General features: G+C 69.7%; 50 protein-coding genes and 2 tRNA genes (2 of these 52 only partly in view). 32 read left to right on the top strand and 20 right to left on the bottom strand.

What is annotated here, in order from left to right:
- From C3488_RS00550 to C3488_RS00560, 3 genes are all read left to right on the top strand, one after another.
- On the top strand, positions 1 to 774 hold the 3' portion of the coding sequence (locus tag C3488_RS00550) for an inositol-3-phosphate synthase (protein WP_103837277.1). 309 nt of this gene lie to the left of the window's left edge; 774 of the gene's 1,083 nt are visible here — the last part of the coding sequence; its start codon lies beyond the left edge, outside the window; it ends in the stop codon at positions 772 to 774.
- 76 nt (positions 775 to 850) lie between these two features.
- Positions 851 to 2,113, top strand: a complete 1,263-nt coding sequence (locus tag C3488_RS00555) for an MFS transporter (RefSeq protein WP_103837278.1) — start codon at positions 851 to 853, stop codon at positions 2,111 to 2,113.
- A 116-nt stretch (positions 2,114 to 2,229) separates the two neighbouring features.
- Positions 2,230 to 2,817: a hypothetical protein gene (locus tag C3488_RS00560; RefSeq protein WP_103837279.1), complete on the top strand. Its 588-nt coding sequence runs from the start codon at positions 2,230 to 2,232 to the stop codon at positions 2,815 to 2,817.
- A gap of 110 nt (positions 2,818 to 2,927) precedes the next feature.
- On the opposite strand, the gene C3488_RS00565 is transcribed toward C3488_RS00560, so the two are convergent.
- Positions 2,928 to 4,400 carry a CCA tRNA nucleotidyltransferase gene (locus C3488_RS00565; RefSeq protein WP_103837280.1) on the bottom strand — a complete coding sequence of 491 codons (1,473 nt, stop codon included), beginning with the start codon at positions 4,398 to 4,400 and terminating at the stop codon, positions 2,928 to 2,930.
- Positions 4,401 to 4,640: 240 nt separating this feature from the next.
- On the opposite strand from C3488_RS00565, the gene C3488_RS00570 reads away from it, so the two are divergent.
- From C3488_RS00570 to trxA, 8 genes are all read left to right on the top strand, one after another.
- Positions 4,641 to 7,067, top strand: coding sequence for a DUF6049 family protein (locus C3488_RS00570; protein ID WP_103837281.1), 2,427 nt, complete (start codon positions 4,641 to 4,643; stop codon positions 7,065 to 7,067).
- A gap of 45 nt (positions 7,068 to 7,112) precedes the next feature.
- Positions 7,113 to 9,428: a murein biosynthesis integral membrane protein MurJ gene (gene murJ / locus C3488_RS00575; protein WP_103837282.1), complete on the top strand. Its 2,316-nt coding sequence runs from the start codon at positions 7,113 to 7,115 to the stop codon at positions 9,426 to 9,428.
- 118 nt (positions 9,429 to 9,546) lie between these two features.
- Positions 9,547 to 11,271 carry a protein kinase family protein gene (locus C3488_RS00580; RefSeq protein WP_103837283.1) on the top strand — a complete coding sequence of 575 codons (1,725 nt, stop codon included), beginning with the start codon at positions 9,547 to 9,549 and terminating at the stop codon, positions 11,269 to 11,271.
- A gap of 153 nt (positions 11,272 to 11,424) precedes the next feature.
- Positions 11,425 to 11,697: a hypothetical protein gene (locus tag C3488_RS00585; protein ID WP_258053224.1), complete on the top strand. Its 273-nt coding sequence runs from the start codon at positions 11,425 to 11,427 to the stop codon at positions 11,695 to 11,697.
- A gap of 168 nt (positions 11,698 to 11,865) precedes the next feature.
- Positions 11,866 to 12,576, top strand: coding sequence for an RNA polymerase sigma factor SigM (sigM, locus tag C3488_RS00590; protein WP_103837285.1), 711 nt, complete (start codon positions 11,866 to 11,868; stop codon positions 12,574 to 12,576).
- A complete protein-coding gene (locus C3488_RS00595; RefSeq protein ID WP_103837286.1) occupies positions 12,573 to 13,508 on the top strand; it encodes an anti-sigma factor in 936 nt (311 codons plus the stop codon). Before sigM ends, C3488_RS00595 begins: the two co-directional genes overlap by 4 nt.
- Positions 13,509 to 13,694: 186 nt before the next feature.
- Positions 13,695 to 14,666 carry a thioredoxin-disulfide reductase gene (gene trxB / locus C3488_RS00600; protein ID WP_103837287.1) on the top strand — a complete coding sequence of 324 codons (972 nt, stop codon included), beginning with the start codon at positions 13,695 to 13,697 and terminating at the stop codon, positions 14,664 to 14,666.
- A gap of 43 nt (positions 14,667 to 14,709) precedes the next feature.
- Entirely contained in the window at positions 14,710 to 15,042 is a 333-nt protein-coding gene (gene trxA, locus C3488_RS00605; RefSeq protein WP_103837288.1) for a thioredoxin, read from the top strand.
- A gap of 127 nt (positions 15,043 to 15,169) precedes the next feature.
- Here trxA and C3488_RS00610 read toward each other — a convergent pair whose 3' ends face one another.
- The 9 genes from C3488_RS00610 to rpmH form a co-directional block, all read right to left on the bottom strand.
- On the bottom strand, positions 15,170 to 15,787 hold the full coding sequence (locus C3488_RS00610; protein ID WP_103837289.1) for a GNAT family N-acetyltransferase: 618 nt from the start codon (positions 15,785 to 15,787) through the stop codon (positions 15,170 to 15,172).
- Between the two features lie 325 nt (positions 15,788 to 16,112).
- The gene (locus tag C3488_RS00615; protein ID WP_103837290.1) at positions 16,113 to 17,216 is read right to left on the bottom strand and encodes a ParB/RepB/Spo0J family partition protein; all 1,104 of its coding nucleotides are present in this window, start codon (positions 17,214 to 17,216) and stop codon (positions 16,113 to 16,115) included.
- A complete protein-coding gene (locus tag C3488_RS00620; RefSeq protein WP_103837375.1) occupies positions 17,213 to 18,286 on the bottom strand; it encodes a ParA family protein in 1,074 nt (357 codons plus the stop codon). Before C3488_RS00620 ends, C3488_RS00615 begins: the two co-directional genes overlap by 4 nt.
- A 314-nt stretch (positions 18,287 to 18,600) precedes the next feature.
- A complete protein-coding gene (gene rsmG / locus C3488_RS00625; protein ID WP_103837291.1) occupies positions 18,601 to 19,317 on the bottom strand; it encodes a 16S rRNA (guanine(527)-N(7))-methyltransferase RsmG in 717 nt (238 codons plus the stop codon).
- 118 nt (positions 19,318 to 19,435) lie between these two features.
- Positions 19,436 to 19,948, bottom strand: coding sequence for a R3H domain-containing nucleic acid-binding protein (locus tag C3488_RS00630; protein WP_103837292.1), 513 nt, complete (start codon positions 19,946 to 19,948; stop codon positions 19,436 to 19,438).
- Between the two features lie 15 nt (positions 19,949 to 19,963).
- Complete coding sequence (yidC, locus tag C3488_RS00635; RefSeq protein WP_103837293.1) at positions 19,964 to 21,253, bottom strand: membrane protein insertase YidC; 1,290 nt, start codon at positions 21,251 to 21,253, stop codon at positions 19,964 to 19,966.
- Between the two features lie 3 nt (positions 21,254 to 21,256).
- Positions 21,257 to 21,610, bottom strand: a complete 354-nt coding sequence (yidD, locus tag C3488_RS00640) for a membrane protein insertion efficiency factor YidD (RefSeq protein WP_103837294.1) — start codon at positions 21,608 to 21,610, stop codon at positions 21,257 to 21,259.
- Positions 21,607 to 21,981, bottom strand: a complete 375-nt coding sequence (gene rnpA, locus C3488_RS00645; protein ID WP_103837295.1) for a ribonuclease P protein component — start codon at positions 21,979 to 21,981, stop codon at positions 21,607 to 21,609. The genes yidD and rnpA overlap by 4 nt, the downstream gene beginning before the upstream one ends.
- 18 nt (positions 21,982 to 21,999) lie before the next feature.
- Positions 22,000 to 22,137 (bottom strand): 50S ribosomal protein L34, encoded by a 138-nt coding sequence (gene rpmH / locus C3488_RS00650; RefSeq protein ID WP_003956500.1) that lies wholly within the window; start codon positions 22,135 to 22,137, stop codon positions 22,000 to 22,002.
- Positions 22,138 to 22,562: 425 nt separating this feature from the next.
- Between rpmH and dnaA the strand changes: the two genes are divergently transcribed.
- The 9 genes from dnaA to C3488_RS00700 all read left to right on the top strand — a co-directional run bounded on the left by dnaA (position 22,563) and on the right by C3488_RS00700 (position 35,322).
- Positions 22,563 to 24,509 (top strand): chromosomal replication initiator protein DnaA, encoded by a 1,947-nt coding sequence (dnaA, locus tag C3488_RS00655; RefSeq protein WP_103837296.1) that lies wholly within the window; start codon positions 22,563 to 22,565, stop codon positions 24,507 to 24,509.
- A gap of 915 nt (positions 24,510 to 25,424) precedes the next feature.
- The gene (gene dnaN, locus C3488_RS00665) at positions 25,425 to 26,555 is read left to right on the top strand and encodes a DNA polymerase III subunit beta (protein WP_103837297.1); all 1,131 of its coding nucleotides are present in this window, start codon (positions 25,425 to 25,427) and stop codon (positions 26,553 to 26,555) included.
- A 172-nt stretch (positions 26,556 to 26,727) separates the two neighbouring features.
- Positions 26,728 to 27,603 (top strand): phosphogluconate dehydrogenase (NAD(+)-dependent, decarboxylating), encoded by an 876-nt coding sequence (gene gnd, locus C3488_RS00670; protein ID WP_103837298.1) that lies wholly within the window; start codon positions 26,728 to 26,730, stop codon positions 27,601 to 27,603.
- Between the two features lie 53 nt (positions 27,604 to 27,656).
- On the top strand, positions 27,657 to 28,778 hold the full coding sequence (gene recF, locus C3488_RS00675) for a DNA replication/repair protein RecF (protein WP_103837299.1): 1,122 nt from the start codon (positions 27,657 to 27,659) through the stop codon (positions 28,776 to 28,778).
- On the top strand, positions 28,775 to 29,308 hold the full coding sequence (locus C3488_RS00680) for a DUF721 domain-containing protein (RefSeq protein WP_103837300.1): 534 nt from the start codon (positions 28,775 to 28,777) through the stop codon (positions 29,306 to 29,308). Before recF ends, C3488_RS00680 begins: the two co-directional genes overlap by 4 nt.
- A 362-nt stretch (positions 29,309 to 29,670) precedes the next feature.
- Positions 29,671 to 31,755 (top strand): DNA topoisomerase (ATP-hydrolyzing) subunit B, encoded by a 2,085-nt coding sequence (gyrB, locus tag C3488_RS00685; protein ID WP_103837301.1) that lies wholly within the window; start codon positions 29,671 to 29,673, stop codon positions 31,753 to 31,755.
- Positions 31,756 to 31,797: 42 nt separating this feature from the next.
- Positions 31,798 to 34,392 (top strand): DNA gyrase subunit A, encoded by a 2,595-nt coding sequence (gene gyrA, locus C3488_RS00690; RefSeq protein ID WP_103837302.1) that lies wholly within the window; start codon positions 31,798 to 31,800, stop codon positions 34,390 to 34,392.
- Between the two features lie 18 nt (positions 34,393 to 34,410).
- A complete protein-coding gene (locus tag C3488_RS00695) occupies positions 34,411 to 35,121 on the top strand; it encodes a DUF3566 domain-containing protein (RefSeq protein WP_103837303.1) in 711 nt (236 codons plus the stop codon).
- 124 nt (positions 35,122 to 35,245) lie between these two features.
- A tRNA-Ile gene (locus C3488_RS00700) sits at positions 35,246 to 35,322 on the top strand.
- A gap of 503 nt (positions 35,323 to 35,825) precedes the next feature.
- Here C3488_RS00700 and C3488_RS42475 read toward each other — a convergent pair.
- The 3 genes from C3488_RS42475 to C3488_RS00710 form a co-directional block, all read right to left on the bottom strand.
- Positions 35,826 to 36,266: a DUF5959 family protein gene (locus C3488_RS42475; protein ID WP_374955386.1), complete on the bottom strand. Its 441-nt coding sequence runs from the start codon at positions 36,264 to 36,266 to the stop codon at positions 35,826 to 35,828.
- Between the two features lie 284 nt (positions 36,267 to 36,550).
- Positions 36,551 to 36,751, bottom strand: a complete 201-nt coding sequence (locus tag C3488_RS41210) for a hypothetical protein (protein WP_258053225.1) — start codon at positions 36,749 to 36,751, stop codon at positions 36,551 to 36,553.
- 540 nt (positions 36,752 to 37,291) lie between these two features.
- Entirely contained in the window at positions 37,292 to 41,302 is a 4,011-nt protein-coding gene (locus C3488_RS00710; RefSeq protein ID WP_103837304.1) for an AAA family ATPase, read from the bottom strand.
- A gap of 520 nt (positions 41,303 to 41,822) precedes the next feature.
- Here C3488_RS00710 and C3488_RS00715 point away from each other — a divergent pair.
- Together C3488_RS00715 and C3488_RS00720 are read left to right on the top strand one after the other, a co-directional pair.
- Entirely contained in the window at positions 41,823 to 42,248 is a 426-nt protein-coding gene (locus C3488_RS00715; RefSeq protein WP_103837305.1) for a hypothetical protein, read from the top strand.
- Positions 42,249 to 42,414: 166 nt separating this feature from the next.
- Positions 42,415 to 43,338, top strand: coding sequence for an FkbM family methyltransferase (locus tag C3488_RS00720; RefSeq protein ID WP_103837306.1), 924 nt, complete (start codon positions 42,415 to 42,417; stop codon positions 43,336 to 43,338).
- A 269-nt stretch (positions 43,339 to 43,607) separates the two neighbouring features.
- Here C3488_RS00720 and C3488_RS00725 read toward each other — a convergent pair whose 3' ends face one another.
- The 3 genes from C3488_RS00725 to C3488_RS00735 all read right to left on the bottom strand — a co-directional run bounded on the left by C3488_RS00725 (position 43,608) and on the right by C3488_RS00735 (position 45,671).
- Positions 43,608 to 44,387 (bottom strand): glycosyltransferase, encoded by a 780-nt coding sequence (locus tag C3488_RS00725; protein WP_181138832.1) that lies wholly within the window; start codon positions 44,385 to 44,387, stop codon positions 43,608 to 43,610.
- On the bottom strand, positions 44,384 to 45,004 hold the full coding sequence (locus tag C3488_RS00730; RefSeq protein ID WP_103837377.1) for a UTRA domain-containing protein: 621 nt from the start codon (positions 45,002 to 45,004) through the stop codon (positions 44,384 to 44,386). Before C3488_RS00730 ends, C3488_RS00725 begins: the two co-directional genes overlap by 4 nt.
- Positions 45,005 to 45,296: 292 nt before the next feature.
- Positions 45,297 to 45,671 carry a DUF6344 domain-containing protein gene (locus C3488_RS00735; RefSeq protein ID WP_219822290.1) on the bottom strand — a complete coding sequence of 125 codons (375 nt, stop codon included), beginning with the start codon at positions 45,669 to 45,671 and terminating at the stop codon, positions 45,297 to 45,299.
- A 349-nt stretch (positions 45,672 to 46,020) separates the two neighbouring features.
- Here C3488_RS00735 and C3488_RS41030 point away from each other — a divergent pair, with 349 nt between their 5' ends.
- Together C3488_RS41030 and C3488_RS00745 are read left to right on the top strand one after the other, a co-directional pair.
- The gene (locus C3488_RS41030) at positions 46,021 to 46,149 is read left to right on the top strand and encodes a DLW-39 family protein (protein ID WP_003999697.1); all 129 of its coding nucleotides are present in this window, start codon (positions 46,021 to 46,023) and stop codon (positions 46,147 to 46,149) included.
- Positions 46,150 to 46,411: 262 nt separating this feature from the next.
- Positions 46,412 to 47,809: a hypothetical protein gene (locus C3488_RS00745; protein ID WP_258053226.1), complete on the top strand. Its 1,398-nt coding sequence runs from the start codon at positions 46,412 to 46,414 to the stop codon at positions 47,807 to 47,809.
- Between the two features lie 7 nt (positions 47,810 to 47,816).
- Here the strand turns inward: C3488_RS00745 and C3488_RS00750 are convergent, their stop codons facing one another.
- Positions 47,817 to 49,700 carry a serine/threonine-protein kinase gene (locus C3488_RS00750; RefSeq protein ID WP_103837307.1) on the bottom strand — a complete coding sequence of 628 codons (1,884 nt, stop codon included), beginning with the start codon at positions 49,698 to 49,700 and terminating at the stop codon, positions 47,817 to 47,819.
- Between the two features lie 87 nt (positions 49,701 to 49,787).
- Positions 49,788 to 50,336, bottom strand: a complete 549-nt coding sequence (locus C3488_RS00755; RefSeq protein ID WP_103837308.1) for a DNA-binding protein — start codon at positions 50,334 to 50,336, stop codon at positions 49,788 to 49,790.
- A 180-nt stretch (positions 50,337 to 50,516) separates the two neighbouring features.
- Between C3488_RS00755 and C3488_RS00760 the strand changes: the two genes are divergently transcribed.
- Positions 50,517 to 50,589 (top strand) — tRNA-Ala (locus C3488_RS00760).
- Positions 50,590 to 51,003: 414 nt separating this feature from the next.
- On the opposite strand, the gene C3488_RS00765 is transcribed toward C3488_RS00760, so the two are convergent.
- Positions 51,004 to 51,693: a DUF5324 family protein gene (locus C3488_RS00765; protein WP_103837309.1), complete on the bottom strand. Its 690-nt coding sequence runs from the start codon at positions 51,691 to 51,693 to the stop codon at positions 51,004 to 51,006.
- Positions 51,694 to 52,143: 450 nt separating this feature from the next.
- Between C3488_RS00765 and C3488_RS00770 the strand changes: the two genes are divergently transcribed.
- On the top strand, positions 52,144 to 52,677 hold the full coding sequence (locus C3488_RS00770; protein WP_103837310.1) for a peptidylprolyl isomerase: 534 nt from the start codon (positions 52,144 to 52,146) through the stop codon (positions 52,675 to 52,677).
- A 97-nt stretch (positions 52,678 to 52,774) separates the two neighbouring features.
- On the top strand, positions 52,775 to 53,686 hold the full coding sequence (locus C3488_RS00775) for a rhomboid family intramembrane serine protease (RefSeq protein ID WP_103837380.1): 912 nt from the start codon (positions 52,775 to 52,777) through the stop codon (positions 53,684 to 53,686).
- A 303-nt stretch (positions 53,687 to 53,989) separates the two neighbouring features.
- Here the strand turns inward: C3488_RS00775 and crgA are convergent, their stop codons facing one another.
- Positions 53,990 to 54,244 carry a cell division protein CrgA gene (gene crgA / locus C3488_RS00780; RefSeq protein WP_103837311.1) on the bottom strand — a complete coding sequence of 85 codons (255 nt, stop codon included), beginning with the start codon at positions 54,242 to 54,244 and terminating at the stop codon, positions 53,990 to 53,992.
- A 141-nt stretch (positions 54,245 to 54,385) separates the two neighbouring features.
- Here crgA and C3488_RS00785 point away from each other — a divergent pair, with 141 nt between their 5' ends.
- The 5 genes in view from C3488_RS00785 to C3488_RS00805 are tightly spaced (at most 52 nt apart) and all read left to right on the top strand, a layout consistent with a single transcriptional unit that may run on beyond the window.
- Entirely contained in the window at positions 54,386 to 55,189 is an 804-nt protein-coding gene (locus tag C3488_RS00785; RefSeq protein ID WP_103837312.1) for a DUF881 domain-containing protein, read from the top strand.
- 30 nt (positions 55,190 to 55,219) lie between these two features.
- Entirely contained in the window at positions 55,220 to 55,900 is a 681-nt protein-coding gene (locus tag C3488_RS00790; protein ID WP_103837313.1) for a class E sortase, read from the top strand.
- A gap of 52 nt (positions 55,901 to 55,952) precedes the next feature.
- Positions 55,953 to 56,114 (top strand): hypothetical protein, encoded by a 162-nt coding sequence (locus C3488_RS00795; protein ID WP_181138833.1) that lies wholly within the window; start codon positions 55,953 to 55,955, stop codon positions 56,112 to 56,114.
- Complete coding sequence (locus tag C3488_RS00800) at positions 56,111 to 56,749, top strand: aminodeoxychorismate/anthranilate synthase component II (protein WP_103837314.1); 639 nt, start codon at positions 56,111 to 56,113, stop codon at positions 56,747 to 56,749. Before C3488_RS00795 ends, C3488_RS00800 begins: the two co-directional genes overlap by 4 nt.
- A protein-coding gene (locus tag C3488_RS00805; protein ID WP_103837315.1) for a class E sortase crosses the window boundary here: on the top strand, positions 56,746 to 57,671 show its 5' portion. The gene runs 217 nt beyond the window's last position; the window shows 926 of its 1,143 coding nt (coding positions 1-926); it begins with the start codon at positions 56,746 to 56,748; its stop codon lies off the right edge, out of view. Before C3488_RS00800 ends, C3488_RS00805 begins: the two co-directional genes overlap by 4 nt.

The following is a 57,671-nucleotide window of genomic DNA, read 5'->3' on the forward strand; positions in this document are numbered from 1 at the left end:
TACCGCGCCACCATCGAGGAGTCCGCCGAGGAGCCGGTCGACGTCGTCCAGATCCTCAAGGACAAGCAGGTCGACGTCCTCGTCTGCTACCTGCCCGTCGGCTCCGAGGACGCGGCGAAGTTCTACGCCCAGTGCGCCATCGACGCCAAGGTCGCCTTCGTCAACGCCCTTCCGGTCTTCATCGCCGGCACCAAGGAGTGGGCCGACAAGTTCACCGAGGCCGGCGTCCCGATCGTCGGTGACGACATCAAGTCGCAGGTCGGCGCCACCATCACGCACCGCGTCATGGCGAAGCTGTTCGAGGACCGGGGCGTGATCCTGGACCGCACGATGCAGCTGAACGTCGGCGGCAACATGGACTTCAAGAACATGCTCGAGCGCGACCGCCTGGAGTCCAAGAAGATCTCCAAGACGCAGGCGGTCACCTCCCAGATCCCCGACCGGGACCTCGGCGAGAAGAACGTCCACATCGGCCCGTCCGACTACGTGGCCTGGCTCGACGACCGCAAGTGGGCCTACGTCCGCCTCGAGGGCCGTGCCTTCGGCGACGTCCCGCTGAACCTGGAGTACAAGCTCGAGGTCTGGGACTCCCCGAACTCCGCAGGTGTCATCATCGACGCCCTGCGCGCGGCCAAGATCGCCAAGGACCGCGGCATCGGCGGCCCCGTGCTGTCCGCGTCGTCGTACTTCATGAAGTCCCCGCCGGTCCAGTACTTCGACGACGAGGCCCGCGAGAACGTCGAGAAGTTCATCAGGGGCGAGGTCGAGCGCTGACGTCGCTCCCGTGCCCGTTGCCGGGGTCCCCGGGCCGTGTGCCCGGGGGCCCCGCACGTATGTGAGGCTGTGCCCCATGTCCGTCGTGCGCGATCTGCGGGTCCTTCTGCGATTCAGCGGTTTCAGGCGCCTGCTCGCCGTAAGGCTGCTGTCCCAGGGGGCCGACGGCGTCTACCAGATCGCGCTCGCCGCGTACGTGGTCTTCTCCCCCGAGAAGCAGACCTCGGCCACCGCCATCGCCTCCGCCATGGCGGTGCTGCTGCTGCCCTACTCCCTCGTCGGCCCCTTCGCGGGGGTCCTGCTGGACCGCTGGCGGCGCCGCCAGGTCTTTCTCCACGGCAACCTGCTGCGCGCCCTGCTGGCCTGCGCGACCGCCGTCCTCATGGTGAGCCATGTACCGGACTGGCTCTTCTACGTCTCCGCGCTGTGCGTCACCGCGGTCAACCGTTTCGTCCTGGCCGGCCTGTCCGCGGCGCTGCCACGGGTGGTCGACGCCGAACGCCTGGTGATGGCCAACTCGCTCTCCCCGACAGCGGGCACGCTCGCAGCGACCGCGGGCGGCGGACTCGCCTTCGCCGTACGGCTGGTGACCGCGGACTCCGATGCCGCGGTGGTGCTGCTGGGTGCGCTCCTGTATCTGGGATCGGCCCTCGCATCGCTGAGCCTGGCTCCGCAATCGCTGGGCCCGGACAGGGATGCGGTGCAGCCGCGCCTCGGCGCCGTGCTGGTCGGCACCATGCGGGACCTGGTGGCCGGTGTACGGCATCTCGCGGAGCCTCCGCGCCGGGAGGCCGCCTGGGCGCTCACCGCGATGACCCTGATGCGGTTCTGCTACGGCGCGCTGCTCGTCCTCCTGCTCATGCTCTGCCGCTATGCCCTGTCCTCGAACCCGCGCCAGGGGCTGACCCTGCTGGGGCTGGCGCTGGGCATCTCCGGGGCCGGGTTCTTCGCCGCGGCCTTGGTGACGCCGTGGGCGGCGGGGCGTCTCGGTCCCGGCCGCTGGATCGCGGTGTGCGCGGGGTCCGCCGCCGTGCTGGAGCCCTCGCTCGGCCTGCCGTTCGCCGCGGGACCCATGCTGGTGGCCGCGTTCGTCCTGGGGCTGACCACACAGGGAGCGAAGATCTCCACCGACACGATCGTCCAGTCCTCGGTCGACGACGGCTTCCGCGGCCGGATCTTCTCCGTCTACGACGTTCTCTTCAACATCGCCTTCGTCGGCGCGGCCGCGGTCGCCGCCGTGATGTTGCCTCCTGACGGCCGATCAGCCGCTTTGGTCGTCATGGTCGCCGTGGTCTACGCGGCAGTTGCTGTGTCTATGTCCCGCTTTGAGCGCCAGTAAGTGTCACATCAAGGCTACGGAGCCCCAGGCGACTTAAAGGTTGTCAGTGCGGACCTGTAGCTTACGGGCGTCTTATTTCGCGCCATGCGCACCCGCGTTCGAGGGGGACCCCGAAAGTGACCACTCCGCCGCCCCAGGGCACGAATCCGTACGCCCAGCAGCCCACCGCGCCCATGGGGCAGCAGCCCGGCCAGCCGGGAGTCGCGCAGCAGCAGTACGCTCCGCAGCAGCCCTATCCGCCACAGCAGGAGTACCCCCAGCAGCAGGAGTACCCCCAGCAGCAGGGATACCCGCAGCAGCAGCCGTATCCCCCCTTCCCCCAGCAGCAGGGTGCTCCGGCGCCGCTGCCTCCGCAGGCGGGTCCGGGCAAGCGCGCCGGCAAGAAGGCGATACGGATCGTCGGCGCCATCGTCATCGCCGTCATCATCGCCGTCATCAAGTTCGGTGCGGGCTGGTTCATGACCCGCGACGACGCAGAGACGACGTCGGTGGGCTCGTGCATGCACAACGACGGAACGGACTCCAAGCCCGACCTCAAGGACGTCGACTGCTCCGCGAGCAACGCCCAGTACAAGGTCGTCCAGAAGTTTGACGGCAGCAGCGACGAGAACAAGTGTCAGGACGTCAAGGACGCGACGATCTCCTACATCCAGTACGGCGGCGGCCACGACGTGGTGCTGTGCCTGAACGAGCTCAAGAAGTAGAGCGGCCCACGGCACGCACGAAGGGGCGATGTTTCACGTGAAACATCGCCCCTTCGTGCGTGCCGTGGCGTTCGGGGGTCATGTTTCACGTGAAACATGACCCCGTTCCCTTATCCCTCGCTCTGCTCGGCCCACCACTCCTTGAGCGCGGACATCGCAGCGTCATGCCCCATCGGGCCGTTCTCCAGGCGCAGCTCCAGCATGTGCTTGTACGCACGACCGACCACGGGCCCCGGGCCGACGCCCAGAACCTCCATGATCTGGTTGCCGTCCAGATCGGGGCGGATCGCGTCCAGCTCCTCCTGCTCCTGGAGCTGGGCGATGCGCTCCTCCAGGCCGTCGTACGCCCGTGAGAGCGCGGCCGCTTTGCGCTTGTTGCGGGTCGTGCAGTCCGAGCGGGTCAGCTTGTGGAGACGGTCGAGGAGCGGGCCCGCGTCACGGACGTACCGGCGCACCGCCGAGTCCGTCCACTCTCCCGTGCCGTAGCCATGGAAGCGCAGGTGCAGTTCGACCAGACGGGAGACGTCCTTGATCAGTTCGTTGGGGTACTTCAGCGCCGTCATCCGCTTCTTGGTCATCTTCGCGCCGACCACCTCGTGGTGGTGGAAGGAGACACGACCGTCCTTCTCGAAACGGCGCGTCTTCGGCTTTCCGATGTCATGCAGCAGCGCGGCGAGCCGCAGCGCCAGATCGGGGCCGTCCTGCTCAAGCGCCATCGCCTGCTCCAGGACGATCAGCGTGTGGTCATAGACGTCCTTGTGCCGGTGGTGCTCGTCGCGCTCCAGCCGCAGGGCGGGCAGCTCCGGCAGCACATGATCGGCGAGCCCCGTCTCGACCAGCAGCGTCAGCCCCTTGCGCGGGTAGGCGGACAGGACCAACTTGTTCAGCTCGTCCCGTACGCGCTCGGCGGAGACGATCTCGATCCGCCCGGCCATCTCCTTCATGGCCGTGACGACCTCGGGAGCCACCTCGAAGTCCAGCTGGGCCGCGAAGCGGGCGGCCCGCATCATCCGCAGCGGATCGTCCGAGAACGACTCCTCGGGGGTCCCCGGGGTGCGCAGCACTCGGGCGGCGAGATCGTCGAGCCCCCGGTGCGGGTCGATGAACTCCTTCTCGGGCAGCGCGACGGCCATCGCGTTGACCGTGAAGTCGCGCCGTACCAGATCCTCCTCGATGGAGTCGCCGTAGGACACCTCGGGCTTGCGTGAGTTCCGGTCGTAGGCCTCCGACCGGTAGGTCGTCACCTCGATCTGGAAGCGTTGGACAGCGTCTCCGACGCGGGCGTCCTTCTGGGCTCCCACCGTGCCGAAGGCGATCCCGACCTCCCATGTGGCGTCCGCCCACGGGCGTACGATCTTCAGGACGTCCTCGGGGCGAGCGTCCGTGGTGAAGTCCAGGTCGTTGCCGAGCCGGCCGAGGAGGGCGTCCCGCACCGAGCCACCGACCAGAGCGAGCGAGAAGCCCGCTTCCTTGAAGCGGCGGGCGAGGTCGTCGGCGACAGGGGAGACCCGCAGCAGTTCGCTCACAGCGCGCTGCTGTACCTGACTCAGGGCACGGGGATTGTCTTCGTTGGCGTTCGGCACAACAGAAAAGGGTACGTGTCCCGGGCGATGGCGGGCGCCCGCATTAAACCGGCACGAGCGTTCCGTGAACGACCGTGGACAGTCAGTCGCGGTCGGCCTTCTTCGTCCCGCCATGACGGGACGACCCGGCTCCCGTTTCGATCTTGTCGTGCGGACCGCGGCACTTCCCTTCCGCGCGCATCGTTACCATGCGGGGACGCACATTCCGACGACCACTGACGACGAGGGACGGGCGAGCGCGTGGCCGAGGCGGCAGACTTCCAGGGGATGAGTCCCTCACCTGCCCGCCGGTGGCTCCGGCGTACCGGAGCGCTGCTCGCGGGCGCACCCCTGCTGGCCGGCCTGCTGCAGCTGTCGGCCGGCCCGGCCGCGCACGCCGCCGTCAGAAGCGCCGCGGTGGAGGCCGGCAGCTCCCGAGCGGTCAGCGTCTCCCTCGACTCGCTCAGCCCCAGCGTGCCGACCGACGGCGACACCCTCACCGTCTCCGGCACGGTCACCAACAAGGGCAAGCAGACCGTCACCGACGCCCACGTGGGCCTGCGCGTCGGCCAGGAGCTGACCAACCGCGCGTCCATCGACAGCGTCGCCCGGCGCACCGGCTACCTGCCGGGCGTCGACGGCACGGAGGTCGGCGGCAAGTACGTCGAGAAGTTCGCCCAGCTCGCGCCCGGTGCCACCCAGGAATTCAGCATCTCCGTGCCCGTCAAGGAGCTGGACCTCGGCTCCGGCGGGGTCTACCCGCTCGGCGTCTCGCTCTCCGGCCGGACCGCCGCACAGCCCTACGACCAGGTGCTCGGCATCCAGCGGACGTTCCTGCCCTGGCAGCCCGACGACGCCACCGCCAAGACGCAGACGACGTTCCTGTGGCCGCTGGTCTCCGATGTCCACATGACCGCGGAGACCCTCCCCAACCAGCAGCAGACACCCGTCTTCCAGAACGACGACCTCGCCAAGGAGATCTCCCCGGGCGGCCGTCTCTCGCAGCTGCTTTCACAGGGCAGGAACCTCGACGTCACCTGGGTGGTCGATCCCGACCTGCTCGCCTCCGTGGACGCGATGGCGGGGAGCTACAGCATCAAAGGCGACGGCGACAAGATCACGGCGGGCAGGAGCCAGGCGGTCGCCAAGCAGTGGCTCGCCGACCTTCAGAAGGCGGTCCAGAACAAGGAGGTCGTCGCTCTGCCCTACGGCGACCCCGACCTGGCCTCGCTCGCCCACAACGGCAAGAACGTCACCGGCTCCCTCAGCCACCTCAAGGACGCCACGGACGTCGCAGCGAGCACCGTGGAGACCATCCTCCACGTGAAACCCGACACGGACTTCGCCTGGCCGGTGGACGGTGCGATCGACCCCTCCATCGTCAAGGTGGCCACCTCTGCCGGCGCCGACAAGGTGATCGCCCGCAGCGACAGCCTCCAGGAGACCGGCGGCCTGTCCTACACGCCCACCGCCGCGCGCCCGATCGGGGGCGGCACCACGGCGGTGGTCGCGGACGACGGCCTGTCGACCGCGTTCGAGGGCGACATGACCTCGGCCGCGAACTCCACCCTCGCCGTGCAGGATTTCCTGGCGCAGAGTCTGATGATCAATCTCGAGGAGCCGGACAGGCAGCGCAGCATCGTGGTCGCTCCCCCGCGGATGCCGTCCGCGGGCCAGGCCCAGTCGATGGCGGAGGCGCTGACGGCCCTGCAGGGCAGCCACTGGTCGGAGTCGGCCGATCTGTCGGCGGCCGCCAAGGCCAAGCCGGACCCGGATGCGACGACGAAGGTGCCGGCCGCGTCGCGCTACCCCTCCTCGCTGCGCAGGCAGGAACTTCCGCGGTCCGCGTTCGCGCAGGTCGAGAACACGCAGGACAAGCTCGACAGCTTCAAGGTGATCCTGACCGACCCCGCACGAGTGGTCACCCCCTTCGGGCGGGCCATAGACCGCGCGATGTCCACCTCCTGGCGCGGGCACGCCTCCGACGCCTCGGCCTTCCGCCAGGGCGTGGAGTCGTACCTCGACGGGCTCACCGACCAGGTCCGGCTGATCGACAAGTCCGAGACCAAGCTCTCCGGCCGCAGCGCGACCATCCCCGTGACGGTGCAGAACAATCTCATGCAGGGGGTCGACCACCTGGTCCTGCGGCTCACCTCCCAGCAACCGACGCGTTTGAAGATCGGCAACGGCCCCTACTACGAGCAGCCCATCTCCGTCTCGGGCGGGCACAGCCAGTCCGTGAAGTTCACCACCACGGCCAACGCCAACGGCCGGGCCGCGGTGGTCGCCCAGCTCTTCACCGAGGACGGGCAGGCATACGGCCCTCCGATCACCTTCGACGTGAACGTCACCGAGATCACTCCCACGGTGATGCTCGTCATCGCCGGTGGTGTCCTGCTGCTGGTGCTCGCCGGGTTCCGCATGTACACCCAGCGCAAGCGCCGGGCCGCACGGCAGGCCGAGGAGGAGCGGCAGGACGATCCGCAGCACGCGGACGACGGGGGTCTGAACAAGGCCGCCGACGCCACCGTAGACACTGGGGACACTGCAGGATCCGCGACGGCACCCGCACAGGAGTCGGACGCGGAGACCGGGGCAGACGACCCGGAGCACCCGAGTGACCCGGGGCCGGACACCGCACCGGAAAGCACCGACCCGTCGGGGACGGGTGAGAGAGTGGACCGTTGAGCGATGTCGTGGCCAAGGGCCCGGGGACAACGAGGTGGGGTAACCATGAACGCGCCGTACGACGGTGACCGCGAGCAGGGCGCCGTGGGCAGCTCGGGCTACCCCGAGGGCCCGCCACCGCCCCAGCCCGGTCAGGTACCGCCGCAACCCCCAGCCGACATGTACCTGCAGGACGCCTACCACCAGGACCCGTACCAGGCGCACGACCTCTCCGCTCAGGACCCGGTGACCGAGGCGCTCTACGACCGGGCCGCGCACCCCCCGCCGCCGCCCGGCCCGTACCAGCCGCAGCGACCCTTGTACGGCCGGCCGCCGACGCCGCAGTACACCCCCGACCCTCACGTGTGGGCCCAGCCACCGGCGCCCGAGCCGGAGGGACCCTCGCAGTACCTGCCGCACGGCGACGACCCCCGCACCACCCAGTTCGTGGGTGTCGACGATCTCGTCACCGAAGCCGGCGATGGGCGCCACGAGCCGGACGCCTTCGCGCACCTGTTCAGGGACCAGCAGCAGGGCGGCGGACAGCCGTACGTGCGGCAGCCGTCCGTACCGGGCCCCGCACCGGCTCAGGGCCAGGGCCCGGCCGGGCCGTACCCGGCCGGGGCCTACCAGGCGTCCCCGCAGGAGCGGACGTACGCCGCCCCTGCGCCGGCCGCCGATGCGGCACCGGCGGCCGCGCCCGAGGCGACCGCCGAGCCCGCCGCGCCACCCGCGCCCGAAGGGAAGAAGGGCGGGCGGGCTTCTAACCTGCTGAAGTCCAGCGCCGTGATGGCGGCGGGCACGATGGTCTCCCGGCTCACCGGGTTCATCCGCTCGGCGCTGATCGTCTCGGCACTCGGCGTGCATGTCCTCGGCGACACCTTCCAGGTCGCCTACCAGCTGCCGACGATGATCTACATCCTCACCGTGGGCGGCGGCCTCAACTCCGTCTTCGTGCCGCAACTGGTACGCGCGATGAAGGAGGACGAGGACGGCGGCGAGGCGTACGCCAACCGACTGCTGACCCTGGTCATGGTGACGCTCGGCGGGCTCACCGTGGTCGCGATCCTGGGAGCGCCCTTCCTGATCCGCCTGCTGTCCGACTCGGTCGCCAGCGACCCGGCGGCCAACGAGGTCGGCGTCACCTTCGTCCGTTATTTCCTGCCCTCGATCTTCTTCATGGGCATCCACGTGGTCATGGGGCAGGTCCTCAACGCGCGGGGGAGGTTCGGCGCGATGATGTGGACCCCGGTCCTGAACAACATCGTCATCATCGTGACGCTCGGCGCGTTCATCTGGGTGTACGGCAGCGCGGCCAACTCCGGGATGGAGGTGACGAACATCCCGCCGGAGGGGCAGCGACTGCTCGGAATCGGTGTGCTGCTCGGCATGGTCGTACAGGCCCTGGCGATGATCCCGTACCTGCGTGAGACCGGTTTCCGGCTGCGGCCGCGCTTCGACTGGAAGGGCCATGGCCTCGGCAAGGCCGCGATGCTCGCCAAGTGGACCGTCCTGTTCGTCCTCGCCAACCAGGCGGGCGCGCTCGTCGTCTCCCAGCTGTCCACCTCGGCGGGCAAGCACTCCCCGGTCGTCGGCACCGGCTTCGCCGCCTACGCCAACGCACAGCTGATCTGGGGGCTCCCGCAGGCGATCATCACCGTCTCCCTGATGGCCGCCCTGCTGCCGCGCATCTCGCGCTCGGCCGCCGAGGGCGACGGCGGAGCCGTCCGCGACGACATCTCCCAGGGTCTGCGCACCACGGCCGTGGCCATCGTGCCGATCGCCTTCGGGTTCGTCTCGCTCGGCATCCCGATGTGCACCCTGATCTTCGGCTCCTCGGGCACCAGCGCGGCCACCAACATGGGCTACATGCTGATGGCCTTCGGACTCGGCCTCATCCCGTACTCCGTGCAGTACGTCGTGCTCCGCGCCTTCTACGCGTACGAGGACACCCGCACCCCCTTCTACAACACGGTCATCGTGGCCGCCGTGAACGCGGGGGCCTCCGCCGTCTGCTACTTCGTCCTCCCGGCCCGCTGGGCCGTGATCGGCATGGCGGGCTCCTACGGCCTCGCGTACGCGATCGGCGTCGGCGTCGCCTGGGCCCGGCTGCGCAAGCGGCTGGGCGGCGACCTGGACGGCGCCCGGGTGCTGCGGACGTACGCACGGCTCGGCATCGCCTCGGTGCCGGCCGCTCTGCTGAGCGGAGCGGCCTGCTACGAGATCGGCCACACGCTGGGGCAGGGGGTGGCCGGCTCGCTGGCCGCCCTTGTCGGCGGTGGCGCCCTGCTTCTCGGTGTCTTCTACGTCGCCGCACGCAAGATGCGCATCGAGGAACTCAACTCAATGGTCGGCATGGTCCGCGGGCGCCTGGGGCGCTGAGGCGGGGGTACGCGCACAACCATTGTCCGCCACCGCGTGTCGTGCATAGCGGCGGACTGTGGGCACAATTGGTTTCTGCGTCGGACAGCGCGCAACGGATGGGGAGGCAGGTACGACGGTGGCGGAACGGAGCACGGCTGCCGTCGACGTGGCAGACAACAGCGGTGACGAGCCGCTGACCGCCAAGGCGGACCAGTCCACGTCCGACGGGGTGGCCCAGGATCGGGAGCGGGACACGGACAGCGAAGAGCCGCAGGGGAGCGGCGGGACCGAGCGTCCCGGGAAGGCCTCACCACCCGAACTGCACAGCGGCCACAAGCTCGCCAGACGCTACCGTCTCGAGGAGTGCGTCACCCGTCTGGACGGATTCAGCAGCTGGCGTGCGGTGGACGAGAAACTCCGCCGCGCCGTCGGTATTCACGTCCTTCCCTCGGACCACACCAGGGCCCGTTCCGTGCTGGCCGCGGCCCGCTCGTCCGCGCTGCTGGGCGACCCGCGATTCGTGCAGGTCCTGGACGCGGTCGAGGAGAACGACCTCGTCTATGTCGTGCACGAATGGCTGCCCGACGCCGTCGAGCTGACCACGCTGCTCGCCGCCGGGCCGCTGGAAGCCCACGACGCCTACCAGATGGTCACCCAGGTGGCCCAAGCGATGGCCGCCGCTCACCGCGAGGGCCTCTCCCATCTCCGCCTGAACCCCAGCACGATCCTGCGCACCTCCTCAGGTCAGTGGCGCATCCGCGGCCTCGCGGTGAACGCCGCCCTGCGCGGCATCGGCTCCGACACCCCGCAGCGCACCGACACGGAGGCCATCGGCGCGCTCCTGTACGCCGCCCTCACCCAGCGCTGGCCCTACGAGGACGACGCCTACGGTCTGTCCGGGCTGCCCAAGGGCGTCGGTCTGATCGCCCCGGACCAGGTCCGCGCCGGCGTGCACCGCGGTCTGTCCGAACTCGCCATGCGGGCGCTGGCCAACGACGGTGCCACCGCCTCCCGCCACGAGGCTCCGTGCACCACTCCCGAGGAACTGGTCAAGGCGATCGGTGAGATGCCCCGCATCCGCCCGCCGGAGCCGTCGTTCACGGCACCGCCCGACTACCAGCGCACGACGTACCAGCAGGGCACGTACGGCCGTCCGCCGGCCCACCCGGGCATCGCGCAGCCCGTACCCGCGCCGCCGCCCCCGCTGCAGAGCCGCACCGGCAAGGCCCTCAAGTGGGCCGTCTCGGCGCTGCTGATCGCGGCACTGGGCCTGGGCAGCTGGCAACTCGCGGAAGTCCTGATGGACCAGGGCAAGAAGTCCGACAACACGAACCAGACGCATACGACGGACGGGAACGACAAGAACGGCGGCATCACGCCAAAGCGGCCCACGCAGATCAAGATCGAGGGCGCTCAGGAGTTCGTCGCCAAGGGGAGCGCCCAGCATCCCGAGGACGTCGGCAAGACGTACGACGGCAGGACCTCGACGTACTGGAAGACCAGCACCTTCATAGAAGGTCCGCCCATCGCGCCACTCAAGCCGGGCGTGGGCATCGTCTACGACCTCGGCTCGGCCCAGAAGGTGGCCGAAGCGTCCGTAGGACTGCGTTATTCCGGCGACCACACGACGGTCGAGCTCTACGCGGCCGACTCGCTGACACCGCCCTCGTTGGACTCGATGAAGAAGATCGGCTCCGTCACGACAAGCGGAACCACTGCCGCGGTGAAGATCGACAAGTCGGTGAAGACGCAGTATGTCCTCGTCTGGCTCACCGCTGTGCCGTACTCGGAGGCCGACCCGAGCTCGTACAGCGACGCCGGCTACAAACAGGCCATCACCGAGGTCAGGTTCACGAGCTGACGTCACGCCGAGAGGCCGGTTGGCCGGGGCTCTGCCGCGGATGCTTAAATGATCATGAATGCATCTGTGATGCGTTCGCGACCATACGCATATGCCCGACAAGGCACACAGGGGAGAGTTTCTTTGAAGCTCACTGCATTGCGCCATGCCGCCATGGCAACGATGGCCACCGGCTTCCTCATCGCAGGGGTGGCGGCCGCCGCTCCCGCTTCTGCCGCCGGCAACTACAGCTGCAGCAACTGGAAGCAGACCCCGCACTCCTGGAGCGCCACCTGCACCGTGAGGAGCGGACAAGCTCGATCCATCACGGAGTGCAGCAACGGCAAGACGCTCTACGGCACCTGGGTGGGGCGTGGGACCTGGCGATTCGGGGGCGAGTGCGGCGTGTACTGGGTGGTCTCCCAGGACACCCGGGGACGCGGCTAGCACCGTGCCACGGGGGCCTGCCGACCGAGTCGTCGGCAGGCCCCCTGTCGTATCCGGACCGTTGGAATGAGGTCCCTGAGCAACCGCGCACGGCGGCGCTCCCTCGCAGCGCGACCCGTCGCGTCGGGGGAGAGCAGTCCCGTAAGGTTGCCCCGAGGGGAGGGGCCGATGGCAGAGGGTGCCGGGTACGGGGAAGCGAGCGATGGGGACTTGCTCGCCCGTCATGTCGACGGCGACCCCGATGCCTTCGGTGAGATCGTGCGGCGGCACCGTGATCGGCTGTGGGCCGTGGCACTGCGGACCCTGGGGGACCGCGAAGAAGCCGCCGACGCCGTTCAGGACGCTCTCGTCTCCGCCTACCGGGCCGCCCACACGTTTCGAGGCCAGTCCGCCGTCACCACCTGGCTGCACCGGATCACGGTGAACGCGTGCCTGGACCGCGCCCGTAAGGCGGCCTCCAGGAAGACCTCGCCCGTGGACGACACCGAACGGCTGGAGCAGCTCCTGGAGCCGCATGAGTCGGCCTCGGCGCCGGCCGAACGGAACGATCTGCACCGCCAGCTGCTGGAGGCTCTGGGCACCCTGCCCCCGGACCAGCGTGCCGCGCTCGTCCTCGTGGACATGCAGGGCTACCCGGTCGCGGAGGCCGCCCGCATCCTCGATGTGCCGACCGGAACGGTGAAGAGTCGCTGTGCCCGCGGCAGAGCCAGACTGCTGCCGCTGCTCACTCATCTGCGTGCGGAGGGCGGCGGGGACGTAAAGAAGTCGGGCGGTGGACGGAACCGCGTTCAAGGGGCATCCGTCCCACCCGCAGCAGGACCACATGACGCAGGGCCAAGCGATTCAGCTGCTGTGAAGGGCGGAGGTGGGCGAGCGTGACATCCACGACCGATATGGCCGGGCACCCGGACGTCGAGGAGCTCTCCGACCTCGGCGAAGGTCTTCTGCCGCCCTCCCGTGTCGCAGATCTGCGGCGGCATCTGGACGAGTGCCCGTTGTGCGCGGACGTGTACGACTCCCTGGAGGAGATCCGCGGACTCCTCGGCACGCTTCCGGCCCCGCCGCGCATGCCGGATGATGTGGCCAGCCGTATCGATACCGCGCTCGCAGCGGAGGCGCTGCCGGAACTCGCGGCACCAGGGTCGGCACCCGACAGCACGGATGCCGATTCACCCCAACTCATCGCCGCGCATGTTTCACGTGAAACAGCGACCCCGGCCGCCGCTGACCGACCTTCGGGCCATGCCCACGCGGCCACCGGACCGGGCCGCGTCTCACGCACCCGTCGCGGCCGTCGCAGGACTATCGCCGTGGCCGCCGTCTGCACAGCTGCGGCCGTCGGTCTGGGCGTCCTGCTGGTGCAGACACTGGGCAGCGACACCGGAAAGAACACAGCGGCCACGCCCGAGCACACCGACTCCGCGCACACCTACTCCGAAGGCACGCTGCAGAGTCAGGTCACCAACCTGCTCGCCGGGAAGACGGACAAGGGTAGTTCCGCGAGTGAAAAGCCCTGGGGCGTCCAGTCCGACGCCGGCACGACCGGTTCCTCAGGCATGCGGCCGAACAAGACCCTGCAGGACACCACCGTCAACGTGCCGACCTGCGTACAGCAAGCCGTGACCACCAACCAGAGCGTCCTCGCCGCCGACAAGGGCGTGTACCAGGGGACCCTCGTCTATCTCCTCGTCACCCCCGACGCCTCCGACAGCACGAAGGTCACGGCCTACATCGTCGACGCGTCCTGCGTGAAGCGTGCCTCGGGGTCCCCAGGCAAGGTGCTGCTGACGCATTCATACGCCCGCTCCTGAGCTTTCGGGGCCCGGACCGGTTCCTATCCGGGTGTCATTGGGAACTGTGTGCGGTGCCGTGTGCCCGTGTGCCCGGGCACACCGGGAATGCGGGCCCCTTAGGATCCGTTGGGTGGGGTGAGAGCGCCGAGCGAGGCTCCCACCGGCAGTAGGCAGCAGCAGTCTCCAGAGACGAGGAAACAAGCCGTGAGCGACGTCCGTAACGTGATCATCATCGGCTCCGGGCCCGCCGGTTACACGGCGGCGCTCTACACCGCGCGCGCGTCGCTGAAGCCACTGGTGTTCGAGGGCGCCGTCACCGCGGGTGGTGCGCTCATGAACACGACCGAGGTCGAGAACTTCCCCGGTTTCCAGGACGGCATCATGGGCCCCGAGCTCATGGACAACATGCGCGCGCAGGCCGAGCGCTTCGGTGCCGAGCTGGTTCCGGACGACATTGTCTCCGTCGACCTCACCGGTGAGATCAAGACCGTCACGGACACCGCGGGCACGGTGCACAAGGCGAAGGCCGTCATCGTCGCCACCGGCTCCCAGCACCGCAAGCTGGGACTTCCGAACGAGGACGCCCTCTCCGGCCGCGGAGTCTCCTGGTGCGCCACCTGTGACGGCTTCTTCTTCAAGGACCAGGACATCGCCGTGATCGGCGGCGGCGACACCGCGATGGAGGAGGCCACCTTCCTTTCGCGCTTCGCCAAGTCCGTCACCATCGTGCACCGTCGTGACACCCTGCGGGCCTCGAAGGCGATGCAGGACCGCGCCTTCGCCGATCCGAAGATCAAGTTCGTGTGGGACAGCGAGGTCGCCGAGATCAAGGGCAACCCCAAGCTCGAGAGCCTGACCCTGCGCAACGTGAAGACCGGTGAACTCACCGAGCTGCCGGTGACCGGCCTGTTCATCGCGATCGGGCACGACCCGCGCACCGAGCTCTTCAAGGGCCAGCTCGACCTCGACGAGGAGGGCTACCTCAAGGTGGACGCCCCCTCGACCCGCACCAACCTGACTGGTGTCTTCGGCGCGGGCGACGTCGTCGATCACACCTACCGCCAGGCGATCACCGCCGCCGGCACGGGCTGCTCCGCCGCCCTGGACGCCGAGCGCTACCTCGCCGCCCTCGCGGACAGCGAGCAGCAGGCCGAGCCCGAGAAGACCACCGTCTGACCCCCCGTTTCGCCCATCGCATCACCGAGGTAAGGAGCCCGCCGTGGCAGGCACCCTGAAGAACGTGACCGACGCCTCCTTCGAGGAGGACGTCCTCAAGAGCGACAAGCCCGTCCTGGTGGACTTCTGGGCCGCCTGGTGCGGCCCCTGCCGCCAGATCGCCCCATCGCTCGAGGCGATCGCCGCCGAGTACGGCGAAAAGATCGAGGTCGTCAAGCTCAACATCGACGAGAACCCGGCGACGGCCGCGAAGTACGGCGTCATGTCGATCCCGACCCTGAACGTCTACCAGGGTGGCGAGGTCGCCAAGACCATCGTCGGTGCCAAGCCGAAGGCCGCGATCGTCCGCGACCTCGAGGACTTCATCGCCGAGTAGACGGCGGGCCACTGAGCCGGGCCGCCGAGCGCGGTCACCGAGCGCGGTCACCGAGCGAGGTGGCCATGTTTCACGTGAAACGGCTAGGGGCCGACCTTTCGGGGTCGGCCCCTAGGCATGAGCGCGACTAAAGAGGCCGCAGCGCCGGCTCCTTCTGTACGGCTCCCAGCAGACGATCCAACGCCAGCTCGACGTCTTCCTTCCAGGAGAGTGTCGAGCGCAGTTCCAGCCTGAGCCGGGGGTACGTCGGGTGCTGCCGTACTGTCTTGAATCCCACGGCCAGCAGGTGGTCGGCGGGCAGGAGACACGCCGGCTCCTTCCAGCGTGCGTCGCCGAAGGCCTCGATCGCCTTGAAACCCCGACGCAACAGATCTTTGGCGACTGTCTGGACCATCACCCGGCCAAGCCCCTGACCCTGGTAACCGGGCATGATGAAGGCGGTCATCAGCTGGACCGCATCCGGTGACACCGGGCTCGTGGGAAAGGCCGTGGACCGCGGGACATAGGCAGGCGGCGCGTACAGCACAAAGCCCACCGGTACGTCATCCACGTAGACCACCCGGCCGCAGGACCCCCAGTCCAGCAGGACAGCGGAGATCCAGGCCTCCTTCTCGAGCGCGGACGTGCCGGCCTTTACCGCCGCCTCTCCGCTGACGGGGTCCAGTTCCCAGAAGACACACGCGCGACAGCGCTTGGGAAGGTCCGGAAGGTTGTCCAGCGTGAGCGGTACGAGCCGACGCCCCATGAAGGCAGTTCCTCGCTTCCTTCGCCCGCAGCACTGCGGGCGGCTGTCAGAGCGCTCCGCTCCCTGAGCAGGCTGCCGACGAACCCGCCGACCGCTCCCACACTCAGGCCCGCGGTCACCAGTCCGGTACGGCTCATGGTTCGCATGGCCCCCGCCTCCCCGATCAAGGTGCCGTCAGGTGGATGCGCCATACCCGAACGCATCGTATCCACGTTGGTGATTCGATCGATACTGCCTGAAAGCAAAGAGCGGGCCGTGTTCCGGTACACACCGGACACGGCCCACCTGGAGGGTCGACGATCGCGACCGGCTTCACCCGGAAGGCTCAGTCCTCCGGCTCGTCGGCGTCGCCGTCCTGCACGCTCTTGTGCAGTACCGGCCCCTCGCCCGGGGCGAGCGTGCTGAGGATCCGCTCCAGATCCTCCATCGACGCGAACTCGACGGTGATCTTTCCCTTCTTCTGTCCGAGGTCGACCTTCACCCGAGTCTCGAAGCGATCCGAGAGCCGAGTCGCCAGGTCGCTGAGTGCCGGGGAAACCCGGGCACCGGCGCGTGGCCCCTTGGAACGCGGGGCGCTGCGCGGCCGGGACCCCATGAGCGTGACGATCTCCTCAACGGCGCGCACGGACAGCCCCTCGGCCACGATCCGGTGCGCCAGCCGGTCCTGCTCCTCCGAGTCCTCCACGGACAGCAGCGCCCGAGCGTGCCCCGCCGACAACACCCCGGCGGCCACCCGGCGCTGCACCGCCGGCGACAGCTTCAGCAGCCGCAGAGTGTTGGACACCTGAGGACGTGACCGGCCGATGCGGTCGGCCAGCTGGTCGTGGGTGCAGTTGAAGTCCTTGAGGAGCTGGTCGTAGGCGGCTGCCTCTTCCAGCGGGTTCAGCTGCGCTCGGTGCAGGTTCTCCAGGAGGGCGTCCAAGAGCAGCTTCTCGTCGTCCGTGGCTCGCACGATCGCCGGGATGGCCTCCAGGCCGGCCTCACGGCAGGCCCGCCAGCGCCGCTCGCCCATGATGAGCTCGTAGCGCGCCGAGCCCACCTGACGCACCACGATCGGCTGGAGAAGGCCGACCTCCTTGATAGAGGTGACGAGTTCGGCGAGCGCATCCTCGTCGAACACCTCCCGGGGCTGCCGTGGATTCGGGGTGATGGCGTCGAGGGGCAGTTCGGCGAAGTGGGCGCCGATCGGCGGCGCGGTCGTCTCCACCGCACTCTGGGCGGACGTGTCCTCGGTTTCACGTGAAACGCTCGACAGCGTGGCCACCTTCGCGGCCGCCACTCCACGGTCCGTAGTCAGAACGGGTACCACCGCCGGTGAGGCGGGTGCACCACCGCCCCCCGCCCCCTGAGCCGTCGCCTTGTCCCCTGTCGGAGCAGCAGGGATCAGTGCGCCGAGACCACGGCCCAACCCCCTCCGTCGCTCGCTCACTGAATCCCCTCCACCATGCTCTGTTCCGTCCTGGCGCCGACATGGGCGTGCGGTGCGTCGTAGTGGACGCCGACACCCTTCAGCGCGATTTCACGTGCCGCCTCAAGATACGAGAGTGCACCGCTCGATCCTGGATCGTAGGTCAGCACCGTCTGTCCATAGCTCGGCGCCTCCGAAATACGGACCGAGCGAGGAATGCTGGTCCTCAGCACCTCGTCGCCGAAGTGGTTGCGTACCTCTTCCGCGACCTGGGATGCCAGTCGCGTCCGCCCGTCGTACATGGTGAGCAGGATGGTCGACACATGCAGGGTCGGATTGAGGTGTCCCCGCACCAGGTCGACATTGCGAAGCAGCTGGCCCAGACCCTCCAATGCGTAGTACTCACACTGGATCGGAATGAGCACCTCTTGCCCGGCAACCAGGGCGTTGACTGTCAACAGGCCAAGAGAAGGCGGGCAGTCGATGAGGATGTAGTCCAACGGCTGCTCATAGGCTTGGATCGCCCGCTGCAGTCGGCTCTCCCGGGCCACCAGGGACACCAGCTCGATCTCCGCACCCGCGAGGTCGATCGTGGCGGGAGCGCAGAAGAGACCTTCCACATCGAGGACGGGCTGGACGACCTCCGCGAGCGGCTTGCTCTCGACCAACACGTCGTAGATGGACGGGACTTCGGCGTGGTGGTCGATACCCAGCGCGGTCGAAGCATTGCCCTGCGGGTCCAGGTCGATCACCAGGACGCGGGCTCCATGCAGGGCGAGGGAGGCGGCGAGATTGACGGTCGTCGTCGTCTTGCCCACGCCACCCTTCTGATTGGCGACCACAATGACCCGGGTCTGCTCGGGCCGCGGCAGTCCCTCACCGGCGCGACCCAGTGCCTCCACCGCAAGTTGGGCAGCACGACCGATGGGAGTGTCGTCCATCGGGGGCGGTGTTTCACGTGAAACATCCTCCCCCATCGACTCGGTACGGGGACCGGGGACCGGATCGGTCATCGGTCCCGCGATGTTGGCGTCGGACCGCAACGATTCACTCTCCTCGACATCAGGCTCGCAATGAACAGAGCCTCCCATGCCTTCGGGGTTGTGAACCAGTGAGGTCTGGTCTTCTGTGGAGAAATCCACCTCTGTGGACAACTCCGTACCCTCCACGGGGGATACCGCGCTATGAGTGGACGGTCTCCCGAGAGATCCGAGAGGCTTACGTTCGCGGGGTTCGGCCGCAGCCCGGCCGCGATTGATGATGCCGTGCAGCAGTGAGCGACGTTTCACGTGAAACACGATGCACAGCAGCTGCGGTCGGGCCTCCGCGACACTCCGAGATGCGTAGGTTTGGCAGTTTGTGTGGCGTACGGCCCACGCTCAGACCAGATCAGACAACCGCCGGATCAACGACGCCGGCGCGCCCGCCCCGTCCGGGCTGCCTTAGCCCGCTTGGCCGCGAACCGCACCCCACCGGGGCTCTCTCCGACCTCGACCCGTACCACGGTCGACAGCGGGTCCACGATGCCCTCCCCTACATGGAGGATGGACGTCTCGACCGCACCGAGCTTGGCCAGAGCCGTGGCCGCACTCTTCAGTTCCTCTTCCGCGGTGTCGCCCTTGAGGGCCAGCATCTCCCCGTAGGGGCGCAGCAGCGGAATGCCCCAGGTGGCCAGACGATCCAGCGGAGCCACCGCCCGCGCGGTCACGACATGGACCGGCGGAATCTTGCCCATGACCTCCTCGGCGCGACCGCGAACGACGGTCACATGATCAAGGCCGAGCAGCTCGACGACCTCGGTGAGGAAATTGGTGCGCCGCAGCAGCGGCTCGAGCAGCGTGATCTTCAGGTCGTCCCGGACGAGCGCCAGGGGAATACCGGGCAGCCCGGCACCCGAGCCGACGTCGCACACCGTCACCCCTTCGGGGACGACCTCCGAGAGCACCGCGCAGTTCAGCAGGTGCCTCTCCCACAGGCGGGGCACCTCGCGCGGGCCGATGAGCCCTCGTTGCACGCCCGCCTCTGCCAGCAGCTCGGCGTACCGGACCGCATCCGCGAAGCGATCACCGAATACGTCACGTGCCTTTTCGGGCGCAGGGGGGAGCTCCGCTGCCTCCGTCACGGGGACCGTCCTTCCGTACCGCATCAGCGCGACCAGCGCCGATCACCAGAACTACCAGGCTGACAAAGTTCGGCCCCGCCTGCGCTACAGACGGGGCCGGAGAGACGTACGGACCGATTCAGGCGGGCAGCACGACGACGAAGCGCTGCGGCTCCTCGCCCTCGGACTCGCTGCGCAGGCCCACGGACTTGACCGCGTCGTGCACCACCTTGCGCTCGAACGGCGTCATCGGCTTGAGCTTCACGGGCTCCCCGGTGCTCTTGACCTCGGCCGCCGCCTTGGCGCCGAGCTCCGAGAGCTCGGCGCGCTTCTTGGCACGGAAGCCCGCGATGTCGAGCATCAGGCGGCTGCGGTCGCCGGTCTCCCGGTGCACGGCCAGGCGCGTGAGCTCCTGGAGCGCCTCCAGCACCTCACCGTCACGGCCGACCAGCTTCTGCAGGTCACGGCTGCCCGTGTCGCTGATGATCGACACGGACGCGCGGTCGCCCTCGACGTCCATGTCGATGTCGCCGTCGAGATCGGCGATGTCCAGCAGACCCTCGAGGTAGTCCGCCGCGATCTCACCCTCCTGCTCCAGGCGGGTCAGGGTGTCTGCACCCTCGGCAGCGGCGGAGGTGGTGCCTTCCGTCACGGGATGGACTCCTTCTTACTTCTTGGACGGGGACTTGGGCCGCTGCGGACCCTTGCGCTGGCCGGACTGGGCCCGGCTACGGGTGCCACTACCGGGCTGCTGCGTCGCCTTCTTGGCGGCACCGGCCGGCTTGGCGTCCTGCGGCTCATCGGCCTTCTCCAGCGACGGCGAGGAGGTCGTCGGCTCGGAGCCCCCGGCCGGCCTGGTACCACCGGACTGGCGCTGCGCCTTGCTCTGCCGCTTGGGCTGCTGACGCTTCGGGACGGAAGCACCGGTGACCGTCGTACCGTCCTCAGCGGCGGCGACGGCCGTGACCTCGCTCTTCACCACGGTGCCGTCGGGCTGGGCAGCGAGGCCCGCCTTGGTCAGACCGTTGATGAACTTGCGCTCGAACTCGTTGCGGTCGCGCCCCTTGGCGACGATCGCCTTGACGATGGCCTTCTCGCTCCGCCGGCGGATCTTGCCGTGGTGCGTGACGTGCTTGTGCAGACGCTCCAGGTACGCGGCCTGGGCCTTGGAACCCGGGGTCGGGTTGTTGTGGATGACGTACATCTGCTGGCCCATGGTCCACACGTTGGTGGTCAGCCAGTAGACGAGGACACCGACCGGGAAGTTGATGCCGAAGACGGCGAACATGACCGGGAAGACGTACATCAGCATCTTCTGCTGCTGCATGAACGGCGTCTTCACCGTCGTGTCGACGTTCTTCGTCATCAGCTGGCGCTGCGTGTAGAACTGCGACGCGGACATCAGGACGATCATGACCGCGGTGACCACCCGGACGTCGGTCAGCGAGGCGCCGAGCTGGGCGACCTTGCCCGAGCCGTCCGTGAACTTCGCGGCCAGCGGGGCGCCGACGATGTGCGCCTTACGGGCGCTGGCAAGCAGCGTGTCGTTGATGACACCGATCGTCTTGCCCGTCGCGATGCCGTTGAGGACGTGGTAGAGGGCGAAGAAGAACGGAGACTGCGCCAGGATGGGAAGGCACGAGGAGAGCGGGTTGGTGCCCGACTCCTTGTACAGCTTCATCATCTCTTCGGACTGACGCTGCTTGTCGTTCTTGTAGCGCTCCTGGATCTTCTTCATCTCGGGCTGGAGCGTCTGCATGGCCCGGGTCGCCTTGATCTGCTTCACGAAGAGCGGGATCAGGCAGATACGGATCAGGATCACCAGGGACACGATGGACAGGCCCCACGCCCAGCCGGTGTCGGCGCCGAAGATCGCGCCGTACACCTTGTGGAACTGGACGATGACCCAGGAAACGGGTGTGGTGATGAAGCTGAAGAGGCTGGCAATCGTGTCCACTAATCATGCTCCTTGGGCATGGGACGAGGTCTCTGCGGCCGGGCTCGAAGGGAGGTCCCCTTCGGTGGCCGGTTCGGCGGCGGAGGGCCCGCCCTTGCGTGCACGCCAGGCGTCACGCAGCATTTCGTGCCACCGCGGACGCTTGCGCGGCGGGACATGGTCCACACCGCCGAGCGACCACGGATTGCACCGCAGGATGCGCCAGGCGGTCAGTGCCGTCCCCTTGATCGCACCGTGCCGGTCGATGGCCGTGTAGCCGTAGTGGGAACACGACGGGTAGTACTTGCACACGGGCCCGAGCAGCGGACTGATCGTCCACTGGTACAGCTTGATCAGAGCCAGCAGCGGGTACTTCATCGCGCGCCCCCTCCTCCCAGCAGCCGCTGGAGAGCGGCATCCAGGTCTCGGGCCAGCTGTGCATGGTCGGCGTCACCCGCACCGGGCAGCGCTCGTACGACTACCAGGCTACCGGGGGGCAACAGGGCCACTCGGTCACGTATCAGATGGCGAAGCCTGCGCTTCACCTTGTTGCGGACGACCGCTCCGCCCACGGCCTTGCTCACGACGAAACCCGCACGCGTCGGGGGAGCGCTCTCCCCAGGCGCGTGCGGGTCCGTGGCACCGCTACGAAGGTGGACGACGAGAAGCGGGCGTCCGGCCCGGCGTCCTCGGCGTACCGCGGTCGCGAAGTCCTCGCGCCGCCTCAGCCGATGCTCGGTAGGCAGCACGTCATGACCTGTACGCGGTCAGGCGGACAGGCGGGCGCGACCCTTGCTGCGGCGGGACGCCAGGATGGCGCGGCCGGCACGGGTGCGCATACGCAGCCGGAAGCCGTGGGTCTTCGCGCGACGACGGTTGTTCGGCTGGAAGGTGCGCTTGCTCACTCGGGGGCTCCAGTAATGATTCGGTGGGTGGCGGGGTGTCGCCTGGCTGTCACCGTGCGCCCACGAGTAGCTCGCATTACGCCCGAGTGCACCGCTTCCCGATCACCGACATGTGCCCTGGTCGGCACACTGGTACGTGATCTGTGCCCATCGGAGGCAGGCGGCAGCAGCCATCGACAACTCGACCTGGTTACGGTACGCGGGGCCGCGCCGTCCGGTCAAACCGGTGGCCGGTCGGGGACACTTGTCCACAGGCTGGGGACAACAACTTGAACCGTACGGGCCGCCCTGACTACCGTGACTGGACTCCGATTCGTTCCCTTGTCCCTGCCCGAGCAGTTTTGCTCCTGACCTGACCGAACCGATTCACATCCCGACCCGTCCCGCAACCACACGTTCGTGGGACCTGTGAGAGAGCGTGCCCTGTGGCTGACGTACCCGCCGATCTTGCCGCAGTGTGGCCGCGAGTACTCGAGCAGCTCCTCGGTGAGGGCCACGGGCCGGGCGTCGAGGCGAAGGACGAGCACTGGATCAGGCGCTGCCAGCCGCTGGCTCTGGTGGCCGACACCGCCCTGCTCGCCGTTCCGAACGAGTTCGCGAAGGGTGTGCTGGAGGGACGCCTGGCGCCGGTCGTCAGCGAGACGCTGAGCCGTGAGTGCGGCCGCCCGATCCGTATCGCGATCACCGTCGACGACTCCGCGGGTGAGCCGCCGGCCCCGCCCGCCCAGTCGCGCTACGAGGAGCCCGAGCCGCCCTCTCAGCAGGGCCGCGACGCATATGACGGTGGCGGCTACGAGGGGTACGGGCGCCACCGCGCCGACGACCACCGCGACCACCGCGACCACCGCGCCGGTCGCCCCGACCAGCGTCCCGGCGACCAGCTCCCGCCCACCCGCGCCGACCAGCTCCCGGCCGCCCGGCCCGCGTACCCGGGCGAGTACCAGCGCCCCGAACCCGGCGCCTGGCCGCGCCCCACCCAGGACGACTACGGCTGGCAGCAGCAGCGGCTCGGCTTCCCCGAGCGTGACCCGTACGCGACACCGGACTACCGCACGCAATCGCTGGACCGCTCGCCCTACGAGCAGCAGCGCTCGGATTACGACGGCGGACGCACGGACTACGACGCCGGGCGCCCCGACTACGAAGGTGGGCGCCCGGATTACGACAGCGGTCGCCCCGACTACGACCAGCAGCGGCCCGATCGCCGGGAGCTCCCGGAGCCACCCCCCGGCAACGGCCACGTGCACAGAGGCGGCCCGGTCGGCCCGAACCTGCCCACGACCGGCGCCCCCGGCCCGCTGGCCGCGCAGCCCGCGCCGGCGACCGGACCGGGCGAGCCCACCGCGCGCCTGAACCCCAAGTACCTCTTCGACACGTTCGTGATCGGTGCCTCGAACCGCTTCGCGCACGCCGCAGCCGTCGCCGTCGCCGAGGCCCCTGCCAAGGCCTACAACCCCCTGTTCATCTATGGGGAGTCGGGGCTCGGCAAGACCCACCTGCTGCACGCGATCGGGCACTACGCGCGCAGCCTGTACCCCGGCACGCGTGTGCGGTACGTGAGCTCCGAGGAGTTCACCAACGAGTTCATCAACTCCATCCGCGACGGCAAGGCGGATGCCTTCCGCAAGCGCTACCGCGACATGGACATCCTGCTCGTCGACGACATCCAGTTCCTGGCGCAGAAGGAGTCGACGCAGGAGGAGTTCTTCCACACCTTCAACACGCTCCACAACGCCAACAAGCAGATCGTGCTGTCCTCGGACCGGCCGCCCAAGCAGCTGGTCACCCTGGAGGACCGGCTGCGCAACCGCTTCGAGTGGGGGCTGATCACCGACGTCCAGCCGCCGGAGCTGGAGACGCGCATCGCGATCCTGCGGAAGAAGGCGGTACAGGAGCAGCTGAACGCGCCGCCGGAGGTGCTGGAGTTCATCGCCTCCCGGATCTCGCGCAACATCCGCGAGCTGGAGGGCGCGCTGATCCGGGTGACGGCGTTCGCGTCGCTCAACCGGCAGCCCGTGGACCTGGGGCTGACGGAGATCGTGCTCAAGGACCTGATCCCGGGCGGCGAGGACACGGCCCCCGAGATCACCGCGACGGCCATCATGGCGGCCACCGCCGACTACTTCGGGCTGACGGTGGAGGACCTGTGCGGCACCTCGCGCGGCCGCGCCCTGGTGACCGCGCGGCAGATCGCGATGTACCTGTGCCGTGAGCTGACCGATCTGTCGCTGCCGAAGATCGGCGCGCAGTTCGGGGGCCGCGACCACACGACGGTGATGCACGCCGACCGCAAGATCCGCGCGCTGATGGCCGAGCGGCGCTCCATCTACAACCAGGTGACGGAACTGACGAACCGCATCAAGAACGGCTGACGCGGCCGTCACGGCCGGCGCGGACGGTCCTACGCCTCCGCAGGCGCCCCGGGGCAAGGCCCCGGGGCGCCTTCTGCGTTCCGGGTCTGCTCCTGCCCTCGTCCCCGGCCCACCGGACGCCTCGCGACACCCGCTGTTCGATTACCTGCCGCGTTACGGCCACTCTCCACAGATCCGGTGACTTTCTTCCGTCCACATCCTGGGGACCGCGGAGTTGTCCAGATCGCGTCCACAGGGAGTGCTGGGGAAGAACCATCAGGCCAGCTCACCGGCTTGTGGATTCGTGGACGAAGAATCTCCACAGTCTGTGGACGAGGAGAAGATCCACAGGCTGTGCACGGAGTTGTCCACTGGCAACCCACAGGCCGAGGCGAGTTGTCCCCAGTGATCCCCAGCTTCTCCACAGTCCTGTCCACTGTTCGGCAACGCGGCGCGCCTCCTCACCGACGGGAGTGAAAGGCGTCACACCATGGTGCTGGGTTGCCCTGTGGGAAAGCCGGGTAAAACTGGGGACGGCACTGGGGAGAAGTGCCCCGAGGCTGTGCACGGGGTGTGCAGAACTTTCCGTTCTCCACAAAGACCCCTGGTTGTCCACGGGCTGCGCCCACAGGCCCCGTGGACAAAATTCCGCCTCCGACCTGGGACAACGCGGTTATCCACGGTTTCCACAGGCCCTACTACTACTCCCGACTAGAGAGACCGGGGAATTCGCTTGGAAGCGGGGTCTGTGCACAACTCGCCCTCCGGCTCCCGACTGCCCCTCGTCACGACTTGACCCCGAGAGGCACCTACTGTCAGTCGGGTGCGTCAGACTGGTCCCCGGTGTCCTTCCCCTCGCCGGGACCCACGACACCGAGTCAGACGACGAAGGCCAAGCAGGGCGAGAGCGCCGGCAACAGCAGGAGGCGGCTTACGGTGAAGATCCGGGTGGAACGCGACGTACTCGCGGAGGCAGTGGCCTGGGCGGCGCGCAGCCTCCCGGCCCGTCCGCCGGCGCCTGTCCTCGCCGGCCTGCTGCTGAGGGCCGAGGACGGTCAGCTGAGCCTGTCCAGCTTCGACTACGAGGTCTCCGCGCGTGTGTCCGTGGAGGCCGAGGTCGAGGAGGAGGGCACGGTCCTCGTCTCCGGCCGCCTCCTCGCCGACATCTCCCGCGCCCTCCCCAACCGTCCGGTGGAGATTTCCACAGACGGTGTACGGGCGACGGTGGTCTGCGGCTCCTCCCGGTTCACCCTGCACACACTGCCTGTGGAGGAGTACCCGGCGCTGCCGCAGATGCCGAACGCGACGGGCACGGTCCCCGGCGAGGTCTTCGCCTCCGCCGTGCAGCAGGTGGCGATCGCCGCCGGCCGTGACGACACGCTGCCCGTGCTGACCGGTGTGCGCATCGAGATCGAGGGCGACACGGTCACGCTGGCCTCCACCGACCGCTACCGCTTCGCGGTCCGCGAGTTCCTGTGGAAGCCGGAAAACCCGGAGGCGTCCGCGGTCGCCCTGGTGCCCGCCAAGACGCTCCTGGATACCGCCAAGGCGCTGACCAGCGGCGACAGCGTGATCCTGGCCCTGTCCGGCTCGGGCGCGGGCGAGGGTCTGATCGGTTTCGAGGGGGCCGGGCGGCGGACGACGACCCGCCTCCTGGAGGGCGACCTGCCGAAGTACCGCACTCTGTTCCCGACGGAGTTCAACTCGATCGCCACCCTGGAGACCGCACCCTTCGTGGAGGCCGTCAAGCGTGTGGCGCTGGTCGCCGAGCGCAACACCCCGGTGCGGCTGAGCTTCGAGCAGGGCGTGCTGATCCTGGAGGCCGGTTCCAGCGACGACGCACAGGCTGTGGAAAGGGTCGACGCCCAGCTGGAGGGCGACGACATCTCGATCGCCTTCAACCCGACCTTCCTGCTGGACGGCCTGAGCGCGATCGACTCCCCGGTGGCCCAGCTGTCCTTCACGACGTCCACGAAGCCCGCCCTGCTGGGCGGCAAGCCGGCCATGGACGCCGAGGCGGACGAGGCGTACAAGTACCTGATCATGCCGGTGCGCCTCAGCGGCTGACGCTCGTCCACAGTCCCCTGGGGTCCGGTGGATGACGGGGCCCAGGGGGAAGCCGCAGGTGGGACCACGTATGAGCGCGTATGCCCACAGCTGTGCGTGACCGCCCGGGTTTAGGCTCGGACACGGGTACGAACGTGCCTCACACGCCACACAGCGACCTAAGGAACAACTGATGGAGCTCGGTCTCGTCGGCCTCGGCAAGATGGGCGGCAACATGCGCGAGCGGATACGCCGCGCGGGTCACACCGTCATCGGATACGACCGCAACCCGGACCTCGCCGATGTCCACAGCCTGGAAGAGCTTGTGGGCAAGCTGAAGGGTCCGCGCGTGGTCTGGGTGATGGTCCCGGCCGGTGCCCCGACCCAGTCGACGATCGACGAACTGGCCGAGCTGCTGGAGCCTGGTGACGTCGTGGTGGACGGCGGCAACTCCCGCTGGACGGACGACGAGAGGCACGCCGCCGAACTCGGCGTCAAGGGCATCGGCTTCGTCGACTGCGGAGTCTCCGGCGGTGTGTGGGGCCTGCAGAACGGCTATGCGCTGATGTACGGCGGCGACCCCGAGAACATCGCCAAGGTGCAGCCGATCTTCGACGCGCTCAAGCCGGAGGGGCCGTACGGCTCGGTCCACGCGGGCAGGGTCGGTGCGGGCCACTTCTCGAAGATGGTCCACAACGGCATCGAGTACGCCATGATGCAGGCCTACGCCGAGGGCTGGGAACTGCTGGAGAAGGTCGAGTCCGTGGAGAACGTCCGCGAGGTCTTCCGCTCCTGGCAGGAGGGCACCGTCATCCGCTCCTGGCTGCTCGACCTCGCGGTCAACGCCCTGGACGACGACGAGCACCTGGACAAGCTGCGCGGCTACGCCGAGGACTCCGGCGAGGGCCGCTGGACCGTCGAGGCGGCCATCGACAACGCCGTCCCGCTCCCGGCGATCACGGCGTCCCTGTTCGCCCGGTTCGCCTCGCGGCAGGACGACTCCCCGCAGATGAAGATGATCGCCGCGCTGCGCAACCAGTTCGGCGGCCACGCCGTAGAGAAGAAGTAATCCTTAAGGGCCGCCTGGCGGTCCACAACCCTGGGGGAGGTCGGCGAACGACCATGCACGTCACGCATCTGTCGCTGGCCGACTTCCGCTCGTACGCCCGGGTCGAAGTCCCGCTCGACCCGGGCGTCACCGCCTTCGTCGGCCCCAACGGCCAGGGCAAGACGAACCTCGTGGAGGCCGTCGGCTATCTCGCCACCCTCGGCAGCCACCGTGTCTCCTCCGACGCCCCCCTCGTCCGCGTGGGCGCCGAGCGCGCGATCATCCGGGCCGCGGTGCGTCAGGGCGAGAGACAGCAGCTGATCGAGCTGGAACTGAACCCGGGCAAGGCCAACCGCGCCCGCATCAACCGGTCCTCGCAGGTCAGGCCCCGGGACGTGCTCGGCATCGTACGGACGGTGCTGTTCGCGCCCGAGGACCTCGCGCTGGTCAAGGGCGACCCGGGCGAGCGCCGCCGCTTCCTGGACGAGTTGATCACCGCGCGCTCCCCGCGGATGGCCGGCGTCCGCTCCGACTACGAGCGGGTTCTCAAGCAGCGCAACACGCTGCTGAAGTCGGCCGCGCTGGCCCGCCGTCACGGCGGCCGCTCCATGGACCTGTCCACCCTCGACGTCTGGGACCAGCACCTCGCGCGCGCGGGCGCCGAGCTGCTCGCCCAGCGCCTCGACCTGATCGCGGCGATCCAGCCGCTCGCGGACAAGGCGTACGAGCAGCTGGCGCCCGGTGGCGGTCCGGTCGCCCTGGAGTACAAGCCGTCCGCGCCCGGCGAGGCGCACACGCGTGAGGCCCTGTACGAGCAGCTGACGGCGGCGCTCGCCGACGCCCGCAGACAGGAGATCGAACGCGGCGTCACCCTGGTCGGACCGCACCGGGACGACCTGCTGCTCAAGCTCGGTCAGTTGCCCGCGAAGGGGTACGCCTCCCACGGCGAGTCCTGGTCGTACGCGCTGGCGCTGCGCCTGGCGTCGTACGACCTGCTGCGCGCGGAGGGCAACGAGCCGGTGCTCGTCCTCGACGACGTCTTCGCCGAGCTGGACAGCCGCCGGCGCGAGCGGCTGGCGGAGCTGGTGGCGCCCGGGGAGCAGGTCCTGGTGACGGCCGCGGTCGACGACGACGTACCGGACGTACTGACGGGGACGCGGTACTCCGTGTCCGACGGCACCGTGGAGCGCGCATGAGCACCGACGAGCCCACCCCGAAGAAGACGCCGGAGCCGTCCGGCGTGGACCTCGCGCGCGTGGCGCTGCGGGCCGCGAAGGAACAGGCACGCGCGCGGGGGGAGGCGGCACAGCAGAAGAGGCAGGCGCGGAGCGGCGGTCTGCGCTCCGGCGCGCGCGGCGACCGGCGCGACCCCATGCCGCTCGGTGCGGCGATCAACCGGCTGATCACGGAGCGCGGCTGGGAGACCCCGGCCGCGGTGGGCGGTGTGATGGGCCGCTGGCCGCAGATCGTCGGAGAGGACCTCGCCCGGCACTGCGTTCCGCAGACGTACGACGAGGACGAGCGGGTGCTGGTCGTACGGTGCGACTCCACGGCGTGGGCGACGCAGCTGAGGCTGCTGGCGCCGCAGCTGGTGGCGCGGCTCAACGAGGACCTGGGGCACGGCACGGTCCGGCTGATCAAGGTCCAGGGCCCTGGCGGCCCCGCCCGCCGCTTCGGCCCGTTGCGCGCTCCGGGGAGCTCGGGACCCGGGGACACCTACGGGTGACAGACATCACACAAATCCGTCGACGGCAGGGGGCGACGGCTCTTCCGGCGTGCCCGCGCACGGTCGCGGACACCGGTCTTACTCCCACGTAGCCAAGGGTTGACAGCCGGAAGCGCTGAGTGCCGCTCAGAGCCTCTTGGAGCCCCGCTCCGCATATGGGGAGTCGGGCGAGACCGGTTGAGGGCGCCACATGCGGACTCAGGTACCGGCAAACCCCCATCACTGTCGGCGCTACCGGTAGACTGGAGGACAATCCCGCCCCGAACGTGGGGACCGTCCGGGAAAAGCTGAGCAACGCTGATCAAGGCTTACCAACGCAACATGCCGCAGCCGCTCCGGCAACCCGCCGACGAGCCCGGCTCGTGCTGTGCCAGAAAGGGCGCTTCGTGGCCGATTCCGGCAACCCCAACGAGAACATCCCGTCCACCGACGCCGGCCTGAACGGCGCGGAGGCCGCCTCCAACGGCGAGGTCACCGCGTCGTACGACGCCAGCGCCATCACCGTCCTCGAGGGTCTGGACGCGGTCCGCAAGCGACCCGGCATGTACATCGGTTCGACCGGTGAGCGAGGACTGCACCACCTCGTGTACGAGGTGGTCGACAACTCCGTCGACGAGGCGCTGGCCGGGTACGCGGACACCATCGACGTGACGATCCTGGCCGACGGCGGTGTGCGCGTCGTCGACAACGGCCGCGGTATCCCGGTGGGCATCGTCCCCTCCGAGGGGAAGCCGGCCGTCGAGGTCGTGCTGACGGTGCTGCACGCGGGCGGCAAGTTCGGCGGCGGCGGCTACGCCGTCTCCGGCGGTCTGCACGGCGTCGGTGTCTCCGTCGTCAACGCCCTGTCGTCCAAGGTCTCCGTCGAGGTCAGGACCGACGGCCACCGGTGGACGCAGGACTACAAGATGGGCGTCCCGACGGCCCCGCTCGCCAAGCACGAGGCCACGGACGAGACCGGCACCTCGGTCACCTTCTGGGCCGACCCGGACATCTTCGAGACCACCGAGTACTCCTTCGAGACGCTTTCGCGGCGCTTCCAGGAGATGGCGTTCCTCAACAAGGGCCTGACGATCCGGCTCACCGACGAGCGTGAGTCCGCGAAGGCCACGAGCGGCGCGGACGAGGCGGGTGCCGACGAGAAGGACGAGGTCAAGACCGTCACGTACCACTACGAGGGCGGCATCGTCGACTTCGTGAAGTACCTCAACTCCCGCAAGGGAGACGTGGTGCACCCCTCCGTGATCGATCTCGAGGCCGAGGACAAGGACAAGAGCCTGTCCCTCGAGGTCGCGATGCAGTGGAACAGCGGCTACAGCGAGGGCGTGTACTCCTTCGCGAACATCATCCACACCCACGAGGGCGGTACGCACGAGGAGGGCTTCCGTGCCGCGCTGACCTCGCTGGTCAACAAGTACGCGCGGGACAAGAAGCTGCTGCGTGAGAAGGACGACAACCTCACGGGTGACGACATCCGCGAGGGTCTGACCGCGATCATCTCGGTCAAGCTGAGTGAACCGCAGTTCGAGGGCCAGACCAAGACGAAGCTGGGCAACACGGAGGCCAAGACCTTCGTGCAGAAGGCGGTCTACGAGCACCTCAACGACTGGCTGGACCGCAACCCGAACGAGGCCGCGGACATCGTCCGCAAGGCCATCCAGGCGGCCACCGCGCGCGTGGCGGCCCGCAAGGCGCGTGACCTGACCCGCCGCAAGGGCCTGCTGGAGACGGCGTCCCTGCCGGGCAAGCTCGCCGACTGCCAGTCCAACGACCCCGCCAAGTGCGAGATCTTCATCGTCGAGGGTGACTCCGCCGGTGGCTCCGCCAAGTCCGGCCGCAACCCGCAGTACCAGGCGATCCTCCCGATCCGCGGCAAGATCCTCAACGTGGAGAAGGCCAGGATCGACAAGATCCTGCAGAACCAGGAGATCCAGGCGCTGATCTCGGCCTTCGGTACGGGCGTGCACGAGGACTTCGACATCGAGAAGCTCCGCTATCACAAGATCATCTTGATGGCGGACGCCGACGTCGACGGCCAGCACATCAGCACGCTGCTGCTGACCTTCCTCTTCCGCTTCATGCGGCCGCTGGTCGAGGCCGGGCACGTGTATCTCTCCCGCCCCCCGCTGTACAAGATCAAGTGGGGTCGGGACGACGTGGAGTACGCCTACTCGGACCGCGAGCGCGACGCGCTGATCGAGATGGGACGCCAGCGCGGGAAGCGGGTCCGCGAGGACTCGATCCAGCGCTTCAAGGGCCTCGGCGAGATGAACGCCGAGGAGCTGCGCGTGACCACGATGGACCAGGAGCACCGGGTCCTCGGCCAGGTCACCCTCGACGACGCCGCCCAGGCCGACGACCTGTTCTCGGTCCTGATGGGCGAGGACGTCGAGGCGCGGCGCGCGTTCATCCAGCGCAACGCCAAGGACGTCCGCTTCCTCGACATCTGAGTCGGTCTCAGCTGACCGCACCAGGAAGGATCCTCACCAGCAATGACCGACGAGAACATGCCTGTGACGCCTGAAGAGGGCGGCGAGAGCGGCCTGCGCGTCGAGCCCGTCGGGCTCGAGACGGAGATGCAGCGCTCGTACCTGGACTACGCGATGTCCGTCATCGTGTCCCGAGCGCTGCCCGACGTCCGGGACGGCCTCAAGCCCGTCCACCGCCGCGTGCTGTACGCGATGTACGACGGCGGCTACCGCCCCGACCGCGGCTTCTACAAGTGCGCCCGTGTCGTCGGCGACGTCATGGGCAACTACCACCCGCACGGCGACTCCTCGATCTACGACGCGCTGGTCCGCCTCGCGCAGCCGTGGTCGATGCGGATGCCGCTGGTGGACTCGAACGGCAACTTCGGCTCCCCGGGCAACGACCCGGCGGCGGCGATGCGCTACACCGAGTGCAAGATGGCGCCGCTGTCCATGGAGATGGTCCGTGACATCGACGAGGAGACCGTCGACTTCACGGACAACTACGACGGCCGCTCCCAGGAGCCGACGGTCCTTCCGGCCCGCTTCCCGAACCTGCTGATCAACGGCTCGGCCGGTATCGCGGTCGGCATGGCGACCAACATCCCGCCGCACAACCTGCGCGAGGTCGCGGCCGGCGCCCAGTGGTACCTGGAGAACCCGGAGGCCTCGCACGAGGAGCTGCTCGACGCCCTCATCGAGCGCATCAAGGGCCCGGACTTCCCCACCGGCGCCCTGGTGGTCGGCCGCAAGGGCATCGAGGAGGCCTACCGCACCGGCCGCGGCTCGATCACCATGCGCGCGGTCGTCGAGGTCGAGGAGATCCAGAACCGCCAGTGCCTGGTGGTCACCGAGCTGCCCTACCAGGTCAACCCGGACAACCTGGCGCAGAAGATCGCCGACCTGGTGAAGGACGGCAAGATCGGCGGCATCGCGGACGTCCGCGACGAGACGTCGTCGCGCACCGGCCAGCGCCTGGTCATCGTGCTCAAGCGGGACGCGGTCGCCAAGGTCGTGCTGAACAACCTCTACAAGCACACCGACCTGCAGACGAACTTCGGCGCCAACATGCTGGCGCTCGTCGACGGCGTGCCGCGCACCCTGTCCCTGGACGCGTTCATCCGCCACTGGGTGACGCACCAGATCGAGGTCATCGTCCGCCGTACGCGCTTCCGCCTGCGCAAGGCCGAGGAGCGGGCCCACATCCTGCGCGGCCTGCTGAAGGCCCTGGACGCCATCGACGAGGTCATCGCCCTGATCCGGGGCAGCCAGACCGTCGAGATCGCGCGTGAGGGCCTGATGAGCCTGCTGGAGATCGACGACATCCAGGCCAACGCCATCCTCGAGATGCAGCTGCGGCGCCTGGCCGCCCTGGAGCGCCAGAAGATCGTCCAGGAGCACGACGAACTCCAGGCGAAGATCAACGAGTACAACGAGATCCTCGCCTCCCCCGTCCGCCAGCGCGGCATCGTCAGCGAGGAGCTGGCCGCGATCGTCGAGAAGTACGGCGACGACCGGAAGACGAAGCTGATCCCGTACGAGGGCGACATGTCCATCGAGGACCTGATCGCCGAGGAGGACATCGTCGTCACGGTCACCCGCGGCGGCTACATCAAGCGCACCAAGACCGACGACTACCGCGCCCAGAAGCGCGGCGGCAAGGGCGTGCGCGGCACGAAGCTCAAGGAAGACGACATCGTCGACCACTTCTTCGTGTCGACGACGCACCACTGGCTGCTGTTCTTCACCAACAAGGGCCGTGTCTACCGCGCCAAGGCCTACGAGCTGCCCGACGCCGGCCGGGACGCGCGCGGCCAGCACGTGGCGAACCTGCTGGCCTTCCAGCCGGACGAGGCGATCGCCGAGATCCTCGCCATCCGCGACTACGAGGCCGCGCCGTACCTGGTGCTGGCCACCAAGGGCGGCCTGGTCAAGAAGACGCCTCTGAAGGATTACGATTCGCCCCGTTCCGGCGGTGTCATCGCGATCAATCTCCGTGAGACGGCGGACGGTTCCGACGACGAACTGATCGGGGCCGAACTGGTCTCGCCGGAAGACGATCTGCTTCTGATCAGCAAGAAGGCACAGTCGATCCGGTTCACGGCGACCGACGAGTCCCTGCGCCCGATGGGCCGCGCCACCTCGGGTGTCAAGGGCATGAGTTTCCGTGAGGGCGACGAACTGCTCTCGATGAATGTTGTTCGACCCGGTACGTTCGTGTTCACTGCCACCGACGGTGGGTACGCGAAGCGGACCGCCGTCGACGAGTACCGCGTCCAGGGTCGCGGCGGCCTCGGTATCAAGGCCGCCAAGATCGTGGAGGACCGCGGCTCGCTCGTCGGCGCGCTGGTGGTCGAGGAGACCGACGAGATCCTCGCCATCACACTGTCCGGCGGTGTGATCCGTACGCGGGTCAATGAGATCAGGGAGACGGGCCGTGACACCATGGGCGTCCAACTGATCAACCTGGGCAAGCGCGATGCCGTGGTCGGTATCGCACGTAACGCCGAGGCGGGACGCGAGGCGGAGGAAGTCGACGGCGACGTGGCCGTGGACGAGACCGCGGAAGGTGCCGCGACCACCGGCACGGACGAGGGTGAGGCGCCCTCGGCCGAGTAGCACGAGGAGTGAGTCAGCGTGAGCGGAGCCACGGGCGCCGGATCGACCGGTATGGACACGGACGGCGGCGGCCGTGGCTCCGCCGCGGAAGCGACAGATCCGCACACGACGAATCTGAAGGCGATCAAGCCGCCCGCGACCGACTCGCCCTCCCTCGACCCGCAGCAGAAGCCCGGCTCCGGCCCGGCCGCCGCCGGCGCCGCGCAGCCCGCCCCCGGCGCACAGCCGACCGAGTCCCCGCTGCCCGGTGAGCGCCGGCAGCAGCCCGCGGGCCCCTACCACCCGCCGCAGGCCTACCAGCCGCAGGCCCCGGCCGGTGCCGTACGCCGCCCCCGCACCGGGGCGGGCACGATGCCCCGCACCCGCAAGGCACGCCTGCGTGTGGCCAAGGCCGACCCGTGGTCGGTGATGAAGGTCAGCTTCCTGCTCTCCATCGCGCTCGGCATCTGCACGATCGTGGCCTCCGCGGTGCTGTGGATGGTCATGGACGCGATGGGCGTCTTCTCCACGGTCGGCGGCACGATCTCGGAGGCCACCGGCTCGAACGAGTCGAACGGCTTCGACCTGCAGGCGTTCCTGTCCCTGCCGCACGTCCTGATGTTCACCACGATCATCGCGGTCATCGACGTCGTCCTGGCGACGGCCCTGGCGACGCTCGGCGCCTTCATCTACAACCTGTCGGCCGGTTTCGTGGGCGGCATCGAACTGACGCTGGCGGAGGACGAGTAGACACCGCCCTCGCGTTCTCGCGGAGGCCCGGGAGCCCGCCCGCCGGGTATCGATTTTGGGACTTCCCACCTGGTGCGCTAATCTTCAGGGGTCAGCGCGCGGGAGACACACCGCAGAGCGCGGCGGGGCTATAGCTCAGTTGGTTAGAGCGCATCCCTGATAAGGATGAGGCCACAGGTTCAAATCCTGTTAGCCCCACCAGCACAAAGACCCCCGGTCCACTAGGGCCGGGGGTCTTTTGACACCGCTAGCTGACACCAACGGTCGGGCCACGTCAGGAAGCGTGCAGGGGCACCGCTCGTCGGCCGCCAGAAGAACGTTGATAGGGCCGGTGGCCATGGGTCGATCACCGCATAGAGCGGCCCCCGGTCAAGACAATGCCTCCGGCGGGGGATCGGCCGGCACCGGGATGGAGGGGGCGCCGCCGCCGACTGCGGGTCCGTAGGTGGCATGCGCGGGGAGCTCCCATCCCGTCCACCGCCGACCCAGGCAGAGCCGAGCAGACGCGGTCTACGGCGTCCAGGTCGTTCGTACAGTGGCGCGCTCCACCTGGATGCCATGGACCACGCCCGCTCCACGGTGTGGGTCGACGGCGGACGGGATGGGAGCTGGGGAGAGTGGTGGTTGAGGCACGGGGCAACAGGCCGGCGCCCGGACTGGACCGGACAGGGTCTCGCCATCGCCCACCCGTGTCTTGTCTGTCTTCAGGACTCGCCGCAGGCGTCACGTAGACGTTGAAGGTTTGCCTCATGCTCATCAAGCCACTCAGACGTTGGTTCGAGTCCCAGGGCCACTGTCAACCTGTCGGGATCGTGGACCGAGATGGAGAGCCAGCCGTCTTCGTGTGGGTGGAAGTACAGCTCCAGCCCTCGGCTTCCTTGGGGCCAGCTGGCGTCTTCACCAGCACTGAGGCGTCTTAGTGCTTCCTCCCATTCTTCGAGGTGATCAAGCCAGATGTTGGTCTTCAAGCGGGCATCTACGAAATCCGTAGTTATAAGGCACTCGGCCTGAACCCGGGCGTGTCGTGCTTTGTGGGGCTCAACTGCACGCAGGACGAGGGAGACCCCTCGTCCGTCAGACAGATGTATCAAGTCGACAGGGCCCCACTCGTCCATCCTTCTCCCCTTTTTTTGTCGGTCGTGCATCCAGGGCTTGCGTGCACGATACGGGGGAGTGTCCGACCCCTCTTCCGGAGGGACTGGCAGTAGATCTGTCAAGAGGGAATCAGTCGGCTGACACCAACAGCTGACACCGACAGGTGACACCAACAGGTGCGGCCAGCGCCGACCAACGCCGAACGACAACGGACGATCAGCCAAGGGCGCCAGCCGGTTCGCCGACGTCGCCGAGTCCCCATGATCGACCTGATAAGGATGAGGCCACAGGTTCACATCTTGTTAGCCCCACCAGCACAAACACCCCGGGTCCACTAGGGCCGGGGGTCTTCTGGTGCCGACGGTCCGGGGCGCAGGCTTCGGGCGAAGAGCGGTACCGACAGCAGGAGCAGGGCTCCTTCGACGGCCAGGCTGAGCAGCCCGAGCGGTTCGGTCCAGTTGCCGATGTCGTCGCCGTAGTCGGGCAGTCCCGGGCCCCTGGAGAGGATGTAGCCGAGGAGGGGGCCGACGGCCACCGGCTGCCAGCAGCCATCCTGGTCGGACGAAGCCGACGAGGAGCAGCGCGGCGGTGATCACGGCCGCGATCTCCAGGACGTGGTACGCGACGCCGAGGTAGAAGGGGTCCCTCGTCACCGTGACGCCGCCTTGGTCCACGACATGGATGGCGGCCACGGCGAGGGACAGCAGCGCTCCCACCCACCTGGCCACCCAGGCGGATCCCGGCACCGGCGCGGTGTGGTGTGACATCCGAGATGCCTTCGCCTTGCCCGTGCGGCGCGTGCACGCCGGCCCTGTTCAGGCCCAGCTTCGGCGCACGGCTGCTCCCCGTCGCCCCCGACGGGGCAGACGAGTGACAAGGGGAGGTACCGCCGCGGACGGCGCTCCTGCGGCCGGGATCGCTGATCGCCTCGGGCCGTCGGCGGTGTCAGGGCATGGAAAGGCCCGACCGCCGGCGACGGGGGATGCACCGGCGATCGGGCTATGGCCAAGGGTAACAAGGTGACTTGCGCGGCGGGGGGCTACTGCTCGACGGCGACCCGGGGTTGTGATCCGGATCACTGTCGGCCGCACGGGGGATCGTACGAGAGGCGGGGCAGGTACTCCTGCCATTTCTCCGGCGTCAGAACGCCCCGCGTGGTCGAGCAGATGCGGCGGACGGCCTGGTCGACGTCCAGGTTCCACAGCCGGACGGTGTCCGCGCCGCTCGAGACACCCAGCAGGTGACTGGCGGGGCTGAAGGAGAGGAAGTTGCCCGTCTTGGCGTTGGGACTCATCGACTGGCCGATGGGAGAGGCCTTGTCCGGGTCGCTGACGTTCCACAGCCGTACGGTGTTGTCGTTGCCACCGCTGGCCAGCCGGTGCCCGTCCGGGCTGAACGTCAGCGACACGACCGCCTCCGTGTGGCCGGTGAGGGCGGTGCCCAGCCGGGTGGTGTGGAGCGGGTCGGTGACGTCCCACAGCCGGACCGTGTCGTCGTCGCTGCCGCTGGCCAGCGTGTGGCCGTCCGGGCTGTAGGCGAGCGTGTTGATCGGGCCCAGATGCCCGGTGAGCGGCGAGCCGAGCGGTCGCGGGCGCCGGGGGTCGGCGACGTTCCACAGCCGCACGGTGCCGTCGGCGCTGCCGCTGGCGAGGGTGTGGCCGTCGGGGCTGTAGGCGAGGGCGTTGACGTAGCCGGTGTGACCCGTCAGGGGATTGCCCAGGCGGCGCGGGTGGGCCGGGTCGGTGATGTCCAGCAGCTGGATGGTGCGGTCGTCGTAGTCGACGGCCAGTGTGCGTCCGTCGGGGCTGAGCGCCAGCGCGTCGGCGCCCGCGTACCGGGTCCGCAGCGGGACGGACCGGCCGTAGGAGACCGGATGGGCGGGATCGGCGACGTTCCACAGCTGGACCGTGTTGCTCGTCCCCGTAAGGACGGCGAGGGTGCGGCCGTCGGACGAGAACACCAGCGACCGCAGGTCGCGCTCCCCGGTCGTGAAGGGCTCGCCCAGTGCCACGGGCCGCTCGGGGTCCGTCACGTTCCACAGCCGGACCCTGCTGTCGACCGCGGCCGTCGCGAGGACCTTCCCGTCCGGGCTGAACGCCCCGATCCGGCCGATCATGTCCGACCTGCGTATCGACCACAGCCGGACCTTGCTGTCGCCGCTGCCGGTGGCGAGGGTGTGCCCGTCGGGGCTGAAGCCGAGGGCGTACATCTCGCCGCTGCTGCCCGAGAGCGGCTCGCCCACCTGCGAGGGGTAGGCCGGGTTGCTGACGTTCCACAGGCTCGCCGTGCTGTCCGCGCTGCCCACGGCGATCAGGGATCCGTCCGGGCTGAAGGCCACGGACCACACCGGGCCGGTGTGGCCGGTCAGCGGCTCGCCCAGGGAGTGCGGGTGCCGTGGGTCGGTGACGTCCCACAGCCGGACGGTGTCGTCGGCGCTGCCACTGGCGAGGGTGTGGCCGTCCGGACTGAAGGCCACGGAGTGCACGGTGTGGGTGTGGCCGGTCACGGGCTCGCCGAGGGAGTGCGGGTGCCGTGGGTCGGTGACGTCCCACAGCCGGACCGTGGTGTCGTCGCCGCCGGACGCCAGTGTCTTCCCGTCGGGGCTGAACGCGATGGACCGTACGGCGTTGGTGTGGCCGGTCAGCCTGGTGAGCGGGACAGGATGCCGGGGGTCGGTGACGTTCCACAGCCGTACGGTGTGATTCTCGTCGGCGGTGGCGAGCGTGTGCCCGTCCGGGCTGAAGGCGGCCAGGAAGATCGTGCCGTCGTGGCCGGTCACGGGCCCGCCCAGGGGGCGCGGGTGGCGGGGATCGGTGACGTCCCACAGCCGTATCGTGCCGTCGTCCCCGGCGCTGGCCAGGGTGCGGCCGTCCGGGCTGAAGACAGCGCTGCTCACCCAGCTCGTGTGGCCCCTGAGGGGCTTGCCCAGGGGGCGGGGGCGCGTCGGGTCCGTGACGTCCCACAGCCGGACGGTCCTGTCGTAGCTGGCGGTGGCCAGGGTCCGCCTGTCCGGGCTGAAGGAGGTCAGGTAGACGGCGCCGGTGTGGCCGAGCAGCGGTGTGGCCAGAGGCGCGTTCACGATGGAGATCAACCGGCTGTTGGTGCCCTCGTCGTCCGGTCGCAAGCGGTGGGCCACGACGTCGATCTGGGCGGACAGCGACGGATCGGTGTACTGCACCCGTTCCGCTTCGGCGACCACCTGCTCGAACACCGCGTCGTCCCGCTGCTGCCACGCGATCACCGACGAACCGACCGCCAGCACCGCCAGGACGACCAGCGCCGCCACCGCTCCCCGCCGGAGCCGGACGGTGCGCTTGCGCAGCCGGACCGAAGCGGCCAGGAACTCCACCGCGCTGCGGGTGAGAAAGGTGTCGCCCGAGGACGTCGCCCAGGTGTGAGCCTGCTCCAGCCGGGACCCCCGGTACAGCAGCGCGCTGTCGCGGTGGGACTCCTCCCAGGCCCTGCCGTCCTCCTCCAGCCGCTGGCGCAGCAGGTTCCCGTTCCGGTCCTCGTCGATCCAGTCGCGCAGGCGTGGCCAGGCGTGGAGCAGCGCCTCATGGGTGATCTCCACGGTCTCCGCGTCGAGCGTCACCAGTCGTGCGCGGACCAGCGCTTCGAGTGACTCCTCCGTCTTGCCGGGGTCCGTCGACTCCTCAGCCAGTTGCCGCCGGGTCCCCCGCCTGCGGGTGGCGTGGGTGTCCTCGCCCAGCCGGACCAGCCTGAGCAGGAGCAGGCGCGCGGCCGTGCGGGCCGCCGGGTCGAGACCGGACCAGGCCCGCTCGGCCGTCGCCGCCACCGCTCCCTGGATCCCGCCGGCCGCGCGGTAGCCGGCCAGCGTCAGCCGACCCGCCTTGCGGCGCTGCCAGGTGGCGAGCAGGGCGTGCGAGAGCAGGGGCAGTACGCCCGCGTCGTGCGCCCCGCGCGGGCCGTCGACGCTCACCTCCCGCACGATCAGCTCGGCCAGCCCCGGTTCGAGTTCGAGTCCCACGGCCTTGGCCGGGCCCGACACCGCTTCGCGCAGCTCCGCCGTGGTCAGCGGCCCGAGCACCATGTGACGGTGCTGCAGCGCGTCGGCGAGTTCGGGATGCCCGAGGCACTGCTCGTAGAAGTCGGCGCGTATGCCGAGGACCACCAGCACGGGGGCGAGGTCACCGGGGGCGGCGGGCGAGCACGCCGCGTGCAGGAGCCGGACTAACATGCGCCGGTCGGCCTCGTCCGGGCAGAGGGTGAACGCCTCCTCGAACTGGTCCACGATGACGACCGGGCGAGCGGCGCGGGACGTCTCGCGCCGCGCCCAGGCCGCGACGGCCTCCCGCACCGCGTGCTCGAAGCGTCCGGTGCCTGGCGCGTGCGCCTCCGCTTCCTGCTCCGCGGACAGGACGGGGACGAGCTCGGGGATCCGGCGGGTCAGCTCCGCGAGGGGGTCGCCGCCCGGTACGAGCTGCAGTACGTCCCTGTCGCGGCCGCCGCGCAGGGCGGGCACCAGACCGGCGTTGAGCAGGGAGGACTTTCCCGCTCCGGAGGCGCCCACGAGCATGACCAGGCCGCCGGTCCGCTCCGCCGCCTCCAGCTGGCCGACGAGGGCGGCCGTGCACCGCTCCCGGCCGAAGAACCACCGGGCATCCTCCTGGCGGTAGGGAGCCAGCCCCCGGTACGGGCACACGCCACCGGGGACGGTCGGGGCGTCGGCGGACGAACGCTCCTCGTCCTCCGTCTCGTCCTCGGACGCCGGGGGGCGGTCGCCGACCGGGTCGGCCACCGCTCGCTCCCACAGACGCTGCCACTGGGCCAGGTCGTACAGGCCGGTGGACACCGGCGCGGGCCGTGAGCGCCGTGCTTCGGGGATCAGTACGTGCAGCACCGCCGCGAGGGCGGTGAACTGGGCGGGCACGTTCCTGGCCCGCCGCCAGTCGCTGATCCGTTGCGCGGACACCCGCACCGGGCGCCCTCGTTCGTCGACCCGCTGCAGCCGGACGACCGCCTCGGACACGCGTTTGAGGGGAGGGTTGCCGGCCTCCTTGTACAGCAGGGCGAGACGTTCCGCGAAGGCCGTGCGTGCTCCCGAGTCGGAACTCAAGGTCCCCACCTCTTACTTCCACCGCACCTGACGTCCGGACCGGAAAACTCACCTTATACGGCTGACCTGCGGTTAAGTCGCCCGGACCGTACCGGAACCTCCTCGCTGACGGCATCAACTGGCAGGATCCACGGCGCGGGAGCGAACCGACCGCGCGGTGCCCGGACAGGCCACCGACCGGCGCTCGGCGAGACGACGTGCGACATCGCAGGTCCGCGACGCGCCCTGCCTTTCCTCGACCGCGCCGGTACGGCACGGCTCGACGCCACCACCCGGTTCGGCACCGGTCTCCGCGAGGGGAGGGACCGGTGCCGGACGGTGGGGCACGGAGAAGACGCCCCCGCTTCCACCCGAGTGTCCCGGGCCGCCGCCATCGCCACCGTACGCCGCCTTCCATCGCCGCACGCCCCTGGCTAACTGACGGTCAGTCAGTTACGGTCTGCCCTGCCGTACCGTTTCCGAAAGGGGGGGTGCAGTGCAGACACGTCCGCAGAGTCCCCGGCCGCCGGGCACCCCACGGTGGGTCGCGATGTACCACCAGCCGTCCACGGACTCCTGGCGGGTGGCGGCGCAGTCGCCCCACCGCTCCGCCGTGCTGTACGCGGTCGGTGAGATGACCCAGACCGTCCGGGCACGCGGAGGCGACGTGAGGGTCGCGCTGTGGGGTCCGAAGGACGGCGCCTGGCATCTGTTCGACGCGCCGGAGGGCAGGACCGCCGCGGCACCGCCTCCGCGTCCCGCCCGGAGCAGCGAGGAGCCGGGCAAGCTCGCCGAACGCATGGCCGACCGCCGCCACCAGGTCCTGATGGCCGGCCTGGGCACGGCAGGGCTGTACGACCTCACGCAGGAGGACACGGCGGCGCTCCGGGAGCTGGTGGCGCGGCTCGACGAGCCCACGGTGCGTCGCGTCGCCCACTGGCTCGCCGCCGCCGGCGGCCAGGGGGTGTCCGTCTGACGATTTCCGTCGGGCGCGTGACGCCCGGCGGGAAGCCCGTCACGCAGCGGTCCCGGGCCCACAGCCGCAGGCCCCAGACCCCTGGCCCAGGCACTTCGGTCCGTCACCACCCCGCGCGCGGAACGCTACGGTTGCCTCTGTGCGGACGGAGAGAGAGGCGGACCGGATGAGCAGCACCGTCGCGGAGGCCCTGGTCACCCTGGGCCGCCGGTACGTACGGGACGCTCCGGGCTCGCTCGGCAAGGCGTTCCTGGCCGCGCGGTTCCTGAACCCGCATCTGCGGGACCACCCCCGCCGACGGGTCGTCGAGACCCGCTTCGGTGCGCGGTTCGCGGTCGACACCCAGGACCTGATCCAGCGGTACCTGTATCTCTTCGGGGTGTGGGAGCCGCACATGACCCGCTGGATCCAGCGTCGGCTGAAGCCGGGAGACGGCTTCATCGACGTCGGGGCCAACATCGGCGTCTTCAGCGTGCTGGCCTCACACCTCGTCGGCGAGCGGGGACAGGTCGTGGCGATCGAGGCCTCCCCGGCGTTCCACCACCGCCTGGTGCAGCAGGCCCGGCTGAACGGGTGCCGGAACATCCGGGCCGTGAACGCCGCCGTCTCCGACGGGCCGAGCACACTGACCTTCGTGCTCGCCAGTTCGCGCAACATGGGCGCGAACAGCATCGTCCCCTACGACGGGCCGGCCGAGTCCACCTTCGAGATCGACGCCCTGCCGCTGCCGGAGCTGCTCGACCCGCAGGAGATCGCGAACGCCCGCGTGATCAAGATAGATGTCGAGGGGGCTGAGGGCGGCGTCGTCCGCGGACTGGTGCCCGTGCTGGGCAAGCTCCGGCCGGACGCGGAGATCACCGTGGAGGTGACCCCCGAGCGCATGGCGCGGCTCGGCGACCGTGCCGAGGACTTGATGAACACCATGGCCGATGCCGGCTTCCACGCCTACCGGCTGGCCAACGACTACGCGGCCGGGAGCTACCCGCGAGCGCTGAGCGGGACGCCCGGGGTGGCGGTCCGCCTGCGGGGCCCGGTCGTCGAGGAGACCGATGTGGTCTTCTCCCGGGTGGACGCCGAGACCCTGCCCTGACGCGACGCGCCTCGGCAGCGGGAGTGGGGCCAGGCGGTGCCCCGGGCAACGGGCGTGAGGGCGGTTGGTGCCTGCGGGCACGCGCGGGTCCGGTGCGGTTGGTGCCTGCGGGCACGCGCGGGCCCGGTGCGGATGGCGGGCGCCTGCGCACGCGCGGGCCTGAGGTCCGATGGTGCTTTGCGGATACGCCCGGGCCCGGGCCCAGGCGGTGCTTCCGGGCGTCAGGGGCCCGCACCGAGGCGGTGCTTCCTGGCGTCAGGGGCCTGCGGTCACATGGTGCTTCCGGCGCTCGGGTACCGCCAGCCGCAGGACGCCAACGCCTTGGCCCTCGCCTCCACGACCGCCATACGCCGCTCCCGCTCGGCGGGATCGACATGCGATGCCTGACCCGTGGCCTGCCCCTGCCACTTCCGGTACAGCAGCCCCACCTCCCGGCAGAACCAGCCCCGGCTCACGGCGTTCAGCGCGAGCAGCAGGCCCGTGTCCTCGGATGCCGGCAGCGCCATCCAGCCCCCCAGCGCCATCAGGAGATCGCGCCGGACGCAGAGCGTCGCCGGGTGGACCTGGGCGCGGAAGTCGTTCGCCCTCCAGAAGTCGAGGACCGCGCCGCGTTCGACCGGCCCGTCCGCCGGATCTCCGGGGAAGCCGGCCGTCGAGCCGTCCGGCAGGAGGTCCAGCGCGCGGGACGTGGTCCAGCCCAGGGCGGGGTCCGCTTCGAGGACGGCCAGGTCGCGGGCCAGGGTGCCCGGCGGGAGCTGGTCGTCGGCGTCCAGCACCTTCACGTACGCGCCGTCGGTGTGCGCCAGGGCCATCGTGCGGGCGACGCCGGGTCCGCCGGGCCGGCCCTGACGGAAGGTCACGCGCTCGTCGTCCGGGACGTACGGGCGGACATCGTCCGTCTCCCCGTCCTCCTGGATCACCCAGTGCCACTCCCAGCCCTCCGGAAGCCACTGTTCGCACAGGGACTTGTACGCCTCCGGCAGGAACCGGGCCGACGGGGCGTGGACAGCGGTGACGACGATGAGGCGCCCGCTCACGGCAGCGCTCACCACCTTTCCAGGGGAGTGACGAAGACCAGCTCCGTGCGGTCGCCGGGCAGCGTGACGTCGGTGATGTCCACGACGCGGCCGCCGGTGTCGTACGAGGTCTTGCGGAGCAGGATCACCGACGTCCCGGGCGGAAGCTCCAGTTCCTGCGCCTCTTCGGGGGTCGGCGGACGGGCGGTGAAGCGCTCCTCGATGCGGTCGACCTCGATGCCGACCGTGTGGAGCTGGTTCTGTGTGCCACCGGGCCAGGGCTCGTTGGAGTCGTCCAGCAGATCCGGATTCCCCGCGACCACGTCACGGACGAGGTAGGAGGTCACGAGACTGAACGGGGCGGTCTCGGCCGCGCAGCGTGTCCGGTAGGTGCGCTCCAGCAGGACCGTGCCGTCCGGGACGCCGAACGCGTCCGCGAGCTTCTTGGGCGCCTTCGTCTCGCGGTACGTCGCGTCGAACAGGAGGTGGTGCGACGCGAGCCCGGTGTCGTGCTCCGTCGCCCCCGTCCGCGCCCGCGTGGCCAGCGGCTGCCGGGCGCGGTCCTTCTCCCACTGGTGCCGTCCGTTGTGGCGCACCACCGGCGTCCGCAGACGCCGTACGCAGGTACCGCGGCCGTACCGCCTGTCCATCAGCCGGTCGTCGGCTATCGGCTCGTACGCCTTGGGCACTGGTGCTCTCACCGATCCGTCGGGGACCCTCCAGGTCAGCCTAGGACTGCTCAAGAGGTCCTGACGACTCGGGAACGGCACGGAAGGGGCACGGGCCGCGCAGCGGAATGCGTCGGTGCGGCACGACGAGCGCACGGCAGGCGGCCCGGCACCTGGGAGCAGGTGCCGGGCAGTCTGCCGTCGGCGTGTACGCAAGTCGCCTTGGTGGGTCCTGGAGAGGGTCTGTCCGTCCTGGACGTCGTCCGCGGATCCGTCAGCTGCGCAGCAGCACGGTCGGCTCCTCGAAGGGCCGTGGTACGTCGTGGGAGCGCAGGGCGTGGTGGGTGAGGGGAGCGATCGCGGCGGCGGCCGTGGAGGGGAGGTGGCGGCAGGAGGGGGAGGAGCCGTGGGCCTCGGCCCTGATGCGTTGCTTCATCGTGGGGGGCAGGGACTGGACGAGAGCCCGGTGTCCGTGCGCCGGCCACGGCAGCATCACCTGCGGGCCGGAGGTGCGCGCCGACTGCGGCTGTGGTACCGACGCGGCCGCGGCCGTCGTGGCGGTCGTGGTGGCGAATCCAAGCGCGGCGCACAGCGCCAGGAAGGCGGTGACGACGGCGGTCCACAGCTTCATGACCTTGTTCCGGGCCATGACCCCTCACTTTCGGGTTGGGCGATTTGCGTACTTTCCTCATGATGTGTATGGGGGCTGCGAAGTGGTGGACCGACGCCCGTGCCGCGTCGATCTTCGGATGAACACCACCCGGATGGGCGCACGGGGTCGCACAGGGCCGAAAAAAGCCGGAAATCTGTGGTGGAGGGCGGTGAACATCACACACCGCGAGGTCCGCTCACCCGAGGATCGTCAGCGGCGAGGCCCGGTCGTACTGCGCCGTACCGGGCCGGAGTTGAGCGTCGGCTCAGGTCACCGATCGATATCGATCGGTGTGTATAGTCGGGCGCCAGAGGTCCCCTACGTCAAGGAAAGACGAGGTCGCGCGGTGAAGAAGCTTCTCCTGGTCGCACTGGCCGCCATCGGCGGGCTCCTCGTGTACCGCCAGATCCAGGCGGATCGCGCCGAGCAGGATCTGTGGACGGAGGCGACTGACTCCGTGCCCACGGGTTCGTGAGTCACGACAGACAGCAGTTCAGAGCAGACCCCGGCCGCCGCGCGGTCGGGGTTTTGTGTTGCTTTCTCCAGCGACTCCCCCATGCCTCCCTGCCCGTCAAGGGATCGATCGCTGCCGCAGACGCCGTTCCCCGGGGTGAGCATTTCGGCCGCTCCTCGCTGATGCGCTGATGTCCCTGTGACCGGCGGGGCAGGATGGGCGGCAGTCCGGAGGGAGCGGCGGCAAACGGGTCGGGACGGCCCACGGCCAGAGGGGGCGCGGGATGTGGTGGCGCACGGAAGCGCGGCACGGAGCGCGGGGGCGTGGGCTCACGCAGGCACACGCGGTGGTGGCCCTGTGCGCGACGGCCGCGCTCGGTGTCACCCTGGCGCTTCCCGCGCGAGCTGCCCCCGCCGTCCCGGCGGCCGACGGTACGCCCGCTCCCTACGCCTTCGCGCCCGACGCCGGAACCGTCCCGGGCGCCACCGGCACCACGGACGCCGCGCGCCTTGATCCCGGACACACGTACCGGAGCACCCTCCCCGCGGCCGGCAAGCTCTACTACCGCCTGGACCTCGACGCCACCACCAACGCCTACGTCTCCGCGACCGCCGTCCCCCGGGCCGGCGCCCGGGTCTCCGCCTCCGACGGTGTGCGGGTCACCGTCCAGGATGCCGACGGCGCCACCTGCTCCTCCGGCACGACACACTTCGGCCCCACCCAGAGCCCGCACCCCGTCGCCGCGTGGGCCGCCCGCGAGACCGGGCCCGGCAGCTACGGGTGCAGGGACGCCGGGGTGTACTACGCCGTCGTCGAACGGCGCGACCTGTCAGGATCCGCGACCGGCGCCTGGGACCTGGAGCTGGACTACGTCACCGAACCCTCCCTGCGGCGGCCGGGCGCCACGACCACCACACCGCCCGGCGCCTGGAACTCGGCGACCCCCGACGCCCTGCTGGGCGACCCCGTCCGGCGCGCGGGAGGGGCCGGCTTCGCCACGGCAAGCCCACTCGGCCAGGGCGTCTGGCAGGACGCGATCCGGCCGGGGCAGACCCTCTTCTACAAGGTGCCCGTCGACTGGGGCCGGCAACTCGCCGCCACCGCCGAGCTGGGCAGCTCCCCCGGCGGCTCTCCCGGCGACGGCTACGTCGGCACCGCCCTTGCCATGACGCTGTACAACCCCGTCCGCGGCCACGTCGACGACGCCACCACCGGGTACAGCGGTGCCCAGACCTCGGCGGCCCTCACCCCGCTGCCGCCCGTCGCCTACGCCAACCGCCATGCCGCCGGCGACCGCACGAGCGCAATGCGTTTCGCGGGCTGGTACTACCTCGCCGTGCACCTCGCCGCACCCGTCGCGCAGCGGTTCGGGAACGGCCCGTTCGGACTGACGCTGCGCGTGCGGGTGAGCGGGACGGCGACGTCCCCTCCCGCGTACGCGGGGTGGTCCGCGCCGCGCGATGTGTTCCGGGTGACCGCGGCCGACCGGGAGGAAACCGCGATGGGGACGATCGGTGGCGGCGGGGGAGCGGGAACGGCCGCGAGCGGCGGGGACCGGCGGTCCCGCACGATGGAGGTGGTCGCGGTGGGCGGGATCGGCACCGGGACCGCACTCGTCCTGGTGCTCGGGGTGTGGACGGCGGCCGCCCGGCGGCGGGCGCGAAGCCGATGGGCCGGGTGAGCGCCGCTCAGATGCGCAGCAACGCCCAGAACCCGACCGCGTAGCACAGCAGCGCGAGAAGCAGGACCGGCACGGCGACCTTCGCGGGCGGGCCGGGGCGCCGGGTGGCCGCTCGCCTGCCGTGCCGGGCCGCCCGCTGCGGCTCCGTGGGCGTGTGCGGGGACGGGACGGCGTGGGCCTGGAGTGGGTGCCGGGCGGCGACCGCCGGGGTTGTCGCGGGCGCCGTGGCGGAGGGCACGCGGGTGGGGGTGTGGTGCGGGGCATGGGCCGGGGCCACGGCCGCCGCGGGCGGTGACGGCGGCCGGGCGGGCGGCTGTGGCGGCACCGGGACCGCCTCGCGCGGCGAGGGCAGCGGCGGCGGCAGATGGAAGCTCCCGGTGTCCGACATGGCGGACGGCCGCGGAGGCGGCCCCGGCTCGGACGTCGGCGTGGGACCGGGCGTCGGTGTGGAGATCACCGTGGGCGTGGGGCCGGGAGCGGGCATGGGGCCGGATGACGGCGGGGAGCCGGCCGTCGGCGTGGAGCCGGATGCGGGCGTGGAACTGGCCGTCGGCGTGGAGCCGGATGCGGGCGTGGAACGGGCCGTCGGCGTGGAGCCGGATGCGGGCGTGGAACGGGCCGTGGGCGTGTAGCCGGCCGTCGGCGTGGGGCCGGCCGTCCATGCGGTGTCGGACTTCGGCTCCGATGCGGCCGAAGGCGCAGGACCGGGTGACGGAGTCGGATCGACCGTGGGTCTGGGCGGTACGACGAGGGGAGCGGCCACCGGCCTCACGGCAGGGGGAGGCGGCCCGGGTGTCGCGGTGCCCGGAACCCCGGGCCCGGCACCGACCGAACCGGCACCGACCGAACCGGCACCGACCGAACCGGCACCGCTCGTCGGGGGTGCCATGGTCGGCCGCGGCGGTATCGAACCGGTCGCCGGCCACGATGTCGACACCCTGTCCGCCGACACCCGGTGCGCAGACACCCTGTCCCCCGACACCCCACCGGCCGAACCACCCGCCCCCGAGCGCACCGGCCCGTCGGGCCCGAACCCCGCCGGAAGCGGACCGAGTTGGTCGAAGATCTCCACCTGCTCCACGTCGGGCCCCGGCTCCGGCAGCAGCTCCACGGCGGCGGCAAGCGCCTTGCGGGCCCCGATCGCCGTACGGAACCGCGCGGCCGGATCCGGCTGCACCAGGGTCGCGACCACCTCCCAGAGCGGCCCGGGCACGCCCTGTGGCGCCCCCGGCGTCCCGTTGGCCGTGAAGTACTCGACCAGCGCCTTGGCGTCAGGTTTGGCACCCTGCAGCAGATACAGGGCGACCAGGCCCACGGCGAACAGGTCGGCCGGGAAGTCCGGCTCCACGCCCAGCAGTTGCTCCGGCGCGAGATAACCGGGCGTGCCCACCACGTAGTCGGTCTCCGTCAGCCGCGGCTCACCCAGCCGCATGGCGATGCCGAAGTCCGACAGCCGCAGCCGGGGCCGGGCCGTGCCGGTGGCCTCCATAAGGATGTTGGCGGGCTTGATGTCCCGGTGCACCACCCCCTCCGCGTGCACGGCCGCGAGCCCGGACAGCAGCTGGTCGAGCAGGGTGCAGACGAAGGCGGGGGGCAGCGGCCCGTAGTCCCCGACGAGGTGGACCAGCGAGCCACCGGCGACCAGGTCCATGGTGAACAGCACCTTGTCGTCGTCCGCGGCCCAGCTCGCGGGCGCCAGCACATGGGGGTGGTCGATGCGCAGCGCCTGTTCGCGCACGAACCTCAGCAGGGAGTGGGCGTCGCGCTGCTGCAGCACCTTCGCGGCCACGTAACGGCGTCGTCGGTGGTCCCAGGCGCGCCACACCGCACCGACTCCCCCGCGCCCGATGGGATCGACCAGTTCGTACCGCCCGGCGAAGACCTCACCCATGGTCGTACGTCGCTCCCCCTCCCGGACGGCGACGAGGACCCCCGCGCACCCCCCGGCGCGAGAGTCCCCGGCGGCAAAGGCGTCGGCTCAGTTCTGGTGGGACTGGTAGTGGGCGACCGCGTCGGAGGTGCGGCCGGCGCCGTACACCCGGAGGAACTCTGCCAGTTCCGGGTGGCTCGGGGCGAGGGTGTCCGCCGCCTCGATGATGTCCCCGGCCGCCGCCACCGAGCGCAGCAGCGACTGGATCTCACGGACCACCCGCTTCACCGTGGGCGCGCCCGAACTGTTCGTCGTCTGCGTGGTGTTGCTCAGCACCGAGCCCCCCTGGGACTTCTTGATCTCCTCCATGCGCTCGGTCGCCTCGGCCGCGCTGACACTGCCGTCCGACACCTGCGCCGCCAGCTCCTGCAGCAGCTGCACCCGCTGGACCACCGCCGGGTTGCCGATCTTGGCCCGCTGACCGCTCATCAGCTGCGACAGCATCGGGGCGGACAGTCCGAGAACCCCCGCGAGACGGGCCTGGTTGAGCCCGAGATCCTCGATGAGCCTACGGAAGAGCGCCCCCAACGGCTCCCCGTACCAGTTCCGCTGCAGCTCCCGCGCTCTTGCGGTGGCTTCCTGCTGTGCGGCGTCCATTGCGTCTCCCCATCGCTTCCCCAAAAACCGCGGTTCGCTGTAGCGAACCACGACGAGCATCTTACGGAGAGTGGTTGTCCACGGGGACCCCCCATCTTTTTGTGAGATACCGGCCAGGACCCGGTACGCTGGTCCGCAGCGCCCGGCAGCCCGTGTTCCACCAGCCGGACGTCTCTCCTCGGGGCCTTAGCTCAGTTGGTAGAGCGCTGTCTTTGCATGGCAGATGTCAGGGGTTCGACTCCCCTAGGCTCCACACTCGAAACCGGTCGGACGCCGCGTCGCGGCGATCGACCGGTTTTTGCATGCGCCGTGACTCCCGTCACACACAGAATTTGCAGCCGTTGCGATCCTTAGCGCGAACACCCGGCGAAGGCAGGGCTCCTCCGGATCACCCTCCGGGGATCCGGCAGTCCCTGACCCTCCGCCGAGGCGCGCGAGCGGTCCTTGTACCGCCTGGTAGGAACAGTCGTGCGTAACCATGCGCCTGCTCACGGTGAGCAAAGTCTCCACGGAACGTGCACACCAGAAGCGTTGCAAACGTCATCACGAAGGGCAGAGGCGAACGCCCGCCACCGTTCCACGTGAAACAACAGCGCCGTGGGGCAGGGGAACCCTCACCTTCCCCTGCCCCACGGCGTGATGGCAGCCCGCAGCCGACCAGGCGGACTCAGCGGCGGTCGTCGCCGTCCGTCGAGTCCTCCTCGGCCTGCTTCGCCTCCACTTCGGGGTCCAGCACGCTGGGACCGCTGCCGTCCACCGACGACAGCCGCTCGCCCTGCGGGACCTCGGTCGCGGCAGGCGGCTCGACCAGCCAGTCGGGGTTCGCCTGCTTGTCCCACCACTTCCAGGCGGCGAAGGCGCCGCCCGCCGCAAGGCCCAGCAGGGCCAGACCCTTCGCCACACGACCGGCCCTGGCCCGCCGCCGCTGCCGGCGGACCAGCTTCTCGATCTGCCGCGGCGAGATCTGACCGCGCAGCGCGGCCAGCGCCGCCGCCCCGCGGGCCGCCGCCTCCTCCCGCACCGGACCGGCCGCGGCGACGGCCTGCTCGATCTTCGGGCGGGAGTAGTCGGCCGCCTGGCGGGCCGCCTTGCGGGTGCGGGTCGCGGCCTGGTCCACCGCCGGCGGCACATGCGCGCGGGCCTGTTCCAGGCGCGGGGCGAGATGGGCGTCGTACTGGACGCGGGCCTGCTCGGCGGCCTGCGACACCTTGGGCGCGAGACGGACACGCGCCTCATGTGCGTAGTGCGCTGCCTTGTCCTTGGCCGTGTCGGCGTAGGGCGCCACCACTTCCGCGGCATGCAGCACGCTGTCCTTCGCCGAACCGGTCGCGGCGCGCACGCTGTCGATGCGGGTCACGGGGTTCCTCCTCCTCGGTGGCGTACGGTAATTCGACTTTCCAGCCTTTTACGGATCATGCCTGTCGAACAGCACCCGGGCATGCGAGGAACGGCATCCGGGTCATGCGGCCCAAGCGGACGATTGCGGTCCGTGCCCGGGCGGACGACGAGAGACGATCACGCGCATCAGCCGATCACGTGCAAGAGCGGATGAATACGGAGTAACAGGAGCTTGTCCCCGACAATGCCACGGATCGTCCCGCCGCGCCCTCGAGACAGGACGACTCGACCGGTTTTCCACACGCCCGCAGCCGCCACCGGCCGAACAAAACGCCGCCGTCCGGGCTGCCACCCCACCAGCACCACAGGAACCACCGACCGAAGTTCCCACCGGACGTGGTCGCCGGACGACGCGGAGGGCGTAGCGTGCGAGGATCAGGGGGTCACAAAGGACAACGGAAGGCAGATCGTGGCTGAGCAGCTCTACGCCACCCTGAAGACCAACCACGGCGACATCCTGGTCCGGCTCTTCCCGGACCACGCCCCCAAGACGGTCAGGAACTTCGTCGAACTCGCCAAGGGCGAGCGTGAGTGGACCCACCCCGCCACCGGCGAGAAGTCCACCAAGAAGCTCTACGACGGCACGGTCTTCCACCGGGTGATCAGCGGCTTCATGATCCAGGGCGGTGACCCGCTGGGCAACGGCACCGGCGGTCCCGGCTACCAGTTCGAGGACGAGTTCCACCCGGACCTGCGCTTCGACAAGCCCTACCTGCTGGCCATGGCCAACGCCGGCCCGGGCACCAACGGCTCGCAGTTCTTCATCACGGTCGCCCCGACGGCCTGGCTGAACCGCAAGCACACGATCTTCGGCGAGGTCACCGACGCGGGCAGCCAGAAGGTCGTGGACTCCATCGCCACCACCCAGACCAACCCGCGCACCGACCGCCCGGTCAACGACGTCGTCATCGAGTCGGTCGTCGTCGAGACCCGCGAGGGCTGACCCCCACAGGGCACCCCGCACGAGGGAACAAAAGCGCCCCGCCCATCCGTAGAAGGAGGGGCGGGGCACCCCGTCGTACGGAGAAGTGAGGGACCTCATGGACCAGGCGCCAGGCAGCCCGCAGGGCCCGCAGAACCAGGGACCGTCCGAGGCCCGGGAACTGCCGGTCTGCTACCGGCACCCGGACCGCGAGACCGGCATCCGATGCACCCGCTGCGAGCGCCCCATCTGCCCGGAGTGCATGGTCGACGCCTCGGTGGGCTTCCAGTGCCCCGAGTGCGTCCGCACCGGATCCGGCACGGGCCACGCCCCGGCCGCCTCCCGGCCGCGCACGCTCGCGGGCGGGACGGTCACCGCCGACCCCCGGCTGCTTACGAAGATCCTCATCGGGATCAACGTCGCGGTGTTCATCGCGGGGTACGTACGCCCGTCACTGCTGAACGACCTGGTCCTCCTCGGCGCCTGGCCGCCCAAGCCCTTCACACCCACTGCGGGCGTCGCGGGCGGCGAGTGGTACCGCATGGTGACCTCGATGTTCACCCACCACGAGATCTGGCACATCGCCTTCAACATGCTCAGCCTCTGGTGGCTCGGCGGACCTCTGGAAGCAGCCCTCGGCCGTCTCCGCTACCTCGCGGTCTACTTCGTCTCCGGGCTGTCGGGCAGCGCGCTTGCCTATCTGCTGGCCTCCCCGACCACGGAAACGCTCGGTGCCTCCGGCGCCATCTTCGGCCTCTTCGGCGCCACCGCCGTCCTGATGCGCCGCCTGAACTACGACCTGCGGCCGATCGTCGCCCTGCTGGTGATCAACCTGATCTTCACCTTCAGCCCGGGCATGAACATCTCCTGGCAGGCTCACATCGGAGGCCTGGTCGCCGGCGTGATCAGCGGCTACGCCATGGTCCACGCCCCGCGCCGGCGGAGGGCCCTCGTGCAGTACGGGGTGTGCGCGCTGGTGCTGGCCGCTGTGGTGGTCGTCACACTGGTGAGAACAGCTCAGCTCACCTGAGTGGCGGATGTGCACAGGCCGTAGCCCGGGGTTGTACCCAGAGTTGTCCACAGCCCAGCGCGGGATCTTGTGCATGCTGCGGGGAACGCACGCGCCCCCTGTCACCGACCGGAGTTTTCCCAGGTGGGACAGGGGGCGAACAGGTTTGCGGGGGCCGGTGATTCCGTCATACCGGCGTCAACGCCCGACGGGTTATCCACAGATCGTCGTTCTTTTTCCACTGGCTGTGCAGTTGTGGACAGGGCTGTGGATAACTCGGCGTGCAACTGTGGGCAGAGCCGGCCGCGGAAGGGCGTGAGGCCCCTACTTCCACTGGGTGGAGACGCCGAACCCGGCGGCGATGAACCCGAAGCCCACCACGATGTTCCAGTTGCGCAGCGCGTGGATCGGCAGCGATCCGTCGGTCACGTAGAAGACGACGATCCAGGCCAGCCCGATGAGGAACATGGCCAGCATGACCGGCGCGACCCAGCCGCGGTTCTCCAGCTTGATGGCCTGGGCCTGCTTGGACGGCGGTGGCGTGTAGTCGGCCTTCTTGCGGATACGTGACTTCGGCACGAGGGTCTCTCCTGTCGATGCGCTGCGTCGCCGCGCAGGGAACTGGGGCTGGCTCCGGGGGCAGCGTACAAGGGGACATGAGCGCTCCCCCGGGCGTCCGTTAGCGTAGTGCTTCCGCGGCGCCGAAGGAGATAAGGGTACGTGAGCGATACGGCCGACTCCCCCGGGACGGGTTCCGGTTCCCCGGATGCGGGGACCCCGTCCGTCCGCACGCGCCGATTCCGGCCCGTGCGGGTGCTCACCGTGGGCGTCTTCGCTCTCGCGGGTCTCCTGTTCATGACAAGCTTCAACACGGCCAAGGGGACCAACCTCCGCACCGACACCTCGCTGCTGAAGCTGTCCGACCTCATCCAGGAGCGCAGCCACAAGAACGCCCGGCTCGACGAGTCCGACGCCGCCCTGCGTTCCGCCGTGGATGCCCTGGCCAAGCGGACCGGCGGCACCATGAGCAAGGCCGAGCAGAACCGGCTCGCGGCGCTGGAGAAGGACGCCGGCACCCAGAAGCTCACCGGCAGGGCCGTCACGGTCACCCTCAACGACGCCCCGCCGAACGCCACCGCCAAGCTGCCCGGATACCCGGAGCCGCAGCCCGACTACCTGGTGATCCACCAGCAGGATCTCCAGGCCGTGGTGAACGCGCTGTGGCAGGGCGGCGCCCGCGGCATCAAGGTCATGGACCAGCGGCTGATCTCCACCAGCGCGGTGCGCTGCGTCGGCAACACCCTGATCCTCCAGGGCCGCGTCTACTCGCCCCCTTACAAGATCACTGCCGTCGGGGATCCGGAGAAGCTGCAGAAGGCGCTCGCGGACTCGCCCGCGATCCAGAACTACATGGTGTACGTCAACGTCTACGGCCTCGGCTGGAAAGTCACCGAGGACGGGACGGTGACTCTTCCCGGCTACTCCGGCACAGTGGACCTGCACTACGCCAAGCCCGTGGAGTAGAGGCCGCTGCCGCTGGGGGGATCCGTGCCGGTGCGCGTGATCGTCAGGACCGTCAGCGAACTGTGCGTCACCGTGGGTGCCCTCATCGTGCTGTTCGTGGTCTACGTGGTGTTCTGGACCGGGGTGAAGGCGGACGGCGCGATGAACGACCAGATCGATCGGCTGCAGAAGCAGTGGGCGAAGGAGGCGGTGCGCACGTCCGCCGCGCCGACGGGCGCCGCGAGCCCCGGCGGTCCGGGCCCGTACGCCGCGGGCCGGCCGTTCGCGGTCATGTCCGTCCCGCGGTTCGGTTTCACGTGGAACAAGCCCGTGCTGGAGGACACCGCCGTGGACAAGAAGGGGCTGGGCCACTACAGGGGCGCTGCTCGGCTCGGGCAGGTGGGCAACTTCGCGGTCGCCGGCCACCGGCGTACATACGGCGATCCCTTCAAGGACTTCCCCAGGCTGCGGCCCGGCGACGCGGTGGTCCTCACCGACGGCACCACCTGGTTCACGTATCGGATCGACAAAGGCCCTTACAAAACGGTGCCCTCCGACGTTGAAGTGATCGACCCTGTGCCACGTACGTCCGGGTACACGCGTCCTGGACGCTATCTGACGTTGACCACGTGCGACCCCGAGTGGGGGCACAGTCACCGGCTGATCGTCTGGGCGCACCTGGATTCCACACAGCCTGCGGAGGCAGGGAAACCGGCGGCTCTGCGCCAGTAGTCTGGTGGCGTACGGCGTGAGTCTGGTGCCGTGGTGAGACGGAAGGGACGGCATGTACGGCTGGATCTGGCGGCATCTGCCGGGGAACGCGTGGCTGAAGGCACTGATTTCCGTCGTGCTGGTCCTGGCCGTGGTGTACGTCCTGTTCCAGTACGTCTTCCCGTGGGCCGAACCGCTGCTGCCCTTCAACGATGTGACGGTGGACAACCAGTGAGTGCGCGCATTCTCGTCGTCGACAACTACGACAGCTTCGTCTTCAACCTGGTGCAGTACCTGTACCAGCTGGGCGCCGAGTGCGAGGTGCTGCGCAACGACGAGGTGTCGACGGCGCATGCCCAGGACGGCTTCGACGGCGTCCTGCTGTCGCCCGGACCTGGCACCCCCGAGGAGGCGGGCGTCTGCGTCGACATGGTCCGCCACTGTGCCGCGACGGGCGTCCCGGTGTTCGGGGTCTGTCTGGGCATGCAGTCGATGCAGGTGGCGTACGGCGGTGTCGTCGACCGGGCGCCGGAGCTGCTGCACGGCAAGACGTCCTTGGTGGAGCACGAGGGCAAGGGCGTCTTCGCGGGCCTGCCGTCCCCCTTCACGGCGACCCGCTACCACTCCCTGGCCGCCGAACCGGCCACCGTCCCGGCCGAGCTGGAGGTCACGGCGCGCACGCACGACGGGATCATCATGGGTCTCAGGCACCGGGAGCTGCGGGTGGAGGGTGTGCAGTTCCACCCCGAGTCGGTGCTGACCGAGCACGGTCACCGCATGCTGGCCAACTGGCTGGTGGAGTGCGGTGACGAGGGGGCCGTGGCGAGGTCGGTGGGGCTCGCCCCGGTGGTGGGCAGGGCCACGGCGTGACCGCGCTGCGCCCCGAGCGCGAGACCGGCGCCACCTACGGGGACGCCGCGGAGCAAGGGTCCTCGTACGGGCAGCAGCCGTACGGGGACTTCGGCGTGTGGCAGGGGCAGGATCCGGGCCCTCAGTGGCAGGGTGCCGGGGAGTACGGGCAGCAGACGCCGCAGCAGACCTACGAGCCCCAGCAGGGGTACGACGCGACGGCGGTGCTCCCGTCGTACGACGAGCCGCTGCCGGTGGACAACGAGACCGTCGCGTTGCGCGCCTTGGACATCGAGGAGGCGCGGCGGGCGGCGAACCGCCCCGCCGAGGCCGCTCCCGCGCCCGGTGGCCGCGCCGCGCGCCGCAAGGCGGCCCGGAGGCACGGGCGGCGCGGGAGCGGGCCGCAGACGCCCGAGAAGGCCGCGGGGACGCCCGCTCAGGCGCCGCGTTCCCGGGTGGAGGCCCGGCGGGCGGCGAGGGCGCAGAAGCCCGGTGCGGCGGTCGTGGCGAGCCGCGTGGTGGGCGAGCTGTTCATCACCACCGGTGTGGTGATGCTGCTGTTCGTGACGTATCAGCTGTGGTGGTCGAACGTGCGGGCGCATCAGGAGGCGGGCAGCGCCGCGCAGCACCTCCAGCAGGACTGGGCGAGCGGCAAGCGGGAGCCGGGGGTGTTCGCGCCGGGGCAGGGCTTCGCCATCCTGCACATCCCGAAGCTGGACGTGGTGGCGCCGATCGCGGAGGGCACCAGCAAGACCGAGGTGCTGGACAAGGGCATGGTCGGGCACTACGGCGAGGGCAGCCTGAAGACGGCGATGCCGAGCGACAAGACGGGCAACTTCGGGCTCGCGGGGCACCGGAACACGCACGGCGAGCCGTTCCGGTACATCAACCGTCTCCAGCCGGGTGACGCGATCGTGGTGGAGACGCAGGACGAGTACTACGT

Source organism: Streptomyces sp. Ru72 (assembly GCF_002920635.1).
Lineage (GTDB): Bacteria > Actinomycetota > Actinomycetes > Streptomycetales > Streptomycetaceae > Streptomyces.

Bases quoted from the DNA above. Each gene is read 5' to 3' on its own strand.
- yidD (WP_103837294.1), bottom strand. From the start codon at position 21,610: ATGAAGTACCCGCTGCTGGCTCTGATCAAGCTGTACCAGTGGACGATC.
- C3488_RS00555 (WP_103837278.1), top strand. From the start codon at position 851: ATGTCCGTCGTGCGCGATCTGCGGGTCCTTCTGCGATTCAGCGGTTTC.
- C3488_RS00730 (WP_103837377.1), bottom strand. From the start codon at position 45,004: ATGGACAGGCGGTACGGCCGCGGTACCTGCGTACGGCGTCTGCGGACG.
- C3488_RS00680 (WP_103837300.1), top strand. From the start codon at position 28,775: ATGAGCACCGACGAGCCCACCCCGAAGAAGACGCCGGAGCCGTCCGGC.
- C3488_RS00795 (WP_181138833.1), top strand. From the start codon at position 55,953: ATGTACGGCTGGATCTGGCGGCATCTGCCGGGGAACGCGTGGCTGAAG.
- C3488_RS00715 (WP_103837305.1), top strand. From the start codon at position 41,823: ATGTACCACCAGCCGTCCACGGACTCCTGGCGGGTGGCGGCGCAGTCG.
- C3488_RS00620 (WP_103837375.1), bottom strand. From the start codon at position 18,286: ATGGGAGGCTCTGTTCATTGCGAGCCTGATGTCGAGGAGAGTGAATCG.
- gyrA (WP_103837302.1), top strand. From the start codon at position 31,798: ATGACCGACGAGAACATGCCTGTGACGCCTGAAGAGGGCGGCGAGAGC.
- C3488_RS00585 (WP_258053224.1), top strand. From the start codon at position 11,425: ATGGCAACGATGGCCACCGGCTTCCTCATCGCAGGGGTGGCGGCCGCC.
- gnd (WP_103837298.1), top strand. From the start codon at position 26,728: ATGGAGCTCGGTCTCGTCGGCCTCGGCAAGATGGGCGGCAACATGCGC.
- C3488_RS00775 (WP_103837380.1), top strand. From the start codon at position 52,775: ATGGACCAGGCGCCAGGCAGCCCGCAGGGCCCGCAGAACCAGGGACCG.
- C3488_RS00745 (WP_258053226.1), top strand. From the start codon at position 46,412: ATGTGGTGGCGCACGGAAGCGCGGCACGGAGCGCGGGGGCGTGGGCTC.
- C3488_RS00750 (WP_103837307.1), bottom strand. From the start codon at position 49,700: ATGGGTGAGGTCTTCGCCGGGCGGTACGAACTGGTCGATCCCATCGGG.
- recF (WP_103837299.1), top strand. From the start codon at position 27,657: ATGCACGTCACGCATCTGTCGCTGGCCGACTTCCGCTCGTACGCCCGG.
- sigM (WP_103837285.1), top strand. From the start codon at position 11,866: ATGGCAGAGGGTGCCGGGTACGGGGAAGCGAGCGATGGGGACTTGCTC.
- C3488_RS42475 (WP_374955386.1), bottom strand. From the start codon at position 36,266: ATGCACGACCGACAAAAAAAGGGGAGAAGGATGGACGAGTGGGGCCCT.
- C3488_RS00735 (WP_219822290.1), bottom strand. From the start codon at position 45,671: ATGGCCCGGAACAAGGTCATGAAGCTGTGGACCGCCGTCGTCACCGCC.
- C3488_RS00610 (WP_103837289.1), bottom strand. From the start codon at position 15,787: ATGGGGCGTCGGCTCGTACCGCTCACGCTGGACAACCTTCCGGACCTT.
- C3488_RS00755 (WP_103837308.1), bottom strand. From the start codon at position 50,336: ATGGACGCCGCACAGCAGGAAGCCACCGCAAGAGCGCGGGAGCTGCAG.
- C3488_RS00720 (WP_103837306.1), top strand. From the start codon at position 42,415: ATGAGCAGCACCGTCGCGGAGGCCCTGGTCACCCTGGGCCGCCGGTAC.
- murJ (WP_103837282.1), top strand. From the start codon at position 7,113: ATGAACGCGCCGTACGACGGTGACCGCGAGCAGGGCGCCGTGGGCAGC.